Here is a 53,708-nt window from a genome sequence, read left to right as displayed (position 1 = left end):
CCCGCGGCGGCACCGGCGCCGGCAGCCGCGGCGGCCGGGCCCGCGGGCGGGCGGTAGCGGCCACGCATCGGCCGGTCGGCCGGGTTCTGGGGACCACCGTTCTGGGGTCCACCGTTCGGGGGCGGCGGACCGGGACGGCGCGGCGGCGGCGGAGGCATCCGGTTGCCCGCGGGCGGGACGCGGCGGGCGCCACGCGGGGCGTCCGGGTCCTGGCCGCCCGGCCAGCCGGGGCCACCGCCCTCGCCGGGCCACTGCGGGCCCTGGGGCCCACGGGCCTGCGGGCGCTGGGGAGGCACGGGCCGCCGCGGTGGTTCGTCACCGCTCGGCCAGGCCGGGCCGCCGCCCTCGCGCGGCCACTGGGCACGACGGGGTTCATCAGGCTCCTGACCAGGCCAGGAGCGATTGCGGTGGTCGTTCACGAGTGAGCCTCCCAGACCGGCGGTACACCGGGCGCCGTTCTGTGATCGAGTGCCAGCGCTGCGCTACGTCCCCTCACTGCCCGGCCGTCCTCCGGGACGGGCCGTGCGGGGTTCCGTTGCCCGAGACGTACGAACGCACCAGGTGGTTCCAGCGGCACGTCCGGCACACCTCCACCACATGGACGTTGAACTCCCCGACCAGGTTGGCCAGGCGGGCCAGTTCCGTCGGTGTCCTCGCCGAGCCGGAGACGTGCTTGAGCTGTTCCCCGAACACCCAGGACACGTTCGTCAGGCCGTCCTTCCCGCACAGCGGGCAGGGGGCGTCGCTCGGTTCGCCGTGGAACCGGGCAGCTCTGAGCAGGTACGGGTCGGCGTCGCAGACGTCGCGCGTGCCGACACGACCGGAGCGGACGCCGGCCAGCAGCGCACGGCGCTGCAGGGCGTAGTCCACCACCTGTCGCTGGTTCTGCACGGTGACAGAGTACGTGGCCGTCGTGTGTCCGCCATGAGCTGTGCGGACTAACGGTCTGGACCGCGTGTGCGACACGCCGACCTTTCGATAACGCTCTGGTGAACATCACGGGTGTGGTTCAGGGCGCATTGGGTGATCGTTGGTGTTGGCTACACCACTTCGATGTATCGGCCCGATATAATTCGGCGTTAGGTTGCCGGAGTGTCGTGGAAGTCCTCGAAAGGGGGTGCACCGTGCTGGAGTTCGCCATCCTGGGGCTGCTGCACGAGGCACCGATGCACGGCTACGTGCTGCGCAAACGGCTGCACGACACGCTCGGCATGTTCCGCACCTTCTCGTACGGCTCGCTGTACCCGACCTTGCGCCGGTTGCAGCGGGCGGGGTTCATCGAAGAGGCCGACAGTGACGTCGGGGGAGCCGGAGAGCCCGTCAAGGGCTGGGGCCGGCGGGCTCGGACGGTGTACAAGCTCACAGCGGAGGGTAAGGAGCACTTCGCGAAGCTGCTCGTCGACGCCGGGCCGCAGACCTGGGAGGACGAAGGGTTCGGGGTCCACCTGGCCTTCTTCTCCCGGACACCGGCCGATGTCAGGATGCGGATCCTGGAGGGCAGGCGCCGCCGGGTCGAGGAACGCCGTGAAGGACTCCGGGCGGCGCTCGCCCGGGCCGAGGAGAAGATCGACCGGTACACGCGTGAGCTGCACCGCCTGGGGCTGGAGAGCAGCGAGCGCGAGGTGCGCTGGCTGAACGAACTGATCGCGCACGAGCAGGACGAGCAGAACCGCGGGCTTCAGAGCTGAGACCGCATCCGAAATCGGCAAGACATCACTGAACGAAGGAGAAACCGGCATGGGCGACAACAGCGGCCGCGTACGGGTGGCCATCGTTGGCGTCGGAAACTGTGCGGCGTCGCTGGTGCAGGGGGTGCACTACTACCGCGACGCCGACCCGGCCTCGCGGGTGCCCGGCCTGATGCACGTGCGGTTCGGCCAGTACCACGTCGGTGACGTGGAGTTCGTGGCCGCGTTCGACGTCGACGCCAAGAAGGTCGGCCAGGACCTGTCGTCCGCGATCCTCGCCAGCGAGAACAACACGATCAAGATCACCGACGTGCCGCCGCTCGGTGTGCCGGTCCTGCGCGGCCCCACGATGGACGGTCTCGGCCGCTTCTACCAGGAGACCATCGAGGAGTCCGACGAGGAGCCGGTCGACGTCGTCGCCGCGCTGCGCGAGGCCCAGGTCGACGTGATGGTCTCGTACCTGCCGGTCGGGTCCGAGCAGGCCCAGAAGTTCTACGCCCAGTGCGCCATCGACGCCGGTGTGGCCTTCGTCAACGCGATCCCGGTCTTCATCGCCTCGAACCCGGAGTGGGCGCAGAAGTTCACCGACGCGGGTGTCCCGATCGTCGGTGACGACATCAAGTCCCAGGTCGGCGCCACCATCACGCACCGCGTGCTGGCGAAGCTGTTCGAGGACCGCGGGGTCCAGCTCGACCGCACCATGCAGCTGAACGTGGGCGGCAACATGGACTTCAAGAACATGAAGGAACTGGAGCGCCTGGAGTCCAAGAAGGTCTCCAAGACCCAGGCCGTCACCTCGCAGATCGACCGCGACCTCGGCAAGGCCAACGTCCACGTCGGCCCGTCGGACTACGTGCAGTGGCTGGAAGACCGCAAGTGGGCCTACGTCCGGCTGGAGGGCCGCGCCTTCGGTGACGTGCCGCTGAACCTGGAGTACAAGCTCGAGGTGTGGGACTCGCCGAACTCGGCGGGCATCATCATCGACGCGGTGCGCGCCGCGAAGATCGCCCTCGACCGCGGCATCGGCGGCCCGCTGCTGTCCGCGTCGTCCTACTTCATGAAGTCGCCGCCGGAGCAGTACGACGACTCGACCGCGCGGGACGCGGTGGAGAAGTTCATCACCGGCGACATCGAGCGCTGAGTGCCGAGGGGCCCGGTCCTGGACCGGGCCCCTTTTCTCAGTCCCGGAGCGCGGCGGGCAGGTCCGCGACGGTGTCCAGCACGCGGTGGGCCTGCGCCAGCACGGCCGGATCCGGCGGGAAGTGCGGGTTCGGCACGGCGTAGACGGTCATGCCCGCGGCCAGCGCGGCCTTGAGCCCGTTGGTGGTGTCCTCGACGGCGGCGCACCGCGCGGGGTCCTTGCCCAGCCTGCGGGCGGCTTCGAGGTAGACGTCCGGCGCCGGCTTGCCCGCGGCGACCTGCTCGCTGGACAGCGCCACCTCGACGAGGCCGGTCAGGCCGGTGGCCTCGAGGAACGCCTGGATCAGCACCGGCGGTGACGAGCTGGCGATCGCCACCGGGTACCGCTCGCCGACCGCGCGCACGGCCGCCGCGGCGCCGGGCAGCACGGGCGGCCCGCCCGCGTAGCGCTTGGCCATCTGGTCGATCACGACCTTGGCGATCCGGTCCGGCGTGAGCCGCGCGCCCAGGTGCTCGACCAGGTAGCGCGCCCATTCCGGGGTGCTCATCCCCTGCATCGCCCTGGTCGCCGTGGCCGTCCAGCTGCCGCCGTGGTCGGCGACCACCGCCCGGCGGACCTCGTCCCAGGTCTGCTCGGAGTCCACGAGCACGCCGTCGAGGTCGAAAACCACCGCGTCCATGCCCGTGACCGTACCTACTCGCCCGCCGCCAGGCGCAGGATCGGGTCGAGCAGGCCGGGGAAGCGTTCGCCCAGGTCGTCGCCGCGGACCTGGATCCGCCGGTGCCTGCCGTCCACGGTCATGGTGATCACGCCGGCCTCCCGCAGGATCCGCCAGTGGTTGGTCAGGGTCGACATCGGCACGTCCAGGCCGTCGGCCAGCACGGCGCAGGTCGACCCGGGGTTGCCGGAGGCGCGCCGCACCAGTTCCAGCCGCACCGGATCGCCGAGCGCGTGCAGCACCGGCGCGAGTGCCAGCGACTCGCGAGCGGGGTGGGGTAGCGATCGCATGGGTCGAGCGTAGCAAACAGTTCGACAGTTCGGGATTATCGAACTATGGTCCGGTCCCATGACGGAGATCGGAACGCGCCCCGTGAGCCGGCCGGTGCTGCTCACGCTGACCTGCCTCGGCCAGTTCATGGTGCTGCTCGACAGCACCATCGTGGGCGCGGCGCTGCCCGACATGCAGGAGCGGCTGCACGTCGGGCTCAGCGGCCTGCAGTGGATCGTGGACGCCTACGTGCTGCTGGTCGCCATGCTGTTGCTGTCCGGCGGGGTGTTCGCCGACCGGTTCGGCCGCAAGCGCGTGTTCCTCGCCGGGGTCGCCGTGTTCACGGCGGCGTCCGTGGTGTGCGCCGTCGCGCCGTCGCTCGGCTGGCTGATCGCCGGACGGGTGCTGCAGGGCATCGGGGCCGCGGCGCTCAGTCCCGCGTCGCTGGCCCTGCTCAGCGCCGCGCACCCGGTTCCGGCCGAGCGCGTCCGGGCGATCGGGCTGTGGGCCGGGTTCAGCGGGATCGGCCTGGCCGCCGGACCGCTGGCAGGCGGCATCCTGGTCGAGGCCTTCTCCTGGCCTGCCATCTTCCTGGTGAACGTGCCCGTCGGCGCGGTCCTGCTGGTGGCCGGCGTGCGCGTCCTGGGCGAGTCCCGCAACTCGGAGGCGCCGTCGATCGACGTGCCGGGCACGGTCCTGTCGGTCGTGGGCGTCGGGGCGCTGACCTACGGCCTGATCGAGGGCGGATCACGCGGCTGGACTTCGCCACTGATCCTGGGCAGCTTCGCGGTCGCGGTGGTGGTGCTCGCCGGGTTCGTCGCCGTGGAGGCCCGCCGGACGGCGCCGATGCTGCCGTTGCGGCTGTTCCGGGAGCGGCTGTTCACGGTGTCGAACACGGCGATGGTCGTGGTGGGTTTCGCGTTGATGGGCTCGTCGTTCTTCTTCTCGCAGTTCTTCGTGCACGTCCAGGGCAGTTCGGTCCTGGTGGCCGGGTTGCGGACGCTGCCCGCGTCGCTCGGCATGGTGGTGGTGAGCCCGTTCGCGGGCAGGCTCGCGGCGCGGCACGGCTTCCGGGTCGTGGTCACCAGCGGCCTGGTGCTGGCCGGGCTGGGCCTGCTGGTGCTGGGGTTCGTGGACGCGGGCACCGGCTACGGCAACGTGTGGTGGCGGCTGGCGCTCACCGGGATCGGGTTCGCGCTGGCCATGTCGCCGTTGACCGGGGCCGCGATCCAGGCGGTGAGCCCGCGGGAGGGCGGGCTGGCGTCCGGGATCAGCAGCACGACCAGGCAGATCGGGGCCGTGCTCGGCGTGGCGGTGCTGGGCGCGGTCGTGCAGACCGGTGCGGGTTTGGGCAGCGCCTTCGTCGTAGCCGGCGCCGTCACCCTCGGCGGCGCGGTACTGGTTGTGAGCCGATTAACTTAGACAACCTAAGCAATAAAAGCTTAGTATAGCTAAGTGAATCCAGGAGTAGCAGAGCTCGCGCACGAGCTGCGCCCGCTGGTCTTCCGCCTCTACTACGTGGTCCGGCGGCTGACCCCGCAGCACCAGCTCACCCTGACCCAGGGATCGGTGCTCAGCGAGCTGGTCCACGGTGGCTCGCGGCGCATGAGCGTCCTCGCCGAGCTGGAGGGCGTGCGGCAGCCGTCGATGACGGACCTGGTCCGCAGGCTGGAGCGGCTCGGCCTGGTGAGCAGGCGCCCCGATCCGGACGACCGGCGCGCGGTGCTCATCGAGGCCACCGAGTCGGGCACGCGGTACGTGACCGACCTGATCACGGCCCGCGAGGAGTTCCTGCGCGAGCGCCTTGCCGCCCTGGATCCGGCCGACCGCGACGCGATCGACGCCGCGCTGCCGGCCTTGCGGAGGCTCATCGATCCGGTCAAGAAGGAGGAGCTGCTCGCATGAGCAGTCACAGTCACGGGAGCCTGCTGGACGCGCTGAAGAACCAGCCCAAGCAGGTGTGGATCACGGCGTTCGCCGCGGTCATCGCGTTCATGGGGATCGGACTGGTGGACCCGATCCTGCTGTCCATCGCCGAGGGGCTGCACGCCACGCCGTCCCAGGTGACGCTGCTGTTCTCGTCCTACCTGGGCGTTCAGGTGATCGCGATGCTGGTCACCGGCGCGGCGAGCGCGAAGTTCGGTCCGAAGCGGACGGTCCTCACCGGGCTGGCGCTGATCGTGGTCGCGACCGCGCTGTGCGCCGCGGCCGGGTCGATCGAACAGCTCGTCGCCCTGCGCGCCGTGTGGGGCCTTGGCAACGCGTTCTTCATCGCCACCGCGCTGTCGGTGATCGTCGGCGCCGCGACCGGCGGGCAGGCCGGCGCGATCCTGCTCTACGAGGCCGCGCTCGGCGTCGGTCTCGCGGTCGGGCCGCTGCTCGGCGCCCTGCTCGGCAGCATCTCCTGGCGCGGCCCGTTCGTCGGCACCGCCGTGCTGATGGCCGCCGCCCTGGTGCTGTGCTCGATCTTCCTGGCGAGCGACAAGCACGAGAAGCGGACCCCGATCCGGCTGCTCGACCCGCTGCGCGCGCTGAAGCACGCCGGCCTGCTGCGCACCTCGATCGGCTCGGCGTTCTACACCGCCGCGTTCTTCACCGTCCTGGCGTGGACGCCGTTCGTGCTGGACTGGAGCGCCGTCGCGGTCGGGCTGATCTTCTGCGGCTGGGGCCTGTGCGTCGCGGTCGCCGGGGTGGTGCTCGCGCCGAAACTGGCCGCCCGGCTCGGCGAGCGGCACGCGACCGTGGTGTCCGTGCTCGGCTACGCGGTGCTGATGGTGGTGCTCGTGGTGCCGAGCAAGCCGGTGATCGTGGTCGGCGTGATCGTGTCCGGGCTGGTCTCCGGCCTGCTGAACACGCTGTTCACCGGCACCGCGATGTCGATCAGCGGCGCGCCCCGGCCGGTGGCCAGCGCGGGTTACAACTTCTGCCGCTGGCTCGGCGGCGCCGTGGCCGCCACCCTCGTCGGGCACGTCGCCGAATGGCTCGGGTCGGAGCACGCCCCGTTCGTCATCGCCGCGGTCCTGTGCGTGCTGGCCGGGGGTCTCCTGGCGGTCCGGACGAACAGCGCGGATCCGCACCGTGTGCCGCGTGAGGCAGCTCTCGTCGGGGAAGAGCTTTGACTGCCGTTCACCTGTAGTTTGAGGACACCTGGCCTCTGTCGCTTAACGTCACCAGCGTTTCCCCTGACTGAGTGACTGGAGACCAGGTGTCCTTCACCCCCGGGCGGCTGCTGCCCCTCCTTACCCACACGAGCGGCCGGGCCGCCACCACGTGCATCTACCGCTGCGGCAACCAGTGCGCTCACGAAGCGCCCAACGAGTCTTCGAACGAGTACTTCGGTGACGTCGTCAAGGGCATGTCGCGCCGCGGCGTGTTCAAGGCCGGCGCGGTCATGGCCGCCGCGGCCGGCGGGTTCGCCGCGCTGAACGCCGGCGCCACCGCCTCCGCCGCGGTCCCGCCCGCGCTCGCCGGCAAGCGTCCCGGCCGCCCCGTGCCCGGCACGGACTTCACCCCGGTCGCGCCGAACAAGGCCGACGCGGTCGTCATCCCGGACGGCTGGGAGCAGAACGTCGTGATCCGCTGGGGCGACCCGGTCGTCACCGGCGCGCCGAAGTTCGACATCGCCAAGCAGACCGCGGCCGCGCAGGCGAAGCAGTTCGGCTACAACAACGACTTCGTCGGGCTCATCCCGCAGGACCGCCAGGGCAAGCGCTTCCTGATGGTCGTGAACCACGAGTACACGACCGAGACGCAGATGTTCCCGGCGGGCCAGTACGACTCGGCGAACCCGACCGAGGAGCAGGTGAAGATCGGCTGGGCGGCGCACGGCCTGTCGGTCGTGCTCGTGGAGAAGCAGCGCGACGGCGGCCTCCAGGTCGTGCCGAGCCGCTACGGGCGCCGCATCACCCTGGACACCACCTTCGAGGTGCGCGGCCCGGCCGCGGGCTCGAAGTACCTGAAGACCTCCGCCGACCCGACCGGCACCAAGGTGCGCGGCACCCAGAACAACTGCGCCGGCGGCGTGACGCCGTGGGGCACGGTGCTGTCCGGCGAGGAGAACTTCCACCAGTACTTCGCCAACTCGGACAAGATCACCGACCCGGTCGAGCAGGCGCGGCTGACCCGCTACGGCATCGGCAAGGGCACCTCGACCCGCAAGTGGGAGCGCTTCGACAAGCGCTGGGACGTGCCGCAGGAGCCGAACGAGGTCAACCGGTTCGGCTGGGTCGTCGAGATCGACCCCAACGACCCGAACTCGACGCCGATCAAGCACACCGCGCTGGGCCGCTTCAAGCACGAGGCCGCCAACGTCAAGATCACCAAGGACGGCCGGGTCGCCGTCTACTCCGGTGACGACGAGCGCTTCGAGTACATCTACAAGTTCGTGTCGAAGGGCAAGTACAAGCCGGGCACCAGCGCCCACGCCCGCCGCCACAACTCGGCGCTGCTCGACGAGGGCACGCTGTACGTCGGCAAGTTCACCGGCGACAGCCCGGCGAGCCAGATCGACGGCACCGGCAAGCTCCCGTCCGACGGCGAGTTCGACGGCCGCGGCGAGTGGATCCCGCTGGCCAGCGGCGACAAGTCCTTCGTGGACGGGTTCACCGCCGAGGAGGTCTACGTCTTCACGCGCCAGGCCGCGGACAAGGCGGGCGCGACCAAGATGGACCGTCCCGAGGACATCGAGCCGAACCCGGTCAACGGCCGCATCTACGCCGCGCTGACCAACAACAGCGACCGCGGCGCGGCGGGTAAGGCCGGCGTCGACGAGGCGAACCCGCGCGTCGGCAACAAGAACGGCCACGTGCTGGAGTGGGAGGAGGACCGCGGCGACGCGGCCTCGACGAAGTTCTCCTGGCGCCTGCTGCTGGTCTGCGGTGACCCGGCCACGGCCGACACCTACTTCGGCGGTTTCCCGAAGGACCAGGTCAGCCCGATCTCCTGCCCGGACAACGTGGCGTTCGACCCGTACGGCAACCTGTGGATCTCCACCGACGGCAACGCGCTGGGCATGAACGACGGACTGTTCGCGGTGCCGGTCGACGGCCCGAACCGCGGCCAGGTCAAGCAGTTCCTCACGGTGCCGATCGGCGCGGAGACCTGCGGCCCCAACGTGACGAGCGACTTCGTCACGGTCGCGGTGCAGCACCCCGGTGAGGGCGGCACCGTGCAGAACCCGCAGTCGCACTGGCCGGACGGCGGCGACAACCTGCCCCGCCCGGCGGTGGTTTCGGTGTGGCGCAAGCGCCGCTGACCGCAGGCTGAAGGAGCCCCGGGGAACGCGCTTCCCCGGGGCTTCGTCGTACCGGCGTGAACGAGACGTTGCAACGGCTGATCGACGTCCTGCCGCCGCCGCTCGCCCGGCCGGAGCCGCCGCCCTGGGACCGCGCCGTCGAGGAGATCGGCTTCCAGTTCCCGTCCGACTACCGGGCCTTCGTCGATCGCTACGGCGAGGGCGCGATCAACGACGAACTGTACGTCAGGTGCCCGACCAAATTTCCGTATCAACCCGGGGTGTCTCCAGGCTTCACCGGCTACCTCGAATCGAGGGTCGAGAACGCCGGCGACGCGTACCGCAGCATGCGCGAGGACTTCCCGGAGGACTACCCCTACCCGATCTTCCCGGAGCCGGGCGGGCTGCTGGAATGGGGCGGGACCGGCGGTGGTGACCACCTGTTCTGGCTCACCGAAGACGAGGATCCGGACCGTTGGCCCGTCGTCATCTGGTGGCGCAACCTCGACCCGTGCTTGGAGTCCTTTCCCGGCGGAACCGTCGAGTTCCTGCTCACCGTCGCCGAGCGGCGCCACGAGTACACCGAGCACCTGCTCTGGGGTACGACCGGTATGCGGTGGCACCCCGCCGGCGACTGGAAGGTGCGGTACCCGTACCCGGGCTGAACCCTCACGCCCGGTCCGGCTTGGGCCGGGCGCCCAGCACCAGCGCGACGAGCGCCCCGGCGAGCATGCAGGCGCCGACGACCCACAGGCCGGTCCGCTGCGACCCGGTCAGGTCCCGCAGCCAGCCCGTCACGTACGGCGCGGCGAAGCCGGAGATGTTGCCCAGCGAGTTGATCAGCGCGATGCCGCCCGCGGCCGCCGCGCCGGAGAGGAACGTCGAGGGCAGCGCCCAGAACGTCGGCAGCGCCGCGCACACCCCCACGGCGCAGATCGTCACCGCGACCATCGCCGCGTACGGGTTGCCCAGGTACAGCGCGACCGGGATGGCCACGCCGCCGACGATCATCGGCAGCGCGACGTGCCACTTCCGCTCCCGCGTGCGGTCGCCGTGCCGCGCCCAGAAGACCATCAACACCGCGGCGATGACGTACGGGATCGCGGTGACCAGCCCGGCCTGCACGGTGGACAGCTTCGTGCCGAACTCCTGGCCGAACCCGGCGATGATCGTCGGCAGGAAGAAGCCCAGCGCGTACAGGCCGTAGGCGATCGCGAAGTACACGAACGCCAGGCCGAGGATGCGCGGGTGGGTCAGCGCCTTGCGCAGCGGCCAGTGGTGCTCGGCCTCGGTCGCCTTGCGCTCGTTGTCCAGTTCGGTCGTCAGCCAGCGGCGCTCGTCCTCGGTGAGCCACTTCGCCTGCTCCGGGCGGTCGGTCAGGTAGAACCAGGTCGCGAACGCGAGCAGGATCGCCGGGATGCCCTCGACGAGGAACATGAACCGCCACCCGGACAGCCCGAACACGCCGTGCCCGTGCGCGATCAGCAGGCTGGACACGGTCGCCCCGATCGCCGAGGACACCGGCACGGCGGCCATGAACAGGGCGACGGCCTTGGCCCGCTGCGCCGTCGGGAACCAGTACGTCAGGTACAGGATGATGCCGGGGAAGAAGCCCGCCTCGGCGACGCCGAGCAGGAACCGCATGATCACCAGCGTCGTGGGGTTGGGCACGAACGCCAGCGCCGTCGCGACGATCCCCCAGGTGATCATGATCCGGGCCAGCCAGCGGCGCGCGCCGAACCGGTGCAGCGCCAGGTTGCTGGGCACCTCGAGCGTCAGGTAGCCGAGGAAGAAGATCCCGGAGGCGAACCCGAACGCGGTCGCGGTCAGGCCGAGCTCGGTGTTCATCCCGTTCGGCCCCGCGAAGCCGATGTTGACGCGGTCCAGGTAGTTCACGAAGTACAGCAGGGCAAGGAAGGGCATGATCCGCAGCGCGACCTTGCCCAGCACGCGGTCACCCTCGGCGATCGTCCTCGTCGACATCCCCGCATTGCATGCCACGTTCGAGTGGTTCGTCAAGATCTGCCCAGAACACGTTCGATCTCGTTGCGCGGGTACGGCGTCATCCGGCTCTCGGTGTGCAGCCGGAAGTAGAAGTCGTTGACGAGCGCGGCGACCGGCGCGTGCCGCCGCACGACGTCCGCCGCCGCGGGTGGCAGCGCGGGGAGGTCACCGGTGCGGATGGCCGTGTTGCGCAGCGGGACGTCGGCGATGCCGCCGAGCTCGCGCACGATCCAGTTCACCAGGTGGGTGAGCACGTAGCTCCGGTCGTGGGTCGCGTGGTCGGCGAGGAACCGGCGCTCGGCGGTGGTGAGGTCGAACCGGGACGCGGCCGCCAGCCCGAAGTCGGTGAGGTAGAGCCGTTCGCCGTCGGTGAGGGTGTTGCCGAAGTGCGCGTCGAAGTGCCACAACCCGAGCCGGCTCAGCGACCGGGTGATGGCCGTCAGGTCCCGCTCGGCCATCCCGCACGCGCCCTCGTGCATCCAGCCGTGCAGGTCGTGCGGCACGTGTTCGAGGAACAGCACCAGGTCGGCCGGCGCCGCGGCGAGCGCCTCCAGCCGCCGCCGCACGCCCGGGTGGCCGTGCCAGAACGCGACCCGCTCCGCCCGCTCGGCCGCGGTCGGCACCGGCCGCGGCCCGGCGTCGAGGACGCGCCAGTGGTGCAGCAGCAGGAAGTTCTCGCTGCCGCCGGCGAGCACGTCGTCGCTGGTCAGCACGTGCGCGGCCAGTTCGCGCCAGGCCCCGCCGCCTGCCGAGCCGACCCCGTAGTGCGACCACACCGGCAGCCCGTAGTGGTCGGCGGTCGAACCCGGGCGCGCCAGCTCGACCTCGGTGACCGGCACCCGCTTCACGAAGACCGGCACCCCGCCGACGTCGGCGAGCCAGGTGGTGCCGCCGATGCCCGCGCCGAGCGGCCGGGCGGACTCCAGCGACGCGGTCAGCCGCGGGTCGCTGAGCTGCGCCAATGCGGCGGAGACCCGGGCGTGGCGCGCCCGCCGGGCGCGGAGGGACTGCGACAACGGGATCTCCTCCAGCGGTCCGGGATCAACCACCTAACGTAGGGGCATGCCGGAAAGTCCCCTCGCCATCGTGACCGGTGCCTCCCGCGGGATCGGCGCCGCCGTCGCCCGCGCCCTCGCGCCCGCGTACCGCGTGCTGCTCGGCGGCCGCGACGTCGACGCGCTCGCCGAACAGGCCGCCGAGTCGGCGAACGCCGAGCCGTGGCCGGTGGACCTGAGCGACCTCGACGGCGTGCGTGCGGCGGTCGCCGGCATCGACCGCCTGGACGTGCTCGTGCACTCGGCGGGCACGGCCGAGCTGGGCACCGTCGAGCAGGCCGCGCCCTCGGCGTGGCGGAAGAACTTCGAGGTCAACGTCGTCGCCGTGGCGGAGCTGACCCGGCTGCTGCTGCCCGCGCTGCGGGCCGCGCACGGGCACGTGGTGATCATCAACTCCGGCCAGGGCCTGTCCGCCCGCGCGGGCTGGGGCCCGTACGCGGCGAGCAAGCACGCGGTGCGCGCGTTCGCCGACGCGTTGCGCGCCGAGGAGCCCGGCATCCGCGTCACCTCGGTCTACCCCGGCCGGACCGACACCGAGATGCAGCAGGCGATCATCGCGGGCGAGGGCAAGGAGTACGCCCCGGACCAGTACCTCCGGCCGGACTCGGTCGCCGCGGCGGTGCTGTCCGCGGTCACCGCCGGCCCGGACGCGCACATCTCCGACGTGACCATCCGGCCCCGCCCGCACTAGACGTCGGGTCCGAGTGAGCCGACGAACTCGCGGAAGTCGCCGGCCAGCGCGTCGAACTCCGCGCGCGTGCAGGTCAGCACGGCGCGGACGACGGCGCGCTGTCCAGCCCCCTCGCCCATCGCGAGGTGGACCTCGCTGCGCACGAACGTTTCGTCGCCGACCGTGAACCGCAGTTCCTGCACGAAACCGCCGTCGCCGATCTCCTCGCCGCTGAGCACGGTCACCTCGTCGGCCGTTTCGCGCAGTTCCTCCGCGGATTCGGCGGCGACCTCGCGCAACGGCGTGGCGACCGGCCACATCCCGCCGGTCAGCATGATCCCGGCGGTGGCCGACCGCACCGCGGCGAAGGCGGCGTCCCGCGACGGCACCGGTTCCCAGCCGTCGGGCAGTCCGAAGTGGACCGGAACGGGCAGTGTCATCCGAACAACCCCTTGAGGGACTTGCCGACGTCGGCGACGTCCTCGCCGAAGTCCTTGATGCCTTCGCCTGCGGCCTCGATGCCGTCGCCGACCGCGTTCGCGGCCGACTTCGCGGTCTCCGCGACCTTGTGCCCGTCGACCTGCAGGTCGAACCCGACCTCGCCGCCGATCCCGAGCGCCGCCCCGGCGTTGCCCTTGATGTGGAACTTGCCGTCCTCGCCCTTGCCGACGGTGAACCCGGCCTCGGCGCCGAGACCGGCCCAGCCCTCCGCGGTCGCGCCCGCCCCGACGCCGCCGACGTCGACGGCGCCACGCACGCTGCCGCGCGCCCCGGCGAACACGCCGGCCTTGGCCTCGACCACTTCCTTCGTGGCTTTGAGCCCGGCGCGGCCGCGGACGCCGAACATGCCTTCCGCCTTGCCGTCGAGACCGAGGATGCCGTAGTCGACGCGGCCGGTCGCGGTGCTCTTGACGCCGTCGATGGTCTCGGCCTCCAGGATGAGGCCCTTGTTGTTCAGCGCCGCCTGGAGGTTGGTCTCGATGCCGACCATGGTCTCGACCTTGCCGGTGAGCGTCAGGTCGCCCTTCTGGAGCTTGCCCTCGGCGACCTGGTGCAACAGGTAGGCGTAGTAGCGGTAGCGGCCCAGCTTGCCGTGCTCCGGCGGGATGAACTTGCTGCCGTTCTCCCACGTCTTGATCGACGAGCTGCCACTGGCGTCCCACCCGCTGGTGATCGCGTCGACGAGACCGCCGATCGCGCTGCCGGCCGCGGCCTCGATCGTGCCGATGACCCGCGCGGCGTCGACGGCTTCGCGTTCCAGCTGGTCACGGGCCCGGTCGAGCACTTCCCGCGCCTGCTGCTGGAGCTGCTCACCCTGCCGCACCGCTTCTTCCGCGGCGTCCTCGGCGGCCTGCCCGGCGGCTCGCTCGAGGGCGCGGCGGCCGTCGTTCCACAGCTCGATCGCCTCCCGGGCCTGCTCCTGCGCCCAGCGCAGCGTGTCGGCGTAGCGGCTCAGCCCGCCCGCGGCGGCCGCCAGGCTGTCGGCCGCCTTCAGCCACTGCGGAGGCAGCCGGTCGACCAGCTCGCCGAAGGCGTCGGAGGCCGCGCCCTGCCAGCCCGGCACGCCGAAGCCGGCCAGCCCGGAGCCGACGCCCTCGAACTGCTTCGCCTGGTCGAGCAGGGTGCGGACGTGCTCGACGATCGTGTCCGGAGAGCCGGGGACGAGCGCGCGCGGATCGTCGGTGGAGCCGAGCTCCGCGCTCACCGCCCGGCCCGGCGGATGGCGGCCTCGTTGTCGAGCTCGGTGCCCTGGAACAGCGTGGCCGTGTCCCGCAGCGCGGTGCCCGTCAGGCCGACCCGCTCCTGCAGCAAGCGCGCGGCGATGCGTGCCAGCCCGGTGAACTCGCCGAGCCTGCTCGCCAGAGCGGGGTCGCCGTAGACGTCCGCCGTCGCCGCAATCCCGGCGAGCGGCGAATCGTCCAATTTGGCCAGTACGTCACCTAAGTGACCTGCGGCTTTGTTCAGCTCATCCGGCTCGGCGTCAAGAACTCCCCACACGTGCTCCGATGTAAGCCAGCGGGCGGGAACGGGCGGTGAACGAGCGTGTGAGCGGGGGTGAACCGGCCGCGAAGATCAAGATCGCGCGATTCCGTTGTGCAACGTTTTGACCACGGTGTCCACAATGCCGTGCCGGGGCACGCCGGACAGCTCGCCCTCGGTGTGCCCGGTGTACACCAGCGCCCACAACACGCGCTGGATCCATTGTGGAGTGAGCCCGGGGTCGAACACGCCCTCCGCCTGCCCGCGTTCGATGAGGTCGATCACCGGATCGTCCGGCGGCGGCCCGCCGTCCGGGCCGTGCTCGGCCAGCACCCGCGGGTCGCCGAACAGGAAGACCAGCCGGTCCCCGACCGCCACCATCGCGGCGACCAGCCTGCGCATGGCGTCCAGCGCCGGCCCCTGGTCGATGGCGGCGTCGGCGACGGAGGACTCGATGGCGGCGATCGAGTCCTCGACCGCGGCCTTGATCAGGGTCGCGCGGTCCGGGAAGTAGCGGTGCAGGGTGGTCCGCCCGACTCCGGCCGCGTCGGCGATCTCGGCGAGTTTCGCCTGGTAGTCGCGACCGAGGAGGGTCGCGGCGGCGCTGAGGATGGCGCTGCGGGTCCGGTCGCGGGTGCTCACGGCGACAAACTACCGCCTTGCCATATTGGGTCGCGAGAGTACTGTTGTGGAACACAAATGTTCCACTCTGGGGAGGGCGAAATGCGGATCCTGGTGACCGGCGCGACGGGCAACGTGGGCAGGCTGGTGGTGGACGAGCTGCTCGCCGCGGGCGCGTCCGAGGTGCGGGCGCTCACCACCGATCCGGTGCGGGCCGCGCTGCCGCCCGAGGTGGAGGTGGTCGAGGGCTACCTCGGGCGCGTCGAGACGCTGCCCCGCGCGCTGGAGGGCGTGGACCGGATGTACCTGGCGCCGCTGACCCGGACGGTGCGGGAGGTGACCGCGCTGGCCAGGGAGGCCGGCGTGACGCGGATCGTCGACCTCGCCGGGCCGGAGGGCAGCTGGTGGTACGACATCGAGAAGGCGGTCGAGCACTCCGGCATCCCGTGGACGCACCTGGAAGCCGGCGAGTTCATGACGAACACGACGATCTGGGCCGACCAGATCCGGAGCCGCGGCGAGGTGCGCGAGGCGTACCCGCGGGCGGCGAACGCGCCGATCGCGCTGGAGGACATCGCGGCCGTCGCGGCGAAGGCCCTGCTGGAGGACGGCCACGAAGGCGCGGCGTACGGGCTGACCGGGCCGGAGACGCTCACCCGCGCGGAGCTGGTGGAGCAGATCGGGCAGGCGCTGGGGCGGGAGATCCCGCTGGTCGAGGTCTCCCACGCGGACGCGCTGGCCGACCTGACGGAGACGATGGGCGCGGACGCGGCCGCCTGGTACCTGGACGGTTGCGCCGAGATGGCGGAGCACCCGCAGCCGGTTTCGCCTGCGGTGTCGCGGGTGCTGGGCCGCCCGGGCATGAGGTTCGCCGAGTGGGCGGCCGCGCACGTGTCGTTGTTCCGTTAGGCCCGCAAGCGGGCAGCGGCGTTGCGCGAGAGGTTAGGCGCGCAAGCCGGTGGCGGCGCGCGGATTGCCCTTGCCGCGGTCGCGCACGTCTGGCCGGTCAGGCGTGAGGTTCGCCGAGTGGGCGGCCCTCCACGTGTCGTTGTTCCACTAGGCGCGCAAGCGGGCGGCCGCATCGCGGGCGGCGGACTGGACCTTGCCCCGGTCGACGTGCACCGGCTCCCGGTCCGACACCACCTGTTCGCCTGCCACCCAGACGTCCCGGACCTGCCGCGAGCCCGACGCCCACACCAGGTTCGAGATCACCTGCTCGTCCGGCTCGTCCAGGCCGGTCGCGAACGCCGGGCCGTCCGGGTCCACGTGCACGAAGTCGGCCCAGCGGCCGGGCTCCAGCGCGCCGATGTCGGTCCGGCTCAGCGCGTCCGCGCCGCCGCGGGTGGCCAGCAGCAGCGCGTCCTTCGCCCGCAGCGCGGTCGAGTCCTGTGTGGACAGCCGGGCGAGCATGGCGGAGAGCTGGACCTCCTCCCACAGGTCGAGGTCGTCGTTGCTGGCCGGGCCGTCCGTGCCCAGCCCGACCGCGACGGCCGCCGCCCGCAGGTCCGTCAGCCGCGCGATGCCGGACGCCAGCTTCGCGTTCGACCCGGGGCAGTGCGCCACCCCGGTCCCCCGCGCGGCGAACAACGCGATGTCCTGATCGGACAGGTGGACGGCGTGCGCGGCGAGCACCCGCCCGCCCAGCATGCCGACCTCCTCCAGCAGCTGCGGCACCGAGCCGAACTCCGCGCGCTGCCGGGCGTCCTCGTCCGCCGCCTCGGCCACGTGGATCTGCACCAGCGCACCCCGCGCCGCGGCGGATTCGGTGACCTGCCGCAGCGCCTCGACCGGCAGCATGTACGCCGAATGCGGCGCGTAGGACAGCTCGATCCGCTCACCGGGGCCGAACCGCAGGCCGTCGGCGTCGATCCAGCGGTCCGCCACCTCGATCATCCGCCGCCAGTCGACGCCGGGCAGGTCGATGATCGGCCCGCCGAGCACCGCCCGCGCGCCGGTCTCCAGCACCGCCTCGGCCATCTGCTCGGCGAAGAAGTACATCTCCGCGCTCGTGGTGACGCCGTGCCGGAGCATCTCGACCGAACCGAGCAGCATCCCGGCACGCACGTCCTCCGCGCGCAGCTTCGCCTCGGCAGGCCAGATGATCTCGTTGAGCCAGCGCAGCAGCGGCAGGTCGCCACCCATCCCCCGGAGCAGGGTCATCGGGCTGTGCGCGTGCGCGTTGATCAGGCCGGGCAGGAGGATCCCGGTCAGCTCGGTGACCGGCAGATCGCCGGGCGCCTCGGCGGCGGGACCGCAGAACGTGATGCGCCCGTCGTCGCCGACGTCCACCACGCCGTCCCGGATGACCGAGCAGGCCGGATCGCAGGGCAGGACGACGGGGGCGCGGAAGCGTTGCGGCATCCTGGGATTCTAGGTCTCCTGCCGGGCCGTGGCGGCCAGCGACCCGAGCAGCGCGAGGGCTTCGGCGCTCGGCGAACCCGGTTCGGCGTGGTAGACGACGAGCTCCTGCCCCGGACTGGACCGGACATCGAAGGTCTGCATGGTCAGGGTCAGCGGGCCGACCTCGCGGTGCACGAACTCCTTGCGCTCCAGGCTCTTGCCGCGGGCGTCGTGACCGGTCCACAGCTCGGCGAACTCCGGGCTGGCCGCGAGCAGTTCGGCGAGCACTTGCCGGACCCGCGGGTCGTCCGGGTTCTTGCCGTAGCCGAGCCGGAAACCGGCGACCGAGTTGCGCGCCACCTCGTGCCAGTCCCGGTAGAAGGTTCGCGCGGCCGGGTCGGTGAACACGACGTGCATCAGGTTGCGCGAGTGCGCCCAGTCGTGGAACAGCGCGTCGGCGATCGCGTTCGAGGCGAGCACGTCGTAGGCGAGGTTGTAGACGATGGCGGGGTTGTCCGGCCAGGCGCTCATCAGCTGCAGCAGGCTCGGATCAACGCGAGCGGGCACCGCGGTGAGGCGGGTGCGCGGGCTGAGCCCGGCGAGGCGGAACAGGTGCTGGCGGCCGTCCTCGCCGAGGCGGAGCGCGGCGGCCAGTGCGTCGACCACCTGCGCCGACGGGGTGCGCTCGCGGCCCTGCTCCAGGCGGACGTAGTAGTCCACGCTGACGCCGGCCAGCAGCGCCACCTCCTCGCGGCGCAGACCGGGCACGCGGCGCTGGCCGGTGCTGGGGAGGTTGACCTCGTCCGGGCGCACCTGGGACCGCCGGGAGCTGAGGAAGTCGCCGAGTTCGGACCGTGCCATGACGCGATCGTAGGTCCGCGACGGCGGTGCTACCTGGGTGCAGCGCTCCCAGGAAGACCGCGCCCTGCCACGGTCCGGCCGGCCGGGCCACCGTCGGTGCCATGAGCAAACTGGATCTCACCGGGCGGGTCGCCGTCGTCACCGGCGCGGCGCGCGGCATCGGCCGGGCGTGCGCGGAGTTGCTGCGCTCGCGGGGCGCGCGCCTCGTCGTCACCGATCTGCGGGAGTCCGTGCACGAGCTGGCGGCCGACGACGTGGCGGTGCTCACCGGCGACGTCGCGGACGAAGAACTGGCCCGCGCCACGATGCGGCTCGCCGTGGAGCGGTTCGGGCGGCTGGACGTGCTGGTGAACAACGCCGGGCGGACGCTGAACAAGCCGGTCACCGAAACCAGCGTCGAGGACTTCGAGGCGATCCTGCGGGTCAACGCGCGCGGCAACTTCGTGCAGGCGCGGGAGGCGTTCCGGGTGATGGCGGCCGCCGGTGGCGGGTCCATCGTGTCGATCGCGTCGGTGTCGTCGGTGGTGGCGTTCGAGACGCAGACCGCCTACGCCGCGTCGAAGGGCGCGCTGGCCCAGATGACGCGGGTGCTCGCCATCGAAGGCGGACCGGCCGGGATCCGCTCGAACGCCGTCCTGCCGGGCGTCATCGACACCGACATCATGGAGGGGGTGGTCGACAACGGCCGCGAAATGCTCGCCTCGTTCGGCCCCGCCCACCCGATCGGCCGCATCGGCACGGCCGACGAGGTCGCCGAAGCGGTGGCGTTCCTGTCCTCCGATGCGGCGAGCTTCATCACCGGCGCGCTGCTCCCGGTCGACGGCGGCTGGACGGCGCAGTGACTCAACGCGGCAGCATGGGTTCGAGGCTGGTGGCCAGGTCCTGAGCCGCCGCGCAGGCCTCCGCCTGCAGGTCGGCGGAGAGCAACACGACGGTCGTGGCGGCCGGGGCGTGCCCGGGGACGTCGAGCACGACCTCGCACGTTCCGGGGCCGGTGAACTGGCCGATCAGCGCCTTGCGGCCGTTGACGTCGAGCGGCGCCGCCTCTGCCGGTTCCCCCTGCTCGTGCTCCAGGGCGATGCTCACGGTGCCGTAACCCGGCCTGGACGCGCCGCACTCGTTCCGCACGCCGATCGGCCTGCCCGGCGTGAACCCCTGTCCGGCGAGCAGCTGGTCCAGGACGGCACAGGCGGCCAGCGGCTCCAGCGGGTCCGCGGTCGGTGCCGCCGTCGTCGGCGCCGGCCTGTCGCTGTCGGGTGCTGAGCAGGCCCCGAGACCGGCCATCACGACGACCGAAACCACCCACGCCGCCCTGCGCCCCATAAACGGACAGCCTGCACCCTGCGCGGCTAGTCCACCAGCCCGCTGCGCCACGCCCAGGCCGCGACCTCGACCCGGTTGCGCGCGCCGACCTTGCCCTGCACCGCGGCCAGGTGCGTCTTCACCGTCGACAGGGACATGTACAGCTCGGCCCCGATCTCGGTGTTCGTCAGGCCGCGGGCCGCCGCCTTCACCACGTCCAGCTCGCGCGCGGTCAGCGGTTCCTTCGGCGGATCGACCTGCCGCCGGGCGGACGCGCCCTCGAAGTGCTTCAGCAGCCGCACCGTCACCTGCGGCGACACCAGCGCGTCGCCGCGGTGGGCGGCTCGGATCGCTTCGATCAGCAGCGCCGGTCCGGCGTCCTTGAGCAGGAAGCCGCTCGCGCCGTTGCGCAGCGCGGTGTGCACGTACTCGTCCAGGTCGAAGGTCGTCACCACCACGACCTTCAGCGGGTCGGCGACGTCCGGCCCGGCCAGCTGGCGCGTCACCTCCAGCCCGTCCAGCCCGGGCATCCGGATGTCCAGCAGGCACACGTCCGGCCGCAGCTCGCGCGCCTTCGTCACCGCCGCCACGCCGTCCTCGACGTCGGCGACCACCTCGATGTCGTCCTGCGCGTCGAGGATCATCCGGAACCCCATGCGCACCATGCTCTGGTCGTCGGCGATCAGTACGCGAATCAAGCCTTTTCCTCCACCGGCAACCATGCCTCCACCACCCAGCCCCCGTCCGGCGCCGGGCCCGCGGCGAGCCGGCCGTGCAGCAGCTCGACCCGCTCGCGCATCCCGACGAGACCGTATCCCCCGGAACCTCCGGCCGGACGCGTCACCACCTGGTGTCCGTCGTCGGCCACCCGGATGTGCAGTTCGCCGTCCCGGACCTCGGCCAGCACGCATGCCCGGGTCGCGCCCGCCGCGTGCTTGCCGATGTTCGTCAGCGACTCCTGCACCAGCCGCAGCGCCGAGCGCGCCACCTCCTGCGGCAGGTTCGCGGGCACCCGCACGTCGGCCTCCGTGGGGACGCCGTGGTGCCCGGATTCCACGAGCCGCCGCAGGTCCGCGTCCAGGTCCATGGTGGCCTGGTCGGTGACCGCCTCCCCGCCCGCGCGCATGCTGCCGACCAGCCGCCGCATCGCGGTCATCGCCTCGGTGCCAGCGGCCTCGATGCGTTCGATGACCTCCAGCGCGACCTTCGGGTTCTGGTCGGCGATCACCTTCGCCGCCTGAGCCTGCACGATGATCCCGGTGACGTGGTGCGCCACCAGGTCGTGCAGTTCCCGCGCCAGCGCCATGCGCTCGGAGTTCTGCGCGTCGGCGACCGCGGCCTCGACCACCTTGCGCCGCTCGGAGTCGCGGGCCCGGAAGTACAGCCCGGCGGCCACCGCGATCCCGAGCACGAGCACCGCGGCGATCACCAGGTCGCGCAGGTCCGACATGTCCGCCCGGCCCCGGCCGCTCACCACCGTGGTGAGCGTCGTGAACGCGACCGCGGCCGACATCAGCGCGATCGCGCCCCACGCCCGCTTCGGCTCCACCGACCGGACCAGCAGGACCACGACGATGATCCCGGCGACGATCTCGGTGAACGGCAGCGCGCCGTAGCCCAGCAGGTACTGGCGCGGCGCGATCCACAGCGCAGCCGAGGTGGCGAAGATGATCCCGGCGAGCAGCAAGCCGGCGCGCAGTGGGCGGCGGGTCGCGTACACGGCCGTCGCGGCCGCGCCGAGTGAGCAGGTCAGCGCGGGCAGCGCCCGGATGTTGCTGTCCAGCAGCTGGTACAGCTCCAGGAAGACGGGCAGGCTGAGCGCGCCGATCAGCGGCCACTGCTCGCGCACCAGGTCACGCACCGCGCTCTCCTTGCGCGGCGCCTGCCCGCGCCGGAACTGCAGCCCGGCGAGCACCACGGCGACCAGCAGCACCATGCCGAGCAGCATCGTCTCGCTCAGCCCGCGGCTGCCCGAGCCGTTGCGGTAGGCGGTGGCGAACAGGGTGGCGAGCACCAGCGTGGCGGTGCCGACGATGGACTCCGCCCACCGCACCCGCCGCACGCAGAAGAACACCAGCTCCAGCCCGGCGACGGTCTCGCTCAGCGACACGTTGCTCAGCAGCGTCGTGTACGCCGCCGCGTCGGTCGCCCGGATCAGGAAGGTCGACGCGAACAACGTCGCGGCGCCCGCGAACACGGCCACCGCGGGCCGCGTCCGAGCCCACAACGCACACGCGCCCAGCGCGACCATCCCGGGCAGCAGCAGGAGATCCCGGCCCCGCGGTCCCAGCGAGTCCACACTGGCCGGCAGCACCACCGCGAGATCGCACAGGAAGGCGGCGAGCAGCAGGACGCCTTCGAGACCCAGCCATCGCCAGGCCGAGGTCACGCGATCAGAGAACGGCACAACGGAACGGTAGAGGATCCGCGCCTCCCCGCACCTTGGCCGCCCGGCCACCCCGTATCGGCCGATCGGCCGATCCCGGCACCCCACCCCACCTGTGAACCTGCTGTGCGGGAACAACGGAAGGGGAAGGTTCATGACTCCACAAGGGAGTGTCGTGTTGTCCGGGCGGGGGCTCGTCAAGCGGTACGGCGAGCAGGTGGCGCTGGCCGGCGTCGACGTGGACATCCACGCCGGGGAGGCGCTCGCCGTCGTCGGCCCGTCGGGGTCGGGCAAGACGTCGCTGCTGCACGTGCTGGCCGGGATCCTGCGGCCGGACGGCGGCGAGATCCTGCTGGACGGCAGGCGCGTCGACCAGCTGTCCGAGACCAAGCGCAGCGAGCTGCGGCGCACCGAGTTCGGTTTCGTGTTCCAGCAGGGGATGCTCGTGGCCGAGCTGTCCGCGGAGGAGAACGTGGCGCTGCCGATGCTGCTCGGGGGCGCCAAGCGCCGCGAGGCGATCGGCGCGGCGCGGGAGTGGCTGGGCCGGCTCGGGCTGCGGGGCAGGGAGGGGTCCCGCCCCGGTGAGCTGTCCGGCGGCCAGGCGCAGCGGGTCGCGATCGCCCGCGCGCTGACGCACCGGCCGAAGGTGATCTTCGCCGACGAGCCGACCGGCGCGCTGGACACCCGCACCGGCAAGGACACCATGGACGCCCTGCTGGTCGCGGCCTCGGACTCGGGCACGTCGGTGGTCATCGTGACGCACGACGTGGAGCTCGCCGCGTCGCTGCCGCGCACGGTGACCATCCGGGACGGGCGCATCGCGGAGCAGGTGGGGGTGCTGCCGTGAGCCCGGTCCAGCTGGCGTTCAAGGTTCTGCGGGCGGACCGGCGGACCAGGACCGCCACCCTGCTCACCGCGGTGGGGGTCGCGGTGGCCACGGGTCTGGTCCTGTTGCTGCTGAGCCTGCCGTACGCCACGCAAGCCCGCGCCGAGCGCGCGGTGTGGCAGGAGCAGTACGGCTTCCGCGACGACGCCACGCCGACCCTGTCGATCTCGTCGAGCACCGACTACTTCGACGGCGAGCGGGTCGACCGCGTGGACGTGGCCCAGCTCGCCGGCGGGGTCGCGTTGCCAGCCGGGGTGCCGAAGTTCCCGGCGCCCGGCGAGGTCCTGGTGTCGCCGGAGCTGTACCAGGCGATGAACCGGCTGCCCGCCTCGCAGCTGGCCGACCGGTTCCCCGGCAAGGTGGTGGGCACCCTCGGCGAGGACGCCCTGCGGTTCCCGGACCAGCTCGTCGCGCTGGTCGGGCACACCCCGGAGACGATGCCGGCGAACGCGAACGAGCGGAACGGGTTCGCGCCGCCGTCGGAGGCGAGGGTGGACGCGCTGCTCACCCTGCTGGCCGGGGTCGGGGTCGTGGTGCTGCTGGTGCCGAGCCTGGTGCTCGTGGCCTCCTCGGCGCGGCTCATCGCGGCCCGGCGCGAGCAGCGGCTGGCGGCCCTGCGCCTGGCCGGCGCGACACCGGGACAGGTCGTGTCGATCACCGCGGCCGAGACCGGGATCGCCGCGGTCACGGGCGCGCTGCTGGGCTGGGCGATCAGCCCGCTGCTGTGGTCGCTGGCCCGGCTGGTGCCGTGGGACGGCGGCACCTGGCTCGCCGGTGACTTCCGCGTGCCGATCGGGCTGACCGTGTTCGTGCTGGTCGCGGTGCCCGCGCTGGTGCTGCTGGCCGCCGTGCTCGGGCTGCGGCGAGTGGTGAGCAACCCGGTCGGGGCGGTCGTGCAGCACACGCCGAAGCCGCTGCGCTGGTGGCGCCTGCTCTCGCTGCCGGCGACCGCGTTGTTCTTCTTCTTCGCGATCGAGCAGGGCGACGACGTCAACCTGATCCTGCTCGGGCTCGCGCTGATGATCGCCTCGGCGATGCTGGTCGGGCCGTACGTGACGGCGGTGATCGGCGGGTTCTTCGTGAGCCGCTGGCGCAAGCCGTCCGCGTTGCTGGCCGGGCGGCGGCTGCGCAACGACCCGCGCGGCGCCTACCGCGCCTCGGCCGGGGTCGTGCTCGCCGTGTTCACCGGGTCGATGGCGCTGACGCTGATGCCCAGCTTCGACGCGATGACCGGTGGCGGCGGGACCTACCGCGACTCGGTGCTGTCGGTGGACACCTCCGGCGAACGGGCGGGCACGATCGCCGCACAGGCCAACGCGACGCTGGAGCGCTACAACCTGCCCGCCCGCGCGGTGTCGATGCCGGAGGTGACGCTGAAGTCGGCGGACGGCTCCAGCTACGTGGGCGTGGTCGTGCCCTGCGCTGACGGGGTCAAGCTCTATCGCGTCTCGGCCACCTGCACCGGTCCGGGGGTCTACAGCACCTACCACCTGCAACTGGAAGACTTCCAGGTGTCCAGCACCTACGAGGGCACGGGAGTGCCGTTCGCGCCGGGCACCACGCTCCAGCCGCTGGCGCAGGCCGATGGCGATGGGTACGCGCCGGTGCTGATCGACCCGGCCGTGCTGCCGGCCGGGATCGTGCCGGAGGACTCGAGGGTCGCCGTCGACACCACCCCAGCCGACCGCGAGCTGGTGCGCACCGCGCTGGTCGGCGCGGCCGGCGGCGAAAGCGTGTACAGCCGGGAGCTGTACCTGGACGGCCAGCGCGACCAGCTGGACGACCTGCGCCGCGTCACCGTCATCGGGGTGACGGTCGCGGCGATCCTGGCCGGGTGCAGCGCGGCGATCGCGACCGCCGGATCGGTGATGGACCGGCGCCGCACGTTCGGGGCGCTGATGGCGGCGGGCACGCCGACGCGGGTGCTGTCGAGGGCGCTGCGGATGGAGGCCGCGCTGCCCGCGCTGGTCGCCACGATCGGGTCCGGGCTGCTGGGAATGATCGCGGGCCTCGGGTTGTTTTCGATCATTCAGGAATCCCAGAACGCCTCGGCGGTGATCAGCCCGTGGCTGGTCGCGCCGGTGGTGCTCGGGTTCGCCGTGGCGGTGCTCGCCGCGTCGGTCTGCACCCCGGCCCTGAACCGGGTGCGCGCGGAACCGCTGGCCGACGAATGAGCTCGTCCGGCCGCCCCTCGTCGGGGGAGGGGCGGCCGGTCAGCCCACGCGTTCGAAGATCAGGTCCCGGCTGATCCGGCCCTCCTGGTCGGCCCGCTGCTCGAACTTGGTGACGGGCCGCCAGCTCGGCCGCGGCGCCCAGTCGTCGAAGCGGTTGCGCAGCGCGGGCTCGGCCGAGCACACCTCGAGCATCTGCTCGGCGTAGTGCTCCCAGTCGGTGGCCATGTGCAGGATTCCGCCCGGCGCCAGCCGCGACGCCACCAGCTTCACGAAGTCCGGCTGCACCAGCCGGCGCTTGTGGTGGCGCTTCTTCGGCCACGGGTCCGGGAAGAAGATCCGCACCCCGGACAGCGAGTCCGGCTCGATGTGCTCCTTCAGCGCGATCACCGCGTCGCCGTGCAGCAGGCGCAGGTTCTCCAGGCCGAGCCGCTCGGCGCGCAGCATCAGCTGCCCGAGACCGGCCTCGTACACCTCGACCGCGACGTAGTTGACCTCCGGCTCGGCGGCCGCGAGCTGCGCGGTCGTCTCACCCATGCCGGAACCGATCTCCAGCAGCACCGGAGCCGGGCGGCCGAACCACCCGGCGAAGTCGATCGGACCGGGCGGCAGGTCGGCCACCCTGCGCCCGATGTCCGCCCACTGGCGCTCCCAGGCACGCTGCTGGCCGACCGTCATCCGGCCGCCACGCTGCACGTATGAAACGACACTCCGCAGGCGGGGTTCGTGCTCGCTCTCCACCCGCCCAAGTTAGCTGCCGTCCCTGATGCGGCCTGCGTGGCGGTGCGGGTAGCGGCCCCTCCCACCAGCCCGCCACCGCCCTCAACGGACACGCTTACGCGTGACAGCCTCGGTCAAGGCGGCCCCTTCCTCGACCACCACCCCTGGTGGACGCGCTCGCGCGGCTCCGCCCGTTCAAACCCGCGGCGGTGCCGGCTGCCCGAGTGGTGCAAGCGGCTCCGCCACTTCTCCAGAGGAAAGCCCCTAGCGGACGGCCTCGAACTCCCCCAACCGGGAACGCAGGCCGCCGACCCCGTTCACGGCGATCGGCGACGGCGTCGTGCCGGTGTGGGCCGGCAACACGTCGATCCACCCGTCGTGGCGGCTGGTGGTCAGGATCGTGGTGGGGATCTTGTGCCCGGAGCGCCCGTTCTCCGACGGCATGAACTCCCAGTACCCGGATTCGCCGTCCGCGGCCCACGGCACGTACTCCCAGCCGGGGCGCCGGGACAGCAGCTGCGCCACCCGGTCCTCGATGCGGAAACCGGTCTCCCGCGAGTCCAGCCTGCCCTCCGCGAGGGCCCGCAGCCACCAGGGCGCCGGGATCATCTCGCCCCGGGCGCTCACGGCGCGGAACAACGCCAGCACTTCGGCTTCGGCGGCGCGGTGGATCCACGCGCGCCGGATCTCCGCCGGTCTCGTCGCGGTGGCCACGATCCGGGGCAACTCCACGGCCTGCGACCATTCGAGCGCGTCGAGCGGTTCCAGAGCGGGCGGATGCGCGACGGCGCGCGGGGCGGCGATTTCCTGATCAATATCCACCGTCAAGGGTCACCTCCGTGGAGTCGCCTGACGTGGTGATTCCAGAATGCCTGGTCAGAGGCGGTGCGTCCGCTTCCTGTGAGGGCGACCACAGGTGCTTTACGCGGTATTAACCCAGGGGTCGTAACAGCATCATCCGATTAATCGATTCGACCTTTCCGAAGGTCGCCGGATGCACTACAGGCGAAGGCCCGGGCCACCCCCCGAATTCGGTGGCCCGGGCCGTTCTTCTTCCCCGTGCTCCGGTCCCCACCGGAGCGTTCCTGTGGTGGTCTTCGCTCAGGCGTCGCGCTTGCGAGCCGTGGCGACCGCGATGGCCAGCAGCCCGACGGCGACCGCCGCGAAGTAGGCCAGCGACCAGCCCTGCGACAGCACCGCGGTGGACATCGGCGCGCCCGCGTCGACGTTGCGGCCCATGTTCGACGCGCCGTCGCCGGTGAGGAACTTGTTGGCGACGTTGAACGGCAGCCACTGGTAGATGTCGTCGCCGATGCTCGGGATGAGCCGGATCAGGTCCTCGACCGCGAGCGCGTAGATCAGCAGCAGCGCGATGGCGCCGGCGCTGTGGCGGAGCAGGATGCCCACGGCCACCGCGATCACCGCGGCGAGCGCGTAGACCGCGCCGACCCCGGCCACGTTGATCCAGTCCGCGCCGGTGTCCAGCGCGAGCGGGGCGTTCGGCTTGAGCAGCAGCGCCAGTGCCCACGAGCCGAACGCGCTCAGCTCGCCGATGACCAGTGCGACCAGCGCGACCACGGTCGTCTTCGCGACCAGCGCGGCGGCCCGGTTGGGCACCGCCTGGAAGGTCGTGCGGATCGTGCCGAAGCGGTACTCGGTGGTGACCGCGAGAGCGGCCAGCACCATGATCACGGCCATGCCGAAGCTGTAGCCGAACTGGGTCGAGGCGACGGTGGCGGTGAACTCGCCCCCGTCGTCCGCGTTGCCGACGACCAGGGCGGAGAACCCGATCGTGGTGGCCAGGGCCACCAGTGCGCACCACCACGGCGAGCGGGTGGTGAACAGTTTCATCCGTTCCACGGCAAGCAAAGTCATGATGTTCGCGTCTCCCCTAGTTCGCCGGCTCGAGAGCGTGCCGGGCTTCGGTCTCCAGACCGGTGTGGTACTCCACGGAATCGCCCGTGATCTGCATGAACGCCTGCTCCAGCGAACCCGTCTGCGGGCTCAGCTCGTGCAGCACGATGCCGTTGCTCGCGGCCAGCTCGCCGATCTTCTCGCTGTCCAAACCGGACACCAGGATGCCGTCGTCGGTGTCGGTGGCGCTGTCGGCGGGCAGCAGCGAGCGCAGCTTCGCAAGCTGCGGGCTGCGCACCTTGACGGTGTTCTCGCTGGCCCTGGCCACGAACTCCTTCGTGGTGCTCTGCGAGATCAGCTTGCCCTTGCCGATGACCACGAGGTTGGAGGCGGTCAGCGCCATCTCCGACAGCAGGTGGCTGGAGACGAAGACGGTGCGGCCCTCGTCGGCGAGGCGGTGCATGAACTTGCGGATCCAGAGGATGCCCTCCGGGTCGAGGCCGTTGACCGGCTCGTCGAACAGCAGCACCTCCGGGTCGCCGAGCAGTGCCGCGGCGATCCCCAGCCGCTGCGACATGCCCAGCGAGAACCCGCCTGCGCGCTTGCCCGCGACGCTGGTCAGGCCGACGATGTCCAGCACCTCTTCGACGCGGCGCGCCGGGATGTGGTTGGACTTCGCCATCCAGGCCAGGTGCGCCCGCGCCGAGCGGTTCGGGTGCACCCACTTGGCGTCGAGCAGCGCGCCGACGGTCCGAAGTGGATTCTTCAGTTCCGTGTAACGCTTTCCGCCGATGGTCACCTGGCCGCTCGTCGGATTGTCCAGGCCCAGGATCATCCGCATGGTGGTCGATTTCCCGGCGCCGTTCGGACCGAGGAAACCGGTCACCTCGCCGGGGGCGACGTCGAATGACAGATCGTTGACGGCGAGCGTTTTTCCGTAGTGCTTGGTGAGGCCCCGTGCCTCTATCATGGTTGCTCCCCTGTGCTGGTCAAAAGCCTGTTGTTCCCCGTGCGGCTCTCATGCTGACCGATCGGGGCACGCGTGCGCGTCATCCTGTGGTTCGAACTTCCCACCCGACTGCGGTAGTAGCCTCCCGCGATTCGCGTGCGCACGGGATCGGTGATGACCCTGAATCGCCCCTGAGCTTCGGGGCCCGATTTTGTCGGGGTCGGGCGTTATCGTGCCCGCATGACGGCGAAGACGGTGCTGGTGACGGGCGCGACCAGGGGGTGCGGTCGCGCGATCGCGGTGGAGCTCGGCCGGGGTGGGGCGACGGTGTACGTCACCGGGCGTACGACCCGCGAGTCGTCGTCGCCGATGAAGCGGTCGGAGACGATCGAGGAGACGGCCGGGCTGGTGGACGCGGCGGGCGGCCGGGGCGTTCCGGTGCGGTGCGACTTCACGTCGGTGGCGGACGTGGACGCGCTGCGGGACCGGGTCGAGGCGGAGTCCGGCGGCCTGGACGTCCTGGTCGACGACGTCTGGGGTGGTGACCCGTTCGTCGACTTCGAGCGGCCGTACTGGGAGTCCAGCCTGGACGACGCGCTGACCCTGGTGCACAACGCGCTGGACACGCACCTGATCGCGCTGCACCGGCTGTTGCCGCTGGTGGTGCGGCGCCCCGGCGGTTTCGTGATCGAGGTGACCGACGGCGACGACGACGAGTACGTGGGCGCGGGCATCCCGTACTACCTGGCGAAGTGCGGGGTGCGGGCGCTCGGCAGGGCGCTGGGCGCGGAGCTGGCGGCGAAGGGGTGCGTCGGCCTGTCGGTGACGCCGGGATTCCTCCGCTCTGAGGCGATGCTGGACCTGTTCGGCGTCGCGGAGCCGAACTGGCGCGACGCGGTGACCGGCGCGGGCGGCCCGGACTTCGCGATCTCGGAGACGCCGTACTACCTGGCGCGCGGGGTGGCCGCGCTGGTGAACGACCCGGACGCGGCCCGTTTCGCCGGCCGCACGCTCGCCTCGTGGACCCTCATGCACGAGTACGACGTGACCGACGTGGACGGCACCCGGCCGGATTGGGGCCGCTGGTACGAGGAGGTCCACAAGGCGGGCCGCAACCCGGCGGAGGTGGACCCGGCCCCCTACCGGTGAGAGGATGACCGGCATGACGACCAGAAAGGGCCATGCCGCGTAGGCGCCCCGCACAGCTGCGCACCGGCCGGACGACCTGGCCGGAGCACCGCCGCATCCCGCAGGTCGGCGGGGTCTCCGCGGGCACCCTGCGCGCGATCGCCCACCTGGAACGCACCCGGCTGCACCCAGGCGCTGTCGCCGAGGCGGTGGCCGGCTGGTCCCGGTTCGTGCACGGCCCGGCCCGGCGCTTCGACGGCTACGCCCCCGAAGACTGCCCCTGCCCCGGCTGCCAGTGGGACGACCCGGTCGTGCGCCGGAAGACGGTGGCGGCGGTGCTGGCCGCACTGCCCCGTAGGGCGGCGCGTGAGCTGCGGTGCGTCCTCTGCCCGCTGGACGAGCCTTACCTGGCGCGCGCGGTGGCTGATCCGGAGACGTATCGCGTGCGAGTGCTGCTCTTGTGACGCCTCAGGGGTGCCGTCGAGGACTGCCGCTCGGCGGGGCTGCCAGTCGAGTGGCGCGGTCGCGCGTCGGAAGGGGTGGCGGCGGTGCTGGCCGCACTGCCCGGTAGGGCGGCGCGTGAGCTGCGGTCCGTCCTCCGCCCTCTGGACGAGCGTTACCTGGCGCGCGCGGTGGCTGATCCGGAGACGTATCGCGTGCGGGTGCTGCTCTTGTGACGCCTCAGGGGTGCCGTCGAGGACTGCCGCTCGGCGGGGCTGCCAGTCGAGTGGCGCGGTCGCGCGTCGGAAGGGGTGGCGGCGGTGCTGGCCGCACTGCCCGGTAGGGCGGCGCGTGAGCTGCGGTCCGTCCTCCGCCCTCTGGACGAGCGTTACCTGGCGCGCGCGGTGGCTGATCCGGAGACGTATCGCGTGCGGGTGCTGCTCTTGTGACGCCTCAGGCCGCACCGCCGACGGCTGTCCACGGCGGCGACCCACGCGCCGCCCACGCCGGAACCCGATGGCCATGTCGCGCGTGGCCGGCCGCCTCAGTGCGGCCGCCGGGACGCCGGGGTCGCGAAACGGAGCCGGCTCCGCCGCGCTGGCCCGGACGCGGGCAGGGTCACCCGGCGCCCAACGGCAAGCGATCGGTCGCCCCGAGCCAGGTGTCCCGCCGGGGCCTCCTCGATCACGCCAAACCGGGCCGGATCAACCCCGTCTCGTAGGCCAGCACCACCGCCTGCACGCGGTCCCGCAGCCCGAGCTTCGCCAGGATCCGTCCCACGTGCGTCTTCACCGTCGCCTCGGAGAGGAACAGCTTTTCCGCTATCTCCACATTGGACAGGCCCTTCGCGATGAGCACCAGCACCTCCCGCTCCCGCTCGGTCAGCACGTTCAGCTCGGCCTCGTCGCGCAGGGGGCCGCCGCCGCTCATGAAACGGTCCAGCAGCCGCCGCGTCACCGACGGCGACACCACGGCGTCCCCGGACGCCACCGACCGCAGCGCCGACACCAGGTGGTCCGGCGGCGTGTCCTTCAGCAGGAACCCGCTGGCCCCGTTCTGCAATGCCGCGTACACGTACTCGTCCAGGTCGAACGTCGTCATCACCAGCACCCGCGATGTGCCGGCCTCGACGATCCGCTTCGTCGCCTCCACCCCGTCCATCACCGGCATCCGCACGTCCATCAACACGACGTCCGGCCGCAGCGAACCGGCCAGCGACACCGCGTCCGCGCCGTTGCCCGCCTCGCCGACCAGGTCGATGTCGTCCTGCGCGCCCAGCACCATGCGGAACCCGACCCGCATCAGCTCCTGGTCGTCGACCACCACCACGCGGATCACGGGTCGAGCCTCACCGGGAAGCTCGCGTGCACCCGCCAGCCACCGCCCGGCCGCGGCCCCACCTGCAAAATCCCGCCGAACAGGTGCGCCCGTTCGCGCATCCCGATCACCCCGTTGCCTCCCGGCAGGTCCGGCCCGGGCACCAGCTCCCGCGCCTTCCCGGCCCCGTCGTCCACGATCTCCACGTCCACCAGGTTCTCGGTCCGCCGCACCCGCACCTCCGCCCGGGCCCCCTGTCCGGCGTGCTTGAGCGTGTTGGTCAGCGACTCCTGCACGATCCGGTACACGCCGAGCGACACCCCGGCAGGCAGTTCGGCGAGCGACCCGTCGATCGACAACTCCACCGGCACCCCCGCGGTCCGCACCCGCTCCGCCAGGTCGGCCAGCGACTCCGCCGTCGGCTGCGGGATGCGCGGCTCCCCGGCCACCTCTTCGTTGCGCAGCACCTGCAGCAGCCGCCGCAGCTCGGTCAGCGCCTGCCTGCCCGTCTCGGAGATCGTGCGCACCGCCCGCTCGGCCAGCTCCGGGTTCGACCGCAGAGCGTAGGACGCCCCGTCGGCCTGCACCACGATCACGCTCACCGCGTGGGCGACCACGTCGTGCAGCTCCCGCGCGATCCGCCCGCGCTCCTCGGCCACCGCGATCCGCCCGGCCTGGTCGCGTTCGGTTTCCAGCAGGTGCAGCCGCGCCTCCATCTCCGCGTGGTAGGCCCGGCGCGCGCCGACGAACTCGCCGAGCACCCAGCACAACGCGAAGATCAGCCCGATGAACAGCAGCGGCGCCCAGCCCTGCGGCGACCAGCCGGCCCACATCTGCACCACGCTGATCACGGCCTGCGCGGCCAGGTACAGCGCGGCCTGCCGCCGCCCGACGTAGACGACCACCGTGTACAGCGCCACGCAGCTCGCCGTCGCGCTGCCGACCCCCAGCTCCAGCGCGCTGTGCGGCACTGTCATCAGCAGGATCACGTAGGCCGTGACCACCGGGTACTTCCGGCGGAACGCCACCGGTCCCACCATCGCGAGGTCCAGCGGGATCGCGACGTACCACCGCTGACCCTCGCTGGGCTCGGCCCGCGCGACCAGGAACAGCAGGTCCATGAGCAGCAGCAACACGGCGAGCAGGACGTCCCCGACCATCGGGTGCGTCCGCATCCACAAGCTCAGTCGCCGCACACCGTTCACCCTAGGTCGGCGGCGTTCCACTCCGCGTCATCCCGAGGTATCACCGCACGTGGGACTTCGGGCCGAGCTTCATGGCAGGATTCGGGGGCAAAACGCAGGCACCGGGAGGGGGCGACGTGACGGCGACGACGGATCAGGGCCGCCTGGCCGGTCCGCTGTCGGTGTCGGTGGCCAACCTCTGCCGCCGCCTGCAGCCGCAGGTTTCCGCCCGCACCGCCGCCGGGTTCGCCGAGGTGCTGCGCCGCCTCGGCGCGCCGCTGCAGGTCGCGGTCGCCGGGCGCATCAAGTCCGGCAAGTCGACGCTGGTCAACGCCCTGATCGGGCGGCGGGTCGCGCCGACCAACGTGGGCGAGTGCACCCGCCTGGTGACCCGTTTCCAGTACGGCACGGTCGACCGCATCGAAGTGGTCTTCGCCGGCGGGCACAAGCAGGTGCTGCCGTTCGCGCCGGACGGGTCCATCCCGGCCGAGCTGGGCGTGGACATCAGCAAGGTCTCGCACATCGAGGCGTACCTGACCAGCGCGGTCCTGCAGGAGATGACCGTGATCGACACCCCCGGCCTCGGTTCGCTGGACGCCGCGTCGGTGTCGCGCACCGAGCAGTTGCTGGGCGCGGCCCAGGCCGAAGAAGGCGGCGACGAGCTGGACGAGACCTCGCGCAACGCGGTTGCCGGCGCGGAGGCCGTCCTCTACGTCGTGACGCAGGGCGTGCGCGCGGACGACCAGCAGGCGCTCGCCGCGTTCACCGCCGCGACCGCGAGCCGCGAGGCGGGCCCGGTCAACGCGATCGCCGTGCTGAACAAGGCCGACACCATCCCGCCGGAGTCCGTCGAGGGTTCCGGCGGCGACGTGTGGCGGGCCGCGTCGATCCTCGCCGAGAAGCAGGGGCTGCTGCTCAAGCCGCGGGTCGCCGACGTGCTGCCGGTGATCGGGCTGATCGCCGAGTCCGCCGAGTCGGGCAACTTCACCTCCGCCGATGCCGACGCGCTGCGCCAGCTGGCCGCTCTGGACGACGCGACGCTGGAGACCATGCTGATGGCGGCCGACATCTTCACCAGCTGGGACTGCGACGTCCCGGCAGGCACCCGGCTGCGGCTGCTGGAGAAGCTCGACCTCTACGGCATTCGCCGCGCCATCGACGCGATCCGCGCCGACTCGACGATCACCGCGGGCGCCCTGCGCAGGCTGCTGCTCAGCGCCTCCGGTCTGGACGCCGTCCGCGCCCGGCTGAACACGGTCTTCGCCGCCCGCGCGGACGGGATCAAGGCCGCCGCCGCGCTCGCGTCGGTCACCGCGCTGGCGCACGCATCCGGTGACCCGGCCGAGCGGCAGCGCGTGCACGACGCCATCGAGGTGCTGCTCGCCAAGCCCGAGGCGCACCAGCTGCGGCTGCTGGAGGCGCTCACGCTGGTCGTGGCCGGCGCGGTCGACATGCCCGAGGACCTGGCCGAAGAGGTCCTGCGGGTGGGCAGCAACGCCGACATCGACGAGCAGCTGGGCCTGCCCGGCGCGTCCCGGCCGGAGCTCGCCGCGCACGCGCTGGAGCGCGCCGGCTGGTGGCGGTCGTTCGCGTCCTTCGGCGCGACGCCCGCGCAGAGCCGGGTCGCGCACGTCGTGCACCGGGCGTACTTCCTCATCTGGCAGCAGCTGAGATGAACGAGGGGTGGTGAGCGTGGCTTCCTGGTTCCGGCGCCGGTCCGCGGACGACTCCCCGACCGGGCAGATCCCCGGCGCGCAACTGGCGAAGATCATCGACGAAGTCGAGGGAACCACAGCGGCGCAACCCCCGTCCAACACCGATGTGAACCGTGTATCCGATCTGGCCGCCGCCGGCCCGGAAGCGCTGGAGCAGGCGCGGGCCGACCGGCAGGAGCTGATCCAGCTCTGCCTCTACGCCCTGGACCGGGCGCGCAGCGGGGGCGTGGTCGAGCGCCTCGAACAAGGGCTGGCTCGCGTCGGGGTGGAGGCGGTGCGGCCGGACGGGCAGCGGTTCGACCCGTCCGTGCACGAGGCGGGCGGCGCGATCAAGACCGACGACCCGGCGCTGGACGGCGTGGTCGCCGAGACCGAGGTCGTCGGGTTCACCGACGGCGGCCGCCTGCTGCGCGCGCCCGTCGTGACGGTCTACACGAAGCGCTAAGGTCCGGTCGTGACCGCTCCGCCGCTCTCGTCCCTGCCCAACCAGGTCAAGCAGGCCCGCGAAGCACTGCTGGCGCTGTTGCGGGAGAACGACCCGAAGGCGGCGGCGTGGGTCGAGGAGGTCCGCCGGTCGCGGCCGAAGAAGCCGCAGGTGGTGGTGGTCGGCGAGACCAACCGCGGCAAGAGTTCCCTGGTCAACGCGCTGCTGGCGACCCCAGGCCTGTCCCCGGTGGACGCCGACGTCGCCACCGCCGGCTACCTCGTCTTCGACCACGCCCCGGAGTGGGGCGCGCAGGCCTGCTACCCCGGTCAGCTCGCGCCGGTCGCCGTGCCGCTGCCTGAACTCGTTCGCTGGGTCTCGGCCGCGCACGAGCTGCCCGACGGCCAACTGCCGCCGCGGTACGTCGAGGTCACCGGTCCCGTCCCGATCCTGGAGCGAGTGTCGCTGGTGGACACCCCCGGGGTCGGCGGTCTCGATTCGATGCACGGCGAGCTGGCCGCCGAAGCCGCGGCGAACGCGACCGCGCTGCTGTTCGTCGTCGACGCGTCGGCCCCGTTCACCGCCGGTGAGCTGGAGTTCCTGCGCCGCGTCGGCGATCGCGTGGAGACCGTGGTGTTCGCACTGTCCAAAACGGACGCCTTCCGCGGCTGGCGCGAGGTGCTGGAGGCCGACCGGCGGCTGCTGGCCGAGCACGCGCCGCGCTTCGCCGACGCGGTGTTCCACCCGGTGTCGGCGCGGATGTTCGAGATGGCCGCGAAGGCGCCGAACGAGCAGGCCGCGGTGATGCTGCGGGAGCGGTCCGGTGTGATCGAACTGCAGGCCGCGCTGCAGGAACTCGTCGTCGGCCGGTCGGCGATGCTCGGCGAGGCGAACACGCTGCGGGCGCTGTCCAGCGCGCTCGGCGAGGTGCACGCCGGGCTGCTGGCCGAGCAGCGGGCCCTGTCCTCCGGCGAGGCCGAGGCGGAGCGGCTGCGTGAGCGGCGCGACGAGCTGGCGGCCGAGCGCAAGACGTCCACCCGCGGCTGGCAGCTCAAGCTGCGCGGCGAGATCCAGCGGGCCAGGGTCGACCTCGGCCACGAGACCAGCCGCCAGGTCCGGGACGCCCAGTCCTACTTCCGCGCGCAGATCGACAACGCCAAGCGCGACCAGCTGGCCCAGCTGCCGCAGCAGGTGGACGCGGCGCTGCAGATGATCTCCCAGCGCGTGTCGGCGACGATGGCGCAGCGGCTGAACCGGGTCACCGAGATCGCGCTGGCCGAGCTGTTCGCGTCGGAGGAGCTGGACGTGATCCGCTCGCAGTTCCTGCGCGCGGGCGGGCCGCAGGTGGTGCTGCGGCCGCCGGACCGCAAGCCGTCCACACCCGAGGACAAGCTGCTCATCTTCATGGGGATCTCCGGCGGGGTCGGGGCAGGCAAGATCGCCGCGCTGCCGCTGGCCGGGGTCGCCCTGCTCAACCCGGTCGTGTTGCCCGCGACGATCGTCGTCGGCCTCGGCGCGGGCTGGTGGATGGCCCGCACCCGGCGGCACGCGGCGGACAAGCAGCACCTCAAGCAGTGGCTGGTCGAGTCGATCGCCGAGGCGCGCTCGATCCTCGACCAGCTGGTCGCCGAGCAGCTCATCGAGGCCGAGCAGCAGCTGTCGCTGGCGCTCGACGAGGCGCTGTCCCGCCGGATCGACGCCATCGAGGCCGAGCTCAAGCAGGTCGACAAGTCGATCAAAATGGGCGCGCAGGAGCGGGCGAAGAAGCTGGCCGCGGTGAGCCGGAAGCTGAAGGAGACCGGTGACGGCCGTGATCGGGCCGAGACCCTGCTCGGGCGCATCCGCACCCTGCGTGAGCAGGCCTGAGAGGGTCGGTTGTGCCGGGGAACCGAACCGGCCTAACGTGAGTCAAAGCGTGTGACTTCATTGGTGTGAGATTGGGGAGTTCGGCGTGTGGATCGATGAGACCGGCGGGGTTGAGCCCACCGACGCCACGACCTCCGACGGTGACCTGGAGATCACGGTCGACGGGCAGACCTACACGGCCGAAGAGAACATGGACCTCAACCACGACGGGGTCAACGAGACGGTCCGCCTCGACAACGCCGACGGCACGATCACCGCGTACGTCGACACCGACGACGACGGGCGCGCCGACCAGTACGTGCACACCGACACCGAGGGCAACGTCGTCGACCTGGCCCGCTACGACGAGACCACCGGCGACTGGGTCGCCGACCACGACTCCGAGGCGGGCGAGCCGGACGCCACCGAGACCGGCCGCGCGGGCGAGATCACGGCGGACATGTCCGACGGCACCGTCGAGGTCGGCCCGGCCACTGTGGACAGCGACAACGACGGCACCGCCGACAGCGCGGTCGTGACCGACGACCAGGGCAACACGCGGGTCTTCACCGACGTCGACGGCGACGGCCAGGCCGACGTCCAGACGATCATCACGCCCGAGGGCGAGACGACCACGTACCAGCACACCGGCCCCGGCGAGTGGACCGAGACGACGAACGGTTTCACCGCCGAGGTGCCGCCGGACAGCGACCAGCTGTGGGGCGGCAGCGGCGCACAGGCCGTCGAAGGGGTCGCGAAGATCGACTCCGGCACCGGGCAGTGGATCTCCCAGAACTGACGGCCGCGGAACCGAACTTCCCTGAACTGACCGGTAACCACGGCGAAATCAGGCCCCGATCGTCCCTCGCGGACGGCGGGGCCTGATCGCGTTTCCGGGCAAATCACCCACCCCCGGATATCGGCGAGATCACGCGCAAGCCGAAGAACTTTCTCCGCTACGCCGGTTCAGCGATATCTGAATCGATTCCCTGATCGTTCTTGTGAGAGAACCGACAGGTCAGGCCTCGGTTACCGGCCGTCCATCCGGCTACCCTCGGGGAATCCCAGTATTTCCAGCACACCGGTAGGGCAGCCGGTGTGCGAAGCCATTCGGTCGCCGGCGACGGAGCGCTTCCCCGGACCACGTTCCGGGCGGGCGTTCCTGCCGTCGAAGTCAGGAGAAGGAATGACTGCAGTAGCCATCCCGGGACTGGACAAGGCGCCGACGTCGCACAGCGGTGTGCTTGCGTGGGTACGGGAGGTCGCCGAGCTGACCACCCCTGACCGAGTGGTGTGGTGCGACGGCTCCGACGAGGAGGCCGAGCGCATCAACAACGAGCTGGTCGAGGCCGGCACGTTCGTCCCGTTGAAGGCGAAGCCGAACTCCTTCTGGGCCGCCTCGGACCCGAGCGACGTCGCGCGGGTCGAGGAGCGGACCTTCATCTGCTCCGAGAACGAAGAGGACGCCGGGCCGACCAACAACTGGATGCACCCGGACGAGATGCGCGCCACCATGACCGAGCTCTACCGGGGCTGCATGCGTGGCCGGACGATGTACGTCATCCCGTTCTGCATGGGCCCGCTCGGCGACGAGAACCCGAAGCTGGGCATCGAGGTCACCGACTTCGCCTACGTCGTGGCGTCGATGCGGGTGATGACCCGCATGGGCACCAAGGCGCTGGAGAAGTTCGTCACCGACGACGGCACCGAGCGCGAGTTCGTGCCCGCTCTGCACTCGGTCGGCAAGCCGCTGGAGCCGGGCGAGAAGGACGTCGCCTGGCCGTGCAACGACACCAAGTACATCTCGCACTTCCCGGAGAGCCGGACGATCTGGAGCTACGGCTCGGGCTACGGCGGCAACTCGCTGCTGGGCAAGAAGTGCTACTCGCTGCGCATCGCCTCCGTCATGGCCCGTGACGAAGGCTGGCTCGCCGAGCACATGCTGATCCTCAAGCTGATCTCGCCGGAGAACAAGGCCTACTACGTGGCGGCCGCGTTCCCGAGCGCGTGCGGCAAGACCAACCTCGCGATGCTGCAGCCGACCATCCCGGGCTGGCGCGCCGAGACCATCGGTGACGACATCGCGTGGATGCGGTTCGGCGAGGACGGCCGCCTGTACGCGATCAACCCCGAGTTCGGCCTGTTCGGCGTCGCGCCGGGCACCGGTGTGAAGACCAACCCGGTGGCGATGAAGACCATCGAGGCCGGCAACACCGTCTTCACCAACGTCGCGCTGACCGACGACGGCGACGTGTGGTGGGAGGGCATGACCAAGGAGGCGCCGGCGCACCTCACCGATTGGAAGGGCCGCGACTGGACCCCCGAGTCGGACGAGCCCGCCGCGCACCCGAACTCGCGCTTCTGCACCCCGATCGCGCAGGTCCCGACGCTCGCGCCGGAGTGGGACGACCCGAAGGGCGTGCCGATCTCGGCGATCCTGTTCGGCGGCCGCCGCGCCACCACCGTCCCGCTGGTGACCGAGGCCCGCGACTGGCAGCACGGCGTGTTCATGGGCGCCACCATGTCGTCGGAGAAGACCGCGGCCGCGGCGGGCAAGGTCGGCGAGGTGCGCCGCGACCCGATGGCGATGCTGCCGTTCCTCGGCTACCACGCCGGCGCGTACTTCCAGCACTGGCTGGACACCGGCAAGAACGCCGACGCCGCCAAGCTGCCGAAGATCTTCTACGTCAACTGGTTCCGCCGCGGTGACGACAAGCGGTTCCTGTGGCCGGGCTTCGGCGAGAACTCGCGCGTGCTCAAGTGGATCGTCGAGCGCCTCGAGGGCAAGGCCGGCGCGGTCGAGACCCCGGTCGGCCTGGTGCCGCGCGCCGAGGACCTCGACCTGGACGGCATCGCCGAGCCGATCGAGGACGTCCAGGAGTCGCTCGCGGTCAAGCCGGAGGAGTGGCGCCAGGAGATCCCGCTGATCGAGGAGTGGTTCGCCAAGATCGGCGACCGGGTGCCCTCCAGCCTGCACGACGAGCTGGCGGCCCTGAAGCAGCGCCTCGGCTGAGTTTTTTCCGCCGCGCGAACGGCCATCCCCGGTTCCGGCCGGGGGTGGCCGTTTCGTCGTTTTCGGCTCTATGGTCGGAACATGCTGGGGATGCGCTTCGGTGTGAACATGATGGAGCCCGGATCGCGGGCGGAGTTCGTGGACAAGGTGCGGCGGGCGGAGGAGCTGGGCTTCGACGTCGTGACCGTGGCCGATCACCTGGGGATGCCGGCGCCGTTCCCGGCGCTGGTGCTCGCCGCGGAGGCCACGTCGACGGTGCGGCTGGGCACGTTCGTGCTCAACGCGCCCTTCTACCACCCCGCCGTGCTGGCGCGGGACGTCGCGACGACCGACCAGTACAGCGGCGGGCGGCTGGAGCTGGGTCTCGGCGCGGGGTACGTGCGCGAGGAGTTCGAGGCGGCCGGGCTGCCGTGGCCGGGGCGCCGGGTCGACCACGTCGAACGGACGGTCGTGGAGCTGCGCAAGCTGTTCGCCGACCCCGAGCACCAGCCGCGCCCGGCGCAGGACGGCGGGCCGCCGCTGATGCTGGGCGGCTGGGGCGACCGGATGCTGGCGCTGGCCGCGGAGTACGCGGACACGATCGCGCTGACCGGCGCGCCGACGGCGAAGGGCGGCGGACTGGTCGGCCTGGCCGGCGCGGACGCGTTCGCCGAGCGGGTGTCGTTCGTGCGGTCACGGCTGGGCGACCGCACGGCGGAGATCAACGTCCTGGTGCAACTGGTCGTGGTGACCGACGACCGCCGCGCCGCACTGGCCGACCTCCAGCGGTTCGCGCCGGAGATGAGCGTCGACGCGATCGGCGAGCTGCCGACGCTGCTGGTCGGTTCGGTGCCGGAGATCGTCGCGCAGATCGAGCGCATGCGGGAGCAGTTCGGGATCACCTACGTGTCGGTGCTGGAACGCAGCCTGGACGCGTTCGCCCCGGTGCTGGAGCAGCTGAAGTAGCCGCGAGCCCCACGCTCCGCGCCGCGAGTCCCACGCTCGGCGCCGCGAGTTCCGCGCTCCGCCGCGCGAGCCGCACGCTGGCGCCGGGCGGGTGATTCCGCGCTCAGGGTCGCAAGTCCGTGCTCCGCGCCGCGAGTTCCACGTTCAGCGCCGCGAGTTCCACGCTCCGCCGCGCGAGTCCCGCGCTGGGTGGCGTGAGTTCTGCGCCAAGTGCCGCGAGTTCCACCCTCGGCGCCGTGAGTTCCACGTTCCGGTGCGCGAGTTCGCCGTCAGCCGGTCGGTACGCCGGTGATCGCGTCGCGCAGGGCGTCCAGTGGGAGGCCGACCGCGTCCGCGAGTGCGACCACCGTGAAGAACGCAGGCGTCGGGATGCGGCCGGTCTCGATCTTGCGCAGCGTCTCGACCGAGACGCCGGCCTCCAGCGCCACCTCGGCCATGCTGCGGGAACCCCGCGCGGCTCGCAGTGCGGCACCGAGACGCTCGCCGCGTTCGCGTTCGGCTTCGGTCAGCGGGACTCGCACCATGTCCACAGTCTATCCGCCCACCTGTCCCCAGCCTGTGGACAACTCTGTGCACAGGCTGGGGACTACCAGAAGAAAGGGGGCGTGAAAACCGCCGGAACGGCAACTCTTCTGCTGTGTCGCACGTCTCACTCATACCAGTCGGAGAGGAGGCCGCCATGTTGCTGGCCGGCGGACTGATGTTCGTGTTGACCCTGGTCTACCTGGTGTTGTGCACCTGCACGGGCCGGTTCCGCGAACTGAAGGAAGAACTGAAGAACCCCGCCGAGAACGAGCCCGGCGGGGTCCTGAAGACCGAGAACTAGGCGGTCGGGTCGGGCAGCGGCATACCAGGCAGCGTCTGGTCCCGCGGCACCACCCCGTCCACGAGGAAGTCCTCCACAACCTTGTCCACCGCCGCGTTGCCCCCGGCGTAGATCCCGTGGTCACCCTCGCCGGTCACGGTGATCATCCGCGAGCCCTTGAACGCGCGGTGCGCGCGCTCGGCGCCCTCGATCGGCGTCGCCGGGTCGTGCGTCGACTGCACCATCAGCACCGGCGGGACGCCCCGCCCGTCCAGGACCGGAAGCGGCTCCGGCTTGTTGTTCCAGAAGATGCACGGCTGGATCAGCCACCCCCAGCCCAGCAGCGGGTACTGCGGCCCCAGCTGCGCCGACTGCCGCACCGCCGTGTTCCGGTTGCCGAACCACGGACCCTCGTTGCACGGGATCGTCCAGAAGCTCGCGTCGTAGGCGTCGTCGTAGTCGGTGGGCACCACCAGCGGCTGCGGGCCGACCGCGTCGGTCACCGCCTTCACCTGGTCCAGCAACGCGGTCTGCTGCTGGGCCGACGCCGTCCCCTGCGTCAGGTTCCGCACGTTGACCAGGTAGTCCGCCAGCTCCGGGAAGTACCGCTTGTTGTACAGCTCGGAGGCGATGAACGAGTCCAGCGCGTTGGCCGACAGCTTCGTCCCGTCGACCTCGACCGGGTTCTGCGTGAGGGCGTAGCGCACCTGCTCGTAGGTCTGCCGGGTCATCTCCGCGGTCGTGCCGAAGTGGTACAGGCTGTCGTATTTCGCCATCCACGGCAGGAAGTCCTCCCGCCAGCGCCGCTCGAAGCCCAGCGGCTGCCAGTCGAACGACTTCTGCCACGTCGTGGTGAACTCGGTGTTCGAGTCGAGCACGAACTTGCCGGTGCGGTCCGGGAAGGCCTGCGCGTAGTGCGCGCCCATCCAGGTGCCCGCCGAGTAGCCGACCCAGTTGATCTTCTGCCGCTTCAGCAGCACGCGCAGCAGGTCGAGGTCGTTGATCGTCTGCCGGGTGTTGATGAACGGCCCGAGGTCGCCGGACTTCACCTGGCACGAGTCGGCCGCGTACTCGGTGGCATCCAGGATCAGCTTCAGGTTCTCCCGGCTGCGGTCCCGCGGGTCGAGGTCGCTGCCGGTGCCGATCGCGCCGCCGCAGGTGATGTTCGTGCTCTTGCCGGTGCCGCGCGGGTCGAACCCGATGATGTCCTGGTGCTCACGCACCCGCGTCTGGTTGCGCAGCCGCGCCGGGAACATCCGGCCGGGAGCGCCCGGGCCGCCCGGGTTGACGAACGTGCTCTCCGTCGCCTCGCCGGTCGCCTTGAGCCTGCTGACCGCGATCGTCACGTCGATGCCCTGGTTCGGCGCCGACCAGTCCCGCGGCGAGAGGTAGGTGGCGCACTCAATGCCCTCGGCGCCGGGAGGCGGGGTCTGCCCCGACAGCTCGTCGGGCGTGCAGGTGTGCCAGTTCAACGTCTGGAGGGCGTAGCGATCCGGGATGCCGGCCGAGTTCAGTGCGGGCCCGGCCGGCGCCGCGATCGCTGGTGTGCCCGCCGCCAGCAGGGTGCCGGCCAGAGCCGGGATCACCACCGCCCAGCGCGTCCGTGTCATGCTCGCCCCTTCGTCACTAGCCGCAGCCGCGCGCATACCCCGCGGCGCGCCTATTCATATCGGCCGGGCCGGGGCCGGGCAACCTGCGTTCGTCGGGTGTTGCGCTGATCAAATCGATACTCGGGCACGCGTGACGGCGGGGAGGTCAGGACTTAAGGTCAACGCGGCCATTCCCCGTCCAAGTGAGGTCACATGTCTGGCAAAGCCGCCGGGAAGGTCACCGGGCTCCAGATCAGCCCGTGGAACCTGATCCTGCTGTTACCACTGCTGATGCTCGTCACGCCGTGGTTCAACTTCGACAAGCCGCGGTTGCTGGGACTGCCGTTCTTCTACTGGTACCAGTTCCTCTTCGTGTTCGTCGGTGTCGTATCCGTGGCGATCGTCTACGTGATGACCAAGGGGAAGCCGGTCGTGACGGGCAAGCCGGACCGGCTCGCGGCCGAAGAGCTGGACGAGGGTGAGAAGTGATGGCACTGGCGCAGGCGCCCGGCAGCGGGCTGCAGTGGGTGGAGCTGAGCGTTTTCGTCCTGCTGTTCCTGGTGGTCAGCGTGATGGGCTTCGTCGCGTCCCGGTGGCGCGCGGCGGCCTCGCTGGACCACCTCGACGAGTGGGGCCTCGGCGGCCGCAAGTTCGGCTCGTGGATCACCTGGTTCCTCGTCGGCGGTGACCTCTACACCGCCTACACGTTCGTCGCCGTGCCCGCGCTGGTGTTCGGCGCCGGCGCGCTGGGCTTCTACGCCCTGCCCTACACGGTGATCCTGTACCCGATCGTCTTCCTGCCCGCGCTGCGGATGTGGTCGGTGTCCCGCTCGCGCGGCTACGTGACGCCGGCCGACTTCGTGCGCGGCCGCTACGGCTCGCCGACGCTGGCGCTGCTGATCGCGATCACCGGCATCGTCGCGACCATGCCGTACATCGCGCTGCAGCTGGTCGGCCTGGAAGCGGTGCTGCGGACGATGGGCCTCAACGGCGGCGGCATCGCCGGTCACCTGCCGCTGCTGATCGCGTTCCTGGTGCTCGCGCTCTACACCTACCAGTCGGGCCTGCGCGCGCCCGCGCTGATCGCGTTCGTCAAGGACGGCCTGATCTACATCGTCATCCTGGTCGCGGTGTTCTACCTGCCGTCCAAGCTCGGCGGCTGGTCGCACATCTTCGACGTGAGCCAGCAGAAGCTGCAGACGCCGGACCCGAAGACGGGCAACCCGTCGGGCTCGATCCTGCTGACCGCGAACAACCAGCTGCAGTACATCACCCTGGCGCTGGGTTCGGCGCTGGCGCTGTTCCTGTACCCGCACTCGCTCACCGGCGTGCTCGCCTCGCGCGGCCGCAGCGTGATCAAGCGGAACATGATCGCGCTGCCCGCGTACTCGCTGCTGCTGGGCCTGCTCGCGCTGCTCGGCTACGTCGCGCTGACCGCGGGCGTCAAGCCGATCACCAACGCGGCCACCGGCAACGCCGACTCCAACACCGTGGTGCCGGTGCTGTTCGACACGCAGTTCCCGTCGTGGTTCGCGGGCGTGGCGTTCGCCGCGATCGGCATCGGCGCGCTGGTGCCCGCGGCGATCATGTCCATCGCCGCGGCGAACCTGTGGACCCGCAACATCTACAAGGAGTACCTGAAGCGGGACGCCACGCCGGCGCAGGAGGCCAAGCAGGCCAAGCTGGCGTCGCTGGTCGTGAAGTTCGGCGCGGTCGCGTTCATCCTGTTCATCGACCCGCAGTTCTCGATCGACCTGCAGCTCATCGGCGGTGTGCTGATCCTGCAGACCCTGCCCGCGGTGGCGATCGCGCTGTACACGCGGTGGCTGCACCGGTGGGGCCTGATCGCCGGCTGGATCGTCGGCATGGTGTGGGGCATCATCATGCTCTACGGCATCCCGAACCCGAAGACGGGCAAGGCGCACTTCGGCGGTTCCGCGCTCGCGCTGGACAAGCTGTCGATCTTCGGCTGGCACCCGTTCTCGGGCTCGATGGTCCAGATCTACCCCGGGTTCGTGGCGCTGATCGCGAACCTCGTGGTGGCCGTGATCGTCACGGTGATCGCCCGGAGCCTGAAGATCTTCAACGGCACCGACGACACCGAGGGCACCGACTACCACGCCGACGAGCACGACAAGGATCTACGCCCCATCGGCGCGGCGCACTAGGGAGGAAGAACGTGGACAGCCGGTTCGGTGTCACGGAGCTGGAAGACCTGCCCGAGGACCTGCGGGAGCGCATCGGCGTGATCGCGGAGAAGTCGGGGTTCGTGCCGAACGTCTTCCGCGCGCTGGGGCACCGGCCGGCTGAACTGCGTGCCTTCCTCGACTACCACGACGCGCTCATGGAACGCACCGACGGCCTGAGCAAGGCCGAGCGGGAGCTGGTCGTGGTGGCGACGTCGGGGGCGAACCACTGCACCTACTGCGTGGTCGCCCACGGCGCGATACTGCGGATCCGCGCGAAGGACCCGCAGCTGGCCGACCGGGTCGCCACCAACCCGTGGCAGGTCGAGCTGGACGAGCGGGGCCGCGCGATCGTCGACCTGGCGCTCGCGCTGGCCCGCAAGCCGGAACTGTTCGGGGAGGCCGACATCGAGGCAGCCCGCAAGGCCGGGCTGACCGAGGACGAGATCTGGGACGTCGGCGCGATCACCGCGTTGTTCGCGATGTCCAACCGGCTGGCGCACCTGACCGCGTTGCGGCCGAACCCCGAGTTCTACGCGATGGGCCGCGATCAGAAGCGGTAGAGCGACTCGTGCAGGTCGCGCTGGATCTCGTACTTGCGGAGCAGGCGGCCGAGCAGCCGGGCCCACCACTTCGCCGGGTGCCGGTAGGCGCGCACCCACAGCGGCGGGATGCGGTCCGGCACGCGCGGGTCGGCCTTCGGGCGGAACTTGTCGCCGGTGAGGACGACGGTCGGGTGCCCGCGCGGGCAGGCCGTGGTCACCGAGATGACGCCGGGCGTCAGGTTGTGCACCCACTCCACCTCGTCGATGCCCATCAGGGTCCGGGTGTCGCAGGTTTCGCAGTAGACGACGAACACGTGGTCACAACTCCCGCCGCCAGGTCTCGCCGACGAGGTCGTGCCCGAAGCTGTGGTGGGGTTGCGAGTCGACGAGTTCGAACCCCGCCCGCCGGTAGATGTGCCGCGCGGCGGCCAGGACGCTGTTGGTCCACAGCTCCATCGCGGTGTAGCCGTGCGCCCGCGCGAAGGCCAGGCACTCGTCCACCAGGCGCTTGCCGACGCCGCGGCCGCGGGCGTGCGGTTCGACGAGCAGCAGGCGCAGTTTCGCGGTCTTGTCGTCCGAGCCGCGGACGCAGAACACGGAGCCGACGCGCTCCCCGCCCAGCTCGGCGATCCACCCGGCCTCGCGCGCCGGGTCGTAGTGCTCGACGTAGTCGGCGATGATCCGGGCGACGAGGGCTTCGTAGGTGGCGTCCCAGCCGTACTCCTGTGCGTAGACCGCGCCGTTGCGCTGCACGACCCAGCCGAAGTCGCCGGGCCGGGGCGGGCGCAGCACGAGTGCCGGGGCGGGTTCGCGCTCGCCGACGAGGTGGCGGATGGTGCGCATCGACGTGACCAGGCGGTGCTGGTCGTCGTCGGTGAGGCGGCTGAGCAGCTTGCCGATCTGTTCGATGGTGCGGTCCTCGAGGACCTGCTGCTCGGCGCGGCCGGCTTCGGTGAGCCGGACGAGCTGGCGGCGGCCGTCGGTCTCGTGGCGCTCACGGACCAGCAGGCCGCGGCTTTCCAGACGTCCGAGCAGGCGGCTGGCGTACCCGGGGTCCAGATCGAGGCGGCGCCGCAGCTCGGCGACCTCGGTGACGCCCTCCTGCGCGAGCTCGTAGAGCACGCGGGCCTCGCCGAGGGAGTAGTCGCTGCCGACGAGGCCTTCTTCGAGGACCCCGATGAGGCCGGTGTAGAGCCGGTTGAAGGCGCGGACCTGGGTGATGCGGTCGAGCAGTGGCGGGCTGTTCATTGACCACCTCAAGAAACTCGTTGACTGAGTCAAACAGTACTCGGGTGGAGGTGGGCCGCAAGTGGTTTTTCGAGGTGGGAGCCCGGAAATTGGAAACCCCGTGATGCTGCCAGGTCGGGGGTCCGCCAGCATCACGGGGTCATCTGGGGTATCGCCACTTCCCCTGGTGGCGTTACAACCTGATCTATTTGTGGCCTAGCTCACGCGTCAGCGCAAGTTGGACTGACGCGCCTGGGCGATGGCGATCAGCTCCTGGCGGACCGTCACGGAACCGGCGGTGTCGATCGCGCGGCTCAGCGCCCGGCGGGTGCGCGCCTCGGCGCGGCGGGCTCGGAGCTTGGCGGCGATGTTGCTCATCGGTGTTCGCATCCCTCGTGCATCTCGGTGGCTGTGCTTCCAGTATGCACCTTTTTTCACAAGGTCGCCAACGATTATCCGGTGACCTAGGGCACTTGCCTACGAATCATCGGCAACAGCTCGATCTTGCGGAAGATCGCCATTTCTAGCTTGATCGCTAGAAAGCGGTAGAGACCGCCAGATGCGACTACGCAGATCGGCGCTGCGGATGACCTGGATCCGCCACGGCTCGAGCCGGAGCACGTGCAGCTTCGGGTCCGACGGCGACCGCCAGAACGCGCCGAGGTCGTACCCGGCGCCCCGCGGGCTGGTGTTGCGGTAGAGCCGCCACACGTGCGACTTCACGTCCACGTCGTCGACCCACTCGGCGACCGCCTCGACGGCGACCGAGTTGTTCCCCGGCTTCCAGTACGAGAACGAGGTGTGCGGGTTGCGGGCCAGGTGCGCGGCCTTGACCGGCGTCCGGTAGGTCGCCAGCCACCCGCGCGGCTGCCCGTCCACGTTCTCCCAGACCGGGATGAGGATCCGCGTGCGAGGCCGGTTCCGGGAGTCGACCGTGACCATCGTGGCGTACCCGATCGACCCGACGTAGGCGTTGAACTCGGCTTCGAGCTCGGCGAAGGAGGCGACGACGCGGCTCATCGGGCCACCCGCTTCCGCAACCCGGACGCGCTGATCACGGCGGCCACCGCGGCGGCCGCGATCGGCACCACCAGCGCGGACCGGTAGCCGTCGACCCCGCCGCTCGCCCCGGTGAGCACCGCCGTGCACGCCGCGAGCCCGAGCGCGGCGCCGAACTGGAAGGCGGTGTACAGCAGCCCGCCGGCCAGCCCCTGCTCGTGCTCGGCGACCCCGTCGGTGGCGACGATCGTCAGCGGGCCGTAGGCGAGCGCGAACGCCACCCCGAGCACGATCATCGTCGGGAACATCGCCAGGTAGACGGTGTCCGTGGAGATCGGCAGGAACAGGGCGTAGGACACCACGGCGAGCACGAGACCGGCCACGATGACCTTCGCGTTGCCGAACCGCTCGACCAAGCGCGGGGTCAGGGTCGGCGCGAGCACGGCGTCCGCGCCGATCGCCAGCATCGCGAGGCTGGTCTCCAGCGCACTCCACCCACGCAGCTCCTGCAGGTACAGCACGGCGATGAACTGGAACCCGAAGAAGGCCGCGGCGAACAGCAGACCCGCCAGGTTCGCGCGCACCAGCGCCCCGGACCGGAGCAGCCCCAGCCGGATCAGCGGCGCCGCGGACCGGCGCTCGACCAGGACGAACAGGGCCGCGAGCACGAGCCCGGCGGCGATGGTCGCGGTGGTCCAGCCCGCGGCGGAGTGCGCCGAGCGCTCGACACCCAGCACCAGCAGCACGATGGCGGCCGTGACGGTCACCGCGCCGAGCACGTCGACCCGCCGGTCCCGGGTGCGCTCCTGGGGAGTGGCGGGAATCAACGCGGCCCCCAGCAGCAGGATGACCAGCGCGAGGGCGGCGGGCACGAACAGCACCAGCCGCCAGTTCACGGCACTGAGCAGCCCGCCGAGCACCAGGCCGAGCGAGAAACCGCCCGCGGCCGTCCCGGAGTAGACCAGCAGCGCCCGGTTGCGCTGCGGGCCCTCCTCGAAGCCGGTGGTGATGATCGACAGTCCGGCCGGGGTCATCACCGCGGCGGCGACACCCGCGACGAACCGCGCGACGATGAGCAGCCAGCCCTCCCCGGCGAGCCCGCCGACGGCGGAGACGACCAGGAACACGGCGAGCCAGACCAGGAACATCCGGCGCCTGCCGAACAGGTCCGCGGCCCGGCCGCCGGCGAGCATGAACCCGCCGTAGCCGAGCACGTAGGCGCTGACCACCCACTGCAGCTCGCCGGTGGACAGGCCGAGATCGGCGCGGATGGCGGGCAGCGCGACGTTCAGCATCGCGACGTCGATGCCCTCCAGGAAGATCGCGCCGCACAGGACGAACAGCGTTCCCCAGGTTCGTGGAGTGAAGCGCGGTGGCGCTCCGGCGGTGGTGGACACGAGATCCGCTCCCAAGGTTTCGATTGGTAACAGACGAATCTTGTGTGACCATGGACAACTGTGGAAGACGGCACTTCAAAGGCACTCGGTTACTGCACGGGAACCGAGGACGACGAGGTCATCCAGTGGGACACCCGCGCGGACTGCGACGTCCGGCGCATCCTCGACCGGATCGCGGACAAGTGGTCCCTGCTCGTGATCGCGCTGCTCGACCGCCGGACGATGCGGTTCTCCGAGCTGCGGCGGGCGATCGACGGGGTCAGCCAGCGGATGCTCACCGTGACGCTGCGGCACCTGGAGCGGGACGGGATCATCAGCCGGACGGTCTACCCGGTGGTGCCGCCGCGCGTCGACTACGAGCTGACCCCGCTGGGCATTTCGCTGCACCAGGTCATCAAGTCGCTGGTGACGTGGACCGAGGAGCACCAGCGGGAGATCGCCGCGGCGCACGAGGCCTACGACCGGCGGGTCGCCGAGGAGGAGCGGGAACTGCTTCAGTCCACGGCGCGGCTGAGCAGGTAGTGCCCGAAGTGCGGCACGGTGAAGGCGATGTGCCCGCGCTCCGCGGAGTACACCAGCCCCTTCTTCATCAGCGAGTCCCGCGCCGGGGACAGTGACGAGGGCTTGCGGCCAAGGTAGACCGCCACGTCGGAGGTGCCTGCGCTCTCGTCCCGGCCCTGGGTCAGCTCCGCCATCGCCCGCAGGTACTCGCGCTCGGCGGGCGTGGCGCGTTCGTAGCGGGAGCCGAAGAAGCCGACCGCCAGTTCCTGCTCGGCCTCCGGCGCGGCGACCTGCACGTCCTGCACCGTGATCGGGTCGTCCGGCGCCGCGTCCCAGGCCGCTTTCGCGTAGGCCTGGATGAAGTACGGGTATCCGCCGGAGGCGTCGAACAACGCGTCCAGCGCCTCGGGCTCGATGCCGGCGTCCTCCCGCTCGATCGGCGCCAGCACGGCCCGGTCGGCCTCTTCCCGGTTCAGCCGGTCGATGCGCACGTACCGGAACAGCCGCTCCGAGTAGGACTTCGACGCCGACAGCACCGCGGGCACGTGCGGCAGCCCCGCCCCGACCACCACCAGCGGCGCGCCCGACTGGGACAGCTCGTGGCACGCCGCGCACAACGCCGACACATCGTCCGGCTGCAGGTCCTGGATCTCGTCGATCAGCAGCGCCACGCCGGTGCCGACGTCCGCGGCCAGCTCGGCGACGTCGGTGAACAGCTCGACCAGGTCGATCTCGATGTCACCGGAGTCGGCGCGGCCCTGCGCGGCGGGCACGTCGATGCCCGGCTGCCACCGGTCCCGCAGCTTCGCGTCCGCCTTGTTCGACCGCAGGGCGAACGCCTTCAGCACGGCGAGGACCTCTTCGACCCGGTCCGGCGCCCGGTGCCGCACCGCCAGGTCGCGGATCGCGCGGTGCAGCGCCGCCGACAGCGGCCGCCGCAGCTCCGCGTCCGGGCGCGCCTCGATCTTGCCCGCGCCCCACTTGTGCTTCACGGCCATCGACCGCAGCTCGCCGAGCAGCACGGTCTTGCCGACGCCCCGCAGGCCGGTCAGCACGAGACTGCGTTCCGGACGGCCACGGGCGACCCGCTGCAGCACCACCTCGAACGCGGTCAGCTCGCGTTCACGGCCCGCCAGCTCCGGCGGCCGCTGTCCCGCGCCCGGCGCGAACGGGTTGCGGATCGGGTCCACTCTGCCAACGTATCGGCGCGTCTAGTGCGACCCCGATATTTGCGGAGATTCCGCTACCGGCGTGTCGCTACCTTTTTATAGGGATAACTAGCGTGCGAACTAGAAAACGTTAGGGATGAAGAGACGCGGGAATGGGTAGATCCTCGACGTGACATGTCGCATCCGAGGAAGGCGAGGATCGTGATCTTGCGTCGACTGGCCCGCCCCATGCTGGCGAGCATCTTCATCTACGGCGGCATCAACGCCCTGAAGCAGGCCGAGGGGCACGCGGAGGCGGCCAAACCCGTGCTCGACAAGGTCGGCGAGCAGCAGGACAAGCTGCCCGACGCGCTCCCGACCGACCCGGTGAGCCTGGTCAAGATCGACGCGGGGGTGAAGATCGCGGCCGGGACCCTGTTCGCGCTCGGCAAGTTCCCGCGGCTGTCCGCGCTGGCGCTGGTCGGCAGCCTGGTGCCGACGACCGTCGCCGGCCACCCGTTCTGGGAGGCCAAGGACCCGCAGCAGAAGCAGGACCAGCTGATCCACCTGCTCAAGAACGCCGGACTGGCCGGTGGCCTGCTGATCGCGGCCGCCGACACCGAGGGCAAGCCGTCGCTGGGCTGGCGCGCCCGCCGCGCCGCCGACAAGGCGAGCAAGCAGGCCCACAAGGCGACCGAGAGGGCGAGCAAGCAGGCGCACAAGGCGTCGAAGCAGATCCAGTCGACGGCCGCGTCCGCCCGCGACGTCCTGCCGGTCTAACCGAGCAGGCGGATCACCAGGTCCCGGCGGCTGCGCACGCCGACCTTGTCGAACACGGCCTTGAGGTGGTCTTGCACGGTGTGCGCGGAGATGTGCAGCCGGTCGCTGATCGCGCGGGTCGGCAGGCCACGCAGGACGAGCGTGGCGACGTCGGCCTCGCGCGTGGTCAGCCCGTGCGCGGCCAGCACCAGCGGAGCCGCCGCGCGCGCGTCGGCCGGTTCGACCACGACGGCCAGCTGCCGGGTGCCGGTGAGCCGCGAGGCGTGCAGCGTGAGCCACGAGCCGTCGGCGCCACGCACCCGGACACTCGGCACGGCACTACCGGACCGCAGCGCGGCGGCGACCGCGTACACCGGCAGGGGCAGCGGAACGCCTGGCGGGAGCAGGGACAACAGGTGCTCGGCGTCGGGGGTGAGCGAGACGAGCCGAAGGTCGTCGGTCAGCAGCACCACTCCCGGCCGGTGGTCCGCGGCGGCCGGGCCGTCCACGAGAGCCGCGGTGCGGATGGCGTGCGCGAGATGAGGGGCGAGACGGGCGAGCGCGGTCTTCTCGGTCGCGGTGAAGCCGAGCAGGCCGTCCTCGCGGTGCAGGCAGAGGTAGCCCCAGCAGCGGCCGCCGGTCACGAGCGCCGCACGCATCTCGTCGCCGAGCCCGAGCGGGCGCATGATCTCGCGGTAGCGCTCGCTGGCCCAGCGGTCCCGCCCGGTGGCGCCGTCCAGGGTGGCGACCGGCCTGCCGGAGGTGACCAGCCCGGCGAAGGTGTTCACGTCGCCGCCGCCGAACTCGTTGTCCAGGAACAACGGCGCCGCGGTGTCCAGCGGCGGGTCCGGCCAGGCGCCGGTGAACAGCAGCGTCTCGGGATCGGCGGTCGCGAAGAACGTCGCGTCCGAGGGCACCACGCGGCGCAGGGCCCGCAGCACCTCCCGCCGGACGCCGGTGGTGTCCAGGCCGCTGTGCGACAGGCGGATCACGTCGTGCTCGGCGCGGACCGCACTGGGCGATCGCCGCATGTGCCCAGTGTGCGCCCCCGCCGTGCCCCGCGGAAATCCCAGACGCGTGGGATGGTCCCGGGGTCATCGCCGCCGCAGCATCACCGCATGACCACTGACCAGCTCAGCAGCAACAAGCAACTCGTCGAGGACTTCATCCAGGACCTGTTCACCAAGGGCGACCTCGGCGCCGTCGACCGCTACCTCGACCCCGCGTTCGTCAACCACGACCCGCCGTTCCCGGGCATCCCGGACGGGCCCGACGGCATGCGCCAGGCCGCCGCGACGATGCGCCAGGCCATGCCCGACTGGCGCAGCGAAGTCGAGCGGCTCGTCGCCGAAGACGACATCGTCGTGGAGGTGTTCACCGCCCGCGGCACCCACCAGGGCAAGCTGATGGGCGTGCCGGGCACCGGCCGCACGATCACCCTGCGCGGGATCAACGTCTTCCGCGTGCAGGGCGATCGCATCGTCGAGCGCTGGGGCAGGCTCGACCAGCTCGGCCTGCTCCAGCAGCTCGGGCTCGTGCCATGACAATCGGCCTGCGTTGCGGTGCGGGTGGCGGGACCTCGTGAGAGGACGCCCGCCCGTCGCCCACCACCCTCAACCGACGCGCTCCGCGCGGCTGAGCCAACTCAGAACCCGCGGCGGTGCCGGCTGCTGGCCCACAGCAACCGGCAC

Annotated in this window: 56 protein-coding genes; 27 read left to right on the top strand and 29 right to left on the bottom strand. The window is 71.3% G+C overall.

Annotated elements, in window-relative coordinates; all coding sequences use genetic code 11:
• Positions 1 to 492: 492 nt before the first annotated feature.
• The gene (locus ABZ193_RS26300; protein WP_020423024.1) at positions 493 to 891 is read right to left on the bottom strand and encodes a DUF5318 family protein; all 399 of its coding nucleotides are present in this window, start codon (positions 889 to 891) and stop codon (positions 493 to 495) included.
• A gap of 233 nt (positions 892 to 1,124) precedes the next feature.
• Between ABZ193_RS26300 and ABZ193_RS26295 the strand changes: the two genes are divergently transcribed.
• Together ABZ193_RS26295 and ABZ193_RS26290 are read left to right on the top strand one after the other, a co-directional pair.
• Positions 1,125 to 1,688, top strand: a complete 564-nt coding sequence (locus tag ABZ193_RS26295) for a PadR family transcriptional regulator (protein WP_017985876.1) — start codon at positions 1,125 to 1,127, stop codon at positions 1,686 to 1,688.
• Between the two features lie 49 nt (positions 1,689 to 1,737).
• On the top strand, positions 1,738 to 2,829 hold the full coding sequence (locus tag ABZ193_RS26290; RefSeq protein WP_237335871.1) for an inositol-3-phosphate synthase: 1,092 nt from the start codon (positions 1,738 to 1,740) through the stop codon (positions 2,827 to 2,829).
• 37 nt (positions 2,830 to 2,866) lie between these two features.
• Here ABZ193_RS26290 and ABZ193_RS26285 read toward each other — a convergent pair whose 3' ends face one another.
• Both ABZ193_RS26285 and ABZ193_RS26280 read right to left on the bottom strand, forming a co-directional pair.
• A complete protein-coding gene (locus tag ABZ193_RS26285) occupies positions 2,867 to 3,508 on the bottom strand; it encodes an HAD family phosphatase (protein ID WP_237335872.1) in 642 nt (213 codons plus the stop codon).
• 14 nt (positions 3,509 to 3,522) lie between these two features.
• On the bottom strand, positions 3,523 to 3,837 hold the full coding sequence (locus tag ABZ193_RS26280; protein ID WP_027936620.1) for a helix-turn-helix domain-containing protein: 315 nt from the start codon (positions 3,835 to 3,837) through the stop codon (positions 3,523 to 3,525).
• A gap of 58 nt (positions 3,838 to 3,895) precedes the next feature.
• On the opposite strand from ABZ193_RS26280, the gene ABZ193_RS26275 reads away from it, so the two are divergent.
• The 5 genes from ABZ193_RS26275 (at position 3,896) to ABZ193_RS26255 (ending at position 9,715) form a co-directional block, all read left to right on the top strand.
• Positions 3,896 to 5,239 carry a DHA2 family efflux MFS transporter permease subunit gene (locus ABZ193_RS26275; protein WP_354711837.1) on the top strand — a complete coding sequence of 448 codons (1,344 nt, stop codon included), beginning with the start codon at positions 3,896 to 3,898 and terminating at the stop codon, positions 5,237 to 5,239.
• Positions 5,240 to 5,272: 33 nt separating this feature from the next.
• Complete coding sequence (locus tag ABZ193_RS26270) at positions 5,273 to 5,722, top strand: MarR family transcriptional regulator (RefSeq protein ID WP_354711836.1); 450 nt, start codon at positions 5,273 to 5,275, stop codon at positions 5,720 to 5,722.
• Positions 5,719 to 6,936: an MFS transporter gene (locus ABZ193_RS26265; RefSeq protein WP_354711835.1), complete on the top strand. Its 1,218-nt coding sequence runs from the start codon at positions 5,719 to 5,721 to the stop codon at positions 6,934 to 6,936. The genes ABZ193_RS26270 and ABZ193_RS26265 overlap by 4 nt, the downstream gene beginning before the upstream one ends.
• A gap of 86 nt (positions 6,937 to 7,022) precedes the next feature.
• Positions 7,023 to 9,071 (top strand): PhoX family phosphatase, encoded by a 2,049-nt coding sequence (locus tag ABZ193_RS26260; protein ID WP_354711839.1) that lies wholly within the window; start codon positions 7,023 to 7,025, stop codon positions 9,069 to 9,071.
• Between the two features lie 56 nt (positions 9,072 to 9,127).
• Positions 9,128 to 9,715, top strand: coding sequence for an SMI1/KNR4 family protein (locus ABZ193_RS26255; protein WP_354711833.1), 588 nt, complete (start codon positions 9,128 to 9,130; stop codon positions 9,713 to 9,715).
• A gap of 4 nt (positions 9,716 to 9,719) precedes the next feature.
• Here ABZ193_RS26255 and ABZ193_RS26250 read toward each other — a convergent pair whose 3' ends face one another.
• Together ABZ193_RS26250 and ABZ193_RS26245 are read right to left on the bottom strand one after the other, a co-directional pair.
• Entirely contained in the window at positions 9,720 to 11,033 is a 1,314-nt protein-coding gene (locus ABZ193_RS26250) for an MFS transporter (RefSeq protein ID WP_354711832.1), read from the bottom strand.
• A 32-nt stretch (positions 11,034 to 11,065) separates the two neighbouring features.
• The gene (locus tag ABZ193_RS26245; protein WP_354711830.1) at positions 11,066 to 12,103 is read right to left on the bottom strand and encodes a hypothetical protein; all 1,038 of its coding nucleotides are present in this window, start codon (positions 12,101 to 12,103) and stop codon (positions 11,066 to 11,068) included.
• A gap of 13 nt (positions 12,104 to 12,116) precedes the next feature.
• On the opposite strand from ABZ193_RS26245, the gene ABZ193_RS26240 reads away from it, so the two are divergent.
• Positions 12,117 to 12,800, top strand: coding sequence for an SDR family oxidoreductase (locus ABZ193_RS26240; RefSeq protein WP_020423013.1), 684 nt, complete (start codon positions 12,117 to 12,119; stop codon positions 12,798 to 12,800).
• Here the strand turns inward: ABZ193_RS26240 and ABZ193_RS26235 are convergent.
• The 4 genes from ABZ193_RS26235 to ABZ193_RS26220 form a co-directional block, all read right to left on the bottom strand.
• Entirely contained in the window at positions 12,797 to 13,219 is a 423-nt protein-coding gene (locus ABZ193_RS26235; RefSeq protein ID WP_020423012.1) for a hypothetical protein, read from the bottom strand. The two genes, ABZ193_RS26240 and ABZ193_RS26235, sit on opposite strands and share 4 nt — an antisense overlap.
• The gene (locus tag ABZ193_RS26230) at positions 13,216 to 14,484 is read right to left on the bottom strand and encodes a putative T7SS-secreted protein (protein WP_354711829.1); all 1,269 of its coding nucleotides are present in this window, start codon (positions 14,482 to 14,484) and stop codon (positions 13,216 to 13,218) included. The genes ABZ193_RS26235 and ABZ193_RS26230 overlap by 4 nt, the downstream gene beginning before the upstream one ends.
• A complete protein-coding gene (locus ABZ193_RS26225) occupies positions 14,481 to 14,702 on the bottom strand; it encodes a hypothetical protein (protein WP_354711827.1) in 222 nt (73 codons plus the stop codon). The genes ABZ193_RS26230 and ABZ193_RS26225 overlap by 4 nt, the downstream gene beginning before the upstream one ends.
• Positions 14,703 to 14,852: 150 nt before the next feature.
• Positions 14,853 to 15,401, bottom strand: a complete 549-nt coding sequence (locus ABZ193_RS26220; RefSeq protein WP_354711826.1) for a TetR/AcrR family transcriptional regulator — start codon at positions 15,399 to 15,401, stop codon at positions 14,853 to 14,855.
• Positions 15,402 to 15,482: 81 nt separating this feature from the next.
• Between ABZ193_RS26220 and ABZ193_RS26215 the strand changes: the two genes are divergently transcribed.
• Complete coding sequence (locus tag ABZ193_RS26215; RefSeq protein ID WP_354711824.1) at positions 15,483 to 16,289, top strand: NAD(P)H-binding protein; 807 nt, start codon at positions 15,483 to 15,485, stop codon at positions 16,287 to 16,289.
• 147 nt (positions 16,290 to 16,436) lie between these two features.
• Here ABZ193_RS26215 and ABZ193_RS26210 read toward each other — a convergent pair whose 3' ends face one another.
• Positions 16,437 to 17,741, bottom strand: a complete 1,305-nt coding sequence (locus tag ABZ193_RS26210) for an amidohydrolase (protein ID WP_237335882.1) — start codon at positions 17,739 to 17,741, stop codon at positions 16,437 to 16,439.
• Between the two features lie 9 nt (positions 17,742 to 17,750).
• On the bottom strand, positions 17,751 to 18,581 hold the full coding sequence (locus tag ABZ193_RS26205) for a helix-turn-helix transcriptional regulator (protein ID WP_020423005.1): 831 nt from the start codon (positions 18,579 to 18,581) through the stop codon (positions 17,751 to 17,753).
• 101 nt (positions 18,582 to 18,682) lie between these two features.
• Between ABZ193_RS26205 and ABZ193_RS26200 the strand changes: the two genes are divergently transcribed.
• Positions 18,683 to 19,423, top strand: a complete 741-nt coding sequence (locus ABZ193_RS26200) for an SDR family oxidoreductase (RefSeq protein ID WP_354711822.1) — start codon at positions 18,683 to 18,685, stop codon at positions 19,421 to 19,423.
• A 1-nt stretch (position 19,424) separates the two neighbouring features.
• Here the strand turns inward: ABZ193_RS26200 and ABZ193_RS26195 are convergent, their stop codons facing one another.
• Genes ABZ193_RS26195 through ABZ193_RS26185 form a run of 3 tightly spaced genes read right to left on the bottom strand, consistent with a single transcriptional unit; the run spans position 19,425 to position 22,290 of the window.
• On the bottom strand, positions 19,425 to 19,904 hold the full coding sequence (locus tag ABZ193_RS26195) for a hypothetical protein (RefSeq protein WP_354711820.1): 480 nt from the start codon (positions 19,902 to 19,904) through the stop codon (positions 19,425 to 19,427).
• 26 nt (positions 19,905 to 19,930) lie between these two features.
• Positions 19,931 to 20,581 carry a response regulator transcription factor gene (locus tag ABZ193_RS26190; RefSeq protein ID WP_020423002.1) on the bottom strand — a complete coding sequence of 217 codons (651 nt, stop codon included), beginning with the start codon at positions 20,579 to 20,581 and terminating at the stop codon, positions 19,931 to 19,933.
• Positions 20,578 to 22,290: a histidine kinase gene (locus ABZ193_RS26185; RefSeq protein ID WP_354711819.1), complete on the bottom strand. Its 1,713-nt coding sequence runs from the start codon at positions 22,288 to 22,290 to the stop codon at positions 20,578 to 20,580. Before ABZ193_RS26185 ends, ABZ193_RS26190 begins: the two co-directional genes overlap by 4 nt.
• A gap of 133 nt (positions 22,291 to 22,423) precedes the next feature.
• On the opposite strand from ABZ193_RS26185, the gene ABZ193_RS26180 reads away from it, so the two are divergent.
• Together ABZ193_RS26180 and ABZ193_RS26175 are read left to right on the top strand one after the other, a co-directional pair.
• Positions 22,424 to 23,116, top strand: coding sequence for an ABC transporter ATP-binding protein (locus tag ABZ193_RS26180; protein ID WP_354711817.1), 693 nt, complete (start codon positions 22,424 to 22,426; stop codon positions 23,114 to 23,116).
• Positions 23,113 to 25,329, top strand: coding sequence for an FtsX-like permease family protein (locus tag ABZ193_RS26175; RefSeq protein ID WP_354711816.1), 2,217 nt, complete (start codon positions 23,113 to 23,115; stop codon positions 25,327 to 25,329). Before ABZ193_RS26180 ends, ABZ193_RS26175 begins: the two co-directional genes overlap by 4 nt.
• 39 nt (positions 25,330 to 25,368) lie before the next feature.
• On the opposite strand, the gene trmB is transcribed toward ABZ193_RS26175, so the two are convergent.
• The 4 genes from trmB to ABZ193_RS26155 form a co-directional block, all read right to left on the bottom strand.
• A complete protein-coding gene (trmB, locus tag ABZ193_RS26170; protein WP_020422998.1) occupies positions 25,369 to 26,067 on the bottom strand; it encodes a tRNA (guanosine(46)-N7)-methyltransferase TrmB in 699 nt (232 codons plus the stop codon).
• Between the two features lie 243 nt (positions 26,068 to 26,310).
• A complete protein-coding gene (locus tag ABZ193_RS26165; RefSeq protein WP_237335887.1) occupies positions 26,311 to 26,874 on the bottom strand; it encodes a hypothetical protein in 564 nt (187 codons plus the stop codon).
• A 273-nt stretch (positions 26,875 to 27,147) separates the two neighbouring features.
• The gene (locus tag ABZ193_RS26160) at positions 27,148 to 27,921 is read right to left on the bottom strand and encodes an ABC transporter permease (RefSeq protein ID WP_027936614.1); all 774 of its coding nucleotides are present in this window, start codon (positions 27,919 to 27,921) and stop codon (positions 27,148 to 27,150) included.
• A gap of 16 nt (positions 27,922 to 27,937) precedes the next feature.
• A complete protein-coding gene (locus ABZ193_RS26155; RefSeq protein WP_027933260.1) occupies positions 27,938 to 28,870 on the bottom strand; it encodes an ABC transporter ATP-binding protein in 933 nt (310 codons plus the stop codon).
• 219 nt (positions 28,871 to 29,089) lie between these two features.
• Between ABZ193_RS26155 and ABZ193_RS26150 the strand changes: the two genes are divergently transcribed.
• Both ABZ193_RS26150 and ABZ193_RS26145 read left to right on the top strand, forming a co-directional pair.
• The gene (locus ABZ193_RS26150; RefSeq protein ID WP_354711814.1) at positions 29,090 to 29,998 is read left to right on the top strand and encodes an SDR family NAD(P)-dependent oxidoreductase; all 909 of its coding nucleotides are present in this window, start codon (positions 29,090 to 29,092) and stop codon (positions 29,996 to 29,998) included.
• Positions 29,999 to 30,030: 32 nt separating this feature from the next.
• The gene (locus ABZ193_RS26145) at positions 30,031 to 30,441 is read left to right on the top strand and encodes a hypothetical protein (protein WP_354711813.1); all 411 of its coding nucleotides are present in this window, start codon (positions 30,031 to 30,033) and stop codon (positions 30,439 to 30,441) included.
• Positions 30,442 to 31,102: 661 nt separating this feature from the next.
• On the opposite strand, the gene ABZ193_RS26140 is transcribed toward ABZ193_RS26145, so the two are convergent.
• Together ABZ193_RS26140 and ABZ193_RS26135 are read right to left on the bottom strand one after the other, a co-directional pair.
• On the bottom strand, positions 31,103 to 31,756 hold the full coding sequence (locus ABZ193_RS26140; protein WP_020422271.1) for a response regulator transcription factor: 654 nt from the start codon (positions 31,754 to 31,756) through the stop codon (positions 31,103 to 31,105).
• Positions 31,753 to 32,895, bottom strand: a complete 1,143-nt coding sequence (locus ABZ193_RS26135; RefSeq protein WP_237335921.1) for a sensor histidine kinase — start codon at positions 32,893 to 32,895, stop codon at positions 31,753 to 31,755. The genes ABZ193_RS26140 and ABZ193_RS26135 overlap by 4 nt, the downstream gene beginning before the upstream one ends.
• Positions 32,896 to 33,011: 116 nt before the next feature.
• On the opposite strand from ABZ193_RS26135, the gene ABZ193_RS26130 reads away from it, so the two are divergent.
• The 6 genes from ABZ193_RS26130 to ABZ193_RS26105 all read left to right on the top strand — a co-directional run bounded on the left by ABZ193_RS26130 (position 33,012) and on the right by ABZ193_RS26105 (position 40,861).
• Positions 33,012 to 34,595 (top strand): dynamin family protein, encoded by a 1,584-nt coding sequence (locus tag ABZ193_RS26130; RefSeq protein WP_354711811.1) that lies wholly within the window; start codon positions 33,012 to 33,014, stop codon positions 34,593 to 34,595.
• A 7-nt stretch (positions 34,596 to 34,602) separates the two neighbouring features.
• Positions 34,603 to 35,079: a nucleotide exchange factor GrpE gene (gene grpE / locus ABZ193_RS26125; protein WP_020422268.1), complete on the top strand. Its 477-nt coding sequence runs from the start codon at positions 34,603 to 34,605 to the stop codon at positions 35,077 to 35,079.
• A gap of 9 nt (positions 35,080 to 35,088) precedes the next feature.
• Positions 35,089 to 36,924, top strand: a complete 1,836-nt coding sequence (locus ABZ193_RS26120; RefSeq protein WP_354711810.1) for a dynamin family protein — start codon at positions 35,089 to 35,091, stop codon at positions 36,922 to 36,924.
• 85 nt (positions 36,925 to 37,009) lie between these two features.
• A complete protein-coding gene (locus tag ABZ193_RS26115) occupies positions 37,010 to 37,702 on the top strand; it encodes an MSCRAMM family adhesin SdrC (RefSeq protein ID WP_237335893.1) in 693 nt (230 codons plus the stop codon).
• 387 nt (positions 37,703 to 38,089) lie between these two features.
• Entirely contained in the window at positions 38,090 to 39,916 is a 1,827-nt protein-coding gene (locus ABZ193_RS26110) for a phosphoenolpyruvate carboxykinase (GTP) (protein ID WP_027936490.1), read from the top strand.
• Positions 39,917 to 39,997: 81 nt separating this feature from the next.
• Positions 39,998 to 40,861: an LLM class F420-dependent oxidoreductase gene (locus tag ABZ193_RS26105; RefSeq protein WP_354711809.1), complete on the top strand. Its 864-nt coding sequence runs from the start codon at positions 39,998 to 40,000 to the stop codon at positions 40,859 to 40,861.
• A 269-nt stretch (positions 40,862 to 41,130) separates the two neighbouring features.
• Here ABZ193_RS26105 and ABZ193_RS26100 read toward each other — a convergent pair whose 3' ends face one another.
• Entirely contained in the window at positions 41,131 to 41,385 is a 255-nt protein-coding gene (locus ABZ193_RS26100; RefSeq protein ID WP_020422263.1) for a helix-turn-helix transcriptional regulator, read from the bottom strand.
• Between the two features lie 155 nt (positions 41,386 to 41,540).
• Here ABZ193_RS26100 and ABZ193_RS26095 point away from each other — a divergent pair, with 155 nt between their 5' ends.
• The gene (locus tag ABZ193_RS26095; RefSeq protein WP_020422262.1) at positions 41,541 to 41,687 is read left to right on the top strand and encodes a hypothetical protein; all 147 of its coding nucleotides are present in this window, start codon (positions 41,541 to 41,543) and stop codon (positions 41,685 to 41,687) included.
• On the opposite strand, the gene ABZ193_RS26090 is transcribed toward ABZ193_RS26095, so the two are convergent.
• On the bottom strand, positions 41,684 to 43,276 hold the full coding sequence (locus ABZ193_RS26090) for an alpha/beta hydrolase (RefSeq protein ID WP_237335895.1): 1,593 nt from the start codon (positions 43,274 to 43,276) through the stop codon (positions 41,684 to 41,686). The genes ABZ193_RS26095 and ABZ193_RS26090 overlap by 4 nt on opposite strands.
• A 192-nt stretch (positions 43,277 to 43,468) precedes the next feature.
• Between ABZ193_RS26090 and ABZ193_RS26085 the strand changes: the two genes are divergently transcribed.
• Genes ABZ193_RS26085 through ABZ193_RS26075 form a run of 3 tightly spaced genes read left to right on the top strand, consistent with a single transcriptional unit; the run spans position 43,469 to position 46,004 of the window.
• Positions 43,469 to 43,744 (top strand): DUF3311 domain-containing protein, encoded by a 276-nt coding sequence (locus ABZ193_RS26085; RefSeq protein WP_020422260.1) that lies wholly within the window; start codon positions 43,469 to 43,471, stop codon positions 43,742 to 43,744.
• Positions 43,744 to 45,423, top strand: coding sequence for a monocarboxylate uptake permease MctP (gene mctP, locus ABZ193_RS26080; RefSeq protein ID WP_237335896.1), 1,680 nt, complete (start codon positions 43,744 to 43,746; stop codon positions 45,421 to 45,423). The genes ABZ193_RS26085 and mctP overlap by 1 nt, the downstream gene beginning before the upstream one ends.
• Positions 45,424 to 45,434: 11 nt before the next feature.
• The gene (locus tag ABZ193_RS26075) at positions 45,435 to 46,004 is read left to right on the top strand and encodes a peroxidase-related enzyme (protein WP_020422258.1); all 570 of its coding nucleotides are present in this window, start codon (positions 45,435 to 45,437) and stop codon (positions 46,002 to 46,004) included.
• On the opposite strand, the gene ABZ193_RS26070 is transcribed toward ABZ193_RS26075, so the two are convergent.
• The 5 genes from ABZ193_RS26070 to ABZ193_RS26050 form a co-directional block, all read right to left on the bottom strand.
• Positions 45,992 to 46,300: a hypothetical protein gene (locus ABZ193_RS26070; protein ID WP_020422257.1), complete on the bottom strand. Its 309-nt coding sequence runs from the start codon at positions 46,298 to 46,300 to the stop codon at positions 45,992 to 45,994. The genes ABZ193_RS26075 and ABZ193_RS26070 overlap by 13 nt on opposite strands.
• A gap of 4 nt (positions 46,301 to 46,304) precedes the next feature.
• Positions 46,305 to 47,234 (bottom strand): bifunctional helix-turn-helix transcriptional regulator/GNAT family N-acetyltransferase, encoded by a 930-nt coding sequence (locus tag ABZ193_RS26065; RefSeq protein WP_020422256.1) that lies wholly within the window; start codon positions 47,232 to 47,234, stop codon positions 46,305 to 46,307.
• Positions 47,235 to 47,441: 207 nt separating this feature from the next.
• Entirely contained in the window at positions 47,442 to 47,591 is a 150-nt protein-coding gene (locus ABZ193_RS26060) for a hypothetical protein (protein ID WP_017985832.1), read from the bottom strand.
• Positions 47,592 to 47,690: 99 nt separating this feature from the next.
• Positions 47,691 to 48,233, bottom strand: a complete 543-nt coding sequence (locus tag ABZ193_RS26055) for a pyridoxamine 5'-phosphate oxidase family protein (protein WP_354711806.1) — start codon at positions 48,231 to 48,233, stop codon at positions 47,691 to 47,693.
• Positions 48,230 to 49,609 (bottom strand): MFS transporter, encoded by a 1,380-nt coding sequence (locus ABZ193_RS26050; RefSeq protein ID WP_237335898.1) that lies wholly within the window; start codon positions 49,607 to 49,609, stop codon positions 48,230 to 48,232. The genes ABZ193_RS26055 and ABZ193_RS26050 overlap by 4 nt, the downstream gene beginning before the upstream one ends.
• A 60-nt stretch (positions 49,610 to 49,669) precedes the next feature.
• Here ABZ193_RS26050 and ABZ193_RS26045 point away from each other — a divergent pair, with 60 nt between their 5' ends.
• On the top strand, positions 49,670 to 50,131 hold the full coding sequence (locus tag ABZ193_RS26045) for a helix-turn-helix domain-containing protein (RefSeq protein WP_237335899.1): 462 nt from the start codon (positions 49,670 to 49,672) through the stop codon (positions 50,129 to 50,131).
• Here the strand turns inward: ABZ193_RS26045 and ABZ193_RS26040 are convergent.
• Positions 50,104 to 51,300 carry an ATP-binding protein gene (locus tag ABZ193_RS26040; protein ID WP_354711805.1) on the bottom strand — a complete coding sequence of 399 codons (1,197 nt, stop codon included), beginning with the start codon at positions 51,298 to 51,300 and terminating at the stop codon, positions 50,104 to 50,106. The two genes, ABZ193_RS26045 and ABZ193_RS26040, sit on opposite strands and share 28 nt — an antisense overlap.
• Before the next feature lie 207 nt (positions 51,301 to 51,507).
• Here ABZ193_RS26040 and ABZ193_RS26035 point away from each other — a divergent pair, with 207 nt between their 5' ends.
• Entirely contained in the window at positions 51,508 to 52,038 is a 531-nt protein-coding gene (locus ABZ193_RS26035; protein ID WP_020422251.1) for a DoxX family protein, read from the top strand.
• Here the strand turns inward: ABZ193_RS26035 and ABZ193_RS26030 are convergent.
• Positions 52,035 to 53,048 carry a LuxR C-terminal-related transcriptional regulator gene (locus ABZ193_RS26030; protein ID WP_237335901.1) on the bottom strand — a complete coding sequence of 338 codons (1,014 nt, stop codon included), beginning with the start codon at positions 53,046 to 53,048 and terminating at the stop codon, positions 52,035 to 52,037. The genes ABZ193_RS26035 and ABZ193_RS26030 overlap by 4 nt on opposite strands.
• Before the next feature lie 87 nt (positions 53,049 to 53,135).
• Here ABZ193_RS26030 and ABZ193_RS26025 point away from each other — a divergent pair, with 87 nt between their 5' ends.
• Complete coding sequence (locus ABZ193_RS26025; protein ID WP_237335902.1) at positions 53,136 to 53,561, top strand: ester cyclase; 426 nt, start codon at positions 53,136 to 53,138, stop codon at positions 53,559 to 53,561.
• Positions 53,562 to 53,708: the final 147 nt, after the last annotated feature.

It is taken from the genome of Amycolatopsis sp. NPDC006125, assembly GCF_040614195.1.
Lineage (GTDB): Bacteria > Actinomycetota > Actinomycetes > Mycobacteriales > Pseudonocardiaceae > Amycolatopsis_E > Amycolatopsis_E tucumanensis.
Note: the sequence above shows the minus strand (reverse complement) of the source record. Positions and strands in the feature narration are given on the sequence as shown.

What these genes read in the sequence shown, in the direction of transcription:
- mctP (WP_237335896.1), top strand. Translation starts at nt 43,744, where the DNA reads ATGGCACTGGCGCAGGCGCCCGGCAGCGGGCTGCAGTGGGTGGAGCTG.
- ABZ193_RS26210 (WP_237335882.1), bottom strand. Translation starts at nt 17,741, where the DNA reads ATGCCGCAACGCTTCCGCGCCCCCGTCGTCCTGCCCTGCGATCCGGCC.
- ABZ193_RS26085 (WP_020422260.1), top strand. Translation starts at nt 43,469, where the DNA reads ATGTCTGGCAAAGCCGCCGGGAAGGTCACCGGGCTCCAGATCAGCCCG.
- ABZ193_RS26035 (WP_020422251.1), top strand. Translation starts at nt 51,508, where the DNA reads ATGCTGGCGAGCATCTTCATCTACGGCGGCATCAACGCCCTGAAGCAG.
- ABZ193_RS26065 (WP_020422256.1), bottom strand. Translation starts at nt 47,234, where the DNA reads ATGAACAGCCCGCCACTGCTCGACCGCATCACCCAGGTCCGCGCCTTC.
- ABZ193_RS26145 (WP_354711813.1), top strand. Translation starts at nt 30,031, where the DNA reads ATGCCGCGTAGGCGCCCCGCACAGCTGCGCACCGGCCGGACGACCTGG.
- ABZ193_RS26290 (WP_237335871.1), top strand. Translation starts at nt 1,738, where the DNA reads ATGGGCGACAACAGCGGCCGCGTACGGGTGGCCATCGTTGGCGTCGGA.
- ABZ193_RS26055 (WP_354711806.1), bottom strand. Translation starts at nt 48,233, where the DNA reads ATGAGCCGCGTCGTCGCCTCCTTCGCCGAGCTCGAAGCCGAGTTCAAC.
- ABZ193_RS26285 (WP_237335872.1), bottom strand. Translation starts at nt 3,508, where the DNA reads ATGGACGCGGTGGTTTTCGACCTCGACGGCGTGCTCGTGGACTCCGAG.
- ABZ193_RS26025 (WP_237335902.1), top strand. Translation starts at nt 53,136, where the DNA reads ATGACCACTGACCAGCTCAGCAGCAACAAGCAACTCGTCGAGGACTTC.
- ABZ193_RS26110 (WP_027936490.1), top strand. Translation starts at nt 38,090, where the DNA reads ATGACTGCAGTAGCCATCCCGGGACTGGACAAGGCGCCGACGTCGCAC.
- ABZ193_RS26155 (WP_027933260.1), bottom strand. Translation starts at nt 28,870, where the DNA reads ATGATAGAGGCACGGGGCCTCACCAAGCACTACGGAAAAACGCTCGCC.
- ABZ193_RS26030 (WP_237335901.1), bottom strand. Translation starts at nt 53,048, where the DNA reads ATGCGGCGATCGCCCAGTGCGGTCCGCGCCGAGCACGACGTGATCCGC.
- ABZ193_RS26060 (WP_017985832.1), bottom strand. Translation starts at nt 47,591, where the DNA reads ATGAGCAACATCGCCGCCAAGCTCCGAGCCCGCCGCGCCGAGGCGCGC.
- ABZ193_RS26235 (WP_020423012.1), bottom strand. Translation starts at nt 13,219, where the DNA reads ATGACACTGCCCGTTCCGGTCCACTTCGGACTGCCCGACGGCTGGGAA.
- ABZ193_RS26100 (WP_020422263.1), bottom strand. Translation starts at nt 41,385, where the DNA reads ATGGTGCGAGTCCCGCTGACCGAAGCCGAACGCGAACGCGGCGAGCGT.
- ABZ193_RS26215 (WP_354711824.1), top strand. Translation starts at nt 15,483, where the DNA reads ATGCGGATCCTGGTGACCGGCGCGACGGGCAACGTGGGCAGGCTGGTG.
- ABZ193_RS26250 (WP_354711832.1), bottom strand. Translation starts at nt 11,033, where the DNA reads ATGTCGACGAGGACGATCGCCGAGGGTGACCGCGTGCTGGGCAAGGTC.
- ABZ193_RS26130 (WP_354711811.1), top strand. Translation starts at nt 33,012, where the DNA reads ATGGCAGGATTCGGGGGCAAAACGCAGGCACCGGGAGGGGGCGACGTG.
- ABZ193_RS26090 (WP_237335895.1), bottom strand. Translation starts at nt 43,276, where the DNA reads ATGACACGGACGCGCTGGGCGGTGGTGATCCCGGCTCTGGCCGGCACC.
- ABZ193_RS26195 (WP_354711820.1), bottom strand. Translation starts at nt 19,904, where the DNA reads ATGGGGCGCAGGGCGGCGTGGGTGGTTTCGGTCGTCGTGATGGCCGGT.
- ABZ193_RS26265 (WP_354711835.1), top strand. Translation starts at nt 5,719, where the DNA reads ATGAGCAGTCACAGTCACGGGAGCCTGCTGGACGCGCTGAAGAACCAG.
- ABZ193_RS26105 (WP_354711809.1), top strand. Translation starts at nt 39,998, where the DNA reads ATGCTGGGGATGCGCTTCGGTGTGAACATGATGGAGCCCGGATCGCGG.
- ABZ193_RS26160 (WP_027936614.1), bottom strand. Translation starts at nt 27,921, where the DNA reads ATGACTTTGCTTGCCGTGGAACGGATGAAACTGTTCACCACCCGCTCG.
- ABZ193_RS26280 (WP_027936620.1), bottom strand. Translation starts at nt 3,837, where the DNA reads ATGCGATCGCTACCCCACCCCGCTCGCGAGTCGCTGGCACTCGCGCCG.
- ABZ193_RS26180 (WP_354711817.1), top strand. Translation starts at nt 22,424, where the DNA reads ATGACTCCACAAGGGAGTGTCGTGTTGTCCGGGCGGGGGCTCGTCAAG.
- ABZ193_RS26200 (WP_354711822.1), top strand. Translation starts at nt 18,683, where the DNA reads ATGAGCAAACTGGATCTCACCGGGCGGGTCGCCGTCGTCACCGGCGCG.
- ABZ193_RS26275 (WP_354711837.1), top strand. Translation starts at nt 3,896, where the DNA reads ATGACGGAGATCGGAACGCGCCCCGTGAGCCGGCCGGTGCTGCTCACG.
- ABZ193_RS26150 (WP_354711814.1), top strand. Translation starts at nt 29,090, where the DNA reads ATGACGGCGAAGACGGTGCTGGTGACGGGCGCGACCAGGGGGTGCGGT.
- ABZ193_RS26135 (WP_237335921.1), bottom strand. Translation starts at nt 32,895, where the DNA reads ATGGTCGGGGACGTCCTGCTCGCCGTGTTGCTGCTGCTCATGGACCTG.
- ABZ193_RS26240 (WP_020423013.1), top strand. Translation starts at nt 12,117, where the DNA reads ATGCCGGAAAGTCCCCTCGCCATCGTGACCGGTGCCTCCCGCGGGATC.
- ABZ193_RS26095 (WP_020422262.1), top strand. Translation starts at nt 41,541, where the DNA reads ATGTTGCTGGCCGGCGGACTGATGTTCGTGTTGACCCTGGTCTACCTG.
- ABZ193_RS26205 (WP_020423005.1), bottom strand. Translation starts at nt 18,581, where the DNA reads ATGGCACGGTCCGAACTCGGCGACTTCCTCAGCTCCCGGCGGTCCCAG.